This is a genomic window from Achromobacter veterisilvae (assembly GCF_900496975.1).
Lineage (GTDB): Bacteria > Pseudomonadota > Gammaproteobacteria > Burkholderiales > Burkholderiaceae_B > Achromobacter > Achromobacter veterisilvae.
Genome location: NZ_UFQC01000038.1, coordinates 1 through 55,426 on the forward strand (window position 1 = coordinate 1; position 55,426 = coordinate 55,426).

The window sequence follows — 55,426 nt, forward strand, 5'->3', positions numbered from 1 at the left end:
GCCCAGGTGGCGGAATTGGTAGACGCGCATGGTTCAGGTCCATGTGCCGCAAGGTGTGGAGGTTCGAGTCCTCTCCTGGGCACCACGGAATTCCAATCGGGACAATGCAATTGTCTCGATAGCAACGGCTGAAGAGCCCCGAAAATCGCAAGATTTTCGGGGCTTTCGCTTTTTCACGTCCGGTTTTCCGCCGCCCCGCCCTTTCGCTTAACGCCAGGGCACCTTGCGGTTCAGGTGGTGCCGCGCATACAGGTCCGCGCCCATGCCGGCGATCTGCCCGTCGATCAGCGCCTCGAACGGCTGGAGCAAGGCATCGAAATTGCGCGGCGCCTCGATCGCGTTCAAGGCATGCGTCACGGCCTCGATCGTGGACAGCGCGCCGGCCACGTCGGCATGGCGCACCCGGTAGCGGGTCGACAGTCCCGCGGGCAGCATCACGCGCGGCAAGGCCGCAAGGCCGGGATTGATGTGCAGCAGCTTGCGCGCATGCCCCCAGGTGCCGTCGGGCACGATCAACTGTATGGGCATGTCCAGGTCCTGCCCATAGCCGGGCGACAGCACCTCGGCGCCCTCGCCGGGAAACAGCAGGCGCGGCGCATGACCGGGCTCGGCCCAGTCCTCCCGCGAAAAGTACTCGCCCACCACGCGCCGCGCGCCGGCCAGGCCCAGCACGGCCAGCCGAGCCGTGTTCAAGGCATGGCGCGCCTCGCTGGGATGCTGGAGCACCACCACGCGGGTACGGCACGAAAGCGAGGGAATCAGCGCACACAGGCAGTGCGATCCGGGGCGCAGGCAGCGCGTGCAAAGAGGACGAGACATGGGGCGACACTATATCGAAAGTCGAAGGCGGCCCTCGCCCCCAAAAAAAGTGAAAAAAATGCCACACGACTTGCACACTTCAAAAAAAGTATGCATAATCTCGTTCCTCTGCTGCTGAACACGAAACAACGCGAAAGCGAAGCGACGGGTAAAGCACTGGCAGAAAAAGAAGTAAGAAGTAAAAAAGCCCAGGTGGCGGAATTGGTAGACGCGCATGGTTCAGGTCCATGTGCCGCAAGGTGTGGAGGTTCGAGTCCTCTCCTGGGCACCAATTATTACATCACGAGGTACCTGCGTGATGCGCCAAAAAAACCCCGAACGCGGAAGCGTCCGGGGTTTTTTCTTTGCCGTGCGCATTTCGCCTTGTCCGCCAGGGCGCTTTCCGCGCGCGGCCTGGCGGATCGCGCCGCGCCCTACTTCAGCACGCGCGTCATGACGACGTGCGGAATGCCGGCCTCAACGAATTCCTCGCCTTCCACGGTGAATCCGTGCGCCTTGTAGAAGCCCGCCGCATGCGTCTGCGCGTGCAGCACCAGCATGCGGTGGCCGTCGCCATGCCCCTGCTCGATCAGCGCATCCAGCAACTGGCCGCCCACGCCCATCCCGCGGGCCCGCTTGTGGACCGCCATGCGGCCGATATGGCCATCGGGCAGCAGCCGTCCGGTGCCTACCGGCGTGCCGTCGGGCCCGTAGGCCACGGCGTGCACCGACACCGCGTCGTCGTCGTCCAGTTCGATTTCGGGCGGCACCTTCTGTTCGACGACGAACACCTCGTGGCGCACCGAATAGGCATCCTCGCGCAAACGGTCCCAGGTTCCCAGCGCGATATGCACTGTTGCTTGTTTGTTGGTCGACATGTCCATCCCTCGCGTGCAGCAAATGAAGTAAAGAATCCTACGCCGCATTTTCGCAGGGATGAAGGCGGCCCAAAAGGGGGGTACGATCGCGGCTTGCCCACGCCGCCCGTGTTCCGACATGCCGCCTGCCGCTCCCCCCGCCTGGCTGAAAGCCGCTCCCGCGCTTTTCCTGCTGCTCTGGTCCAGCGGCTTCGTCGTGCTCAAGGTGGGGCTGGCCTATGCCGATCCCATGACCTTCCTGGCGCTGCGCTACGCCTGCGTGGTGCTGATCCTGGCCCCTGTCCTGCTGGTCCTGCGCCCGCCGCTGCCGCGCGGCGCCAGCGCCTGGGGCCACCTGGCGATGGTCGGACTGCTGTTGCAGGCCGGCTACTTCTGCTTCACCTACCTGTCGCTGAAGCAGGGCATGTCGGCCGGCGGCATCGCGCTGATCACCTCGCTGCAACCCATCCTGATCGGCCTGCTGGCGCCCGCGATCGCGCAGGAGCGGGTCGACGCCCGGCGCTGGGCGGGCCTCGGCCTGGGGGTGTCGGGCGCCGCGCTGGTGATCGTCGCCAAGGCCTCGATCGACGTGCTGTCGCCGCTGGGCCTGCTGTTCGCCGTCAGCGCCCTGCTCTGCATCACCGGCGGCACGCTGTATGAAAAGCGCTTCGGCACGCAGACCCACCCGGCCACCTCCAACCTGGTGCAGTATGCGGTCGGCCTGGCCGTCACCGCGCCGCTGGCCTTCTGGCTGGAACCGATGCGCATCGAATGGACCGGCCCGCTCTGGGCGTCGCTGGCCTATCTGGTCGTGGGCAATTCGCTGGTGGCCATCACCCTGCTGCTGACCATGATCCGCCACGGCGAGGCCTCGCGCGTGTCGGCGCTGTTTTTCCTGGTCCCGCCCTGCACCGCCGTCATCGCGCTGGCGATCCTGGACGAACCCATTCCCGCGCTTGCGTGGCCGGGCATGGCCCTGGCCGCGCTCGGCATCCTGCTCGTCACGCGGGCCAAGCCCTCGGGCGCACGCTAGAATGAGCGCCTTCCCGCACCCGCACCCATGAACGCCGTCATTACCGCCGCCCTGCCGGTCTTCGCCCTGATCCTGACCGGCTGGCTGGCCGCCCGCTGGCGCATCCTGGGCCCGGCCGCCACCGATGCGCTGAACCGCTACGTGGTCTACCTGTCCCTGCCGGCGCTGCTGTTTCGCGCCATGACGCAGGTGGACCTGGCGCAGGCGGCGCACTGGGGCTTCGCCGCCGCCTTCGCGGGCGGCATCGCCGCCACGTTCCTGGCGGCATTCCTCGGGGCCCGGCGCACTCAAAAGGCGCTCACCGACCGCAGCATCCAGGGCCTGGCCGCGTCCTACGCCAATGCCGGCTACATGGGGATCCCGCTCTGCCTGGCGCTGTTCGGCGCGGAAAGCCTGGCGCCCGCCACGTTCACCACCCTGCTCACCGCCAGCGTGCTGTTCGGCTTCGCCATCGCGCTCATCGAGTTCGACCGCCAGCAGGCGCCGAGCCTGCCTTCCACCCTGCTCAAGGTCGGACGCGCGCTGCTGCGCAATCCGCTGCTGGCCGCGCCGGTGCTGGGCCTGGCCTGGGCCTCCACCGGAGTGCCCCTGCCGGAAGGCCTGGACCGCTACGTGTCCCTGCTGGGCGCGTCCGCCAGCCCCTGCGCGCTGGTCACGATAGGCCTGTTCCTGGCGCAGACCGAAACGTCCAGCTCGGGGCCGGGCGTGCTGCGCCTGGTCGCCGGCAAGCTGCTGCTGCAGCCCGCCGTCACCGCGGTGCTGGCGTTCTACGTGTTCCCCATGCCGCCCATGTGGGCATGGACCGCCGTGCTGATGAGCGCGCTGCCCATCGGCACCGGCCCTTTCATGCTGGCCGCGATGTACGGCCGCGACGCGCGCGTGACTTCGCGCGCCATCCTGGTCTCCACCGTGGCATCGGTGCAGACCGTCAGCCTGCTGGTTGCCTGGATCAGCGCGCACCCGCTACCCTGACACCGCCTCCATGCTGCTCGCCGCCGCCATATTCGTCCTTACCATCACGCTGGTCATCTGGCAGCCCAGGGGCCTGTCCATCGGCTGGAGCGCGGTGCTCGGGGCCGCGCTCGCGCTGGCCACGGGCGTGGTCCACCCGGCCGACATCGCCGACGTCTGGCGCATCGTCTGGAACGCCACCGCGACCTTCATCGCCATCATCGTCACCAGCCTGATCCTGGACGAAGCCGGCTTCTTCGAATGGTCGGCGCTGCACGTGGCGCGCTGGGGCGGCGGACGCGGCCGCCTGCTGTTCGTCCTCATCGTCCTGCTGGGCGCCGCAGTGTCCGCGCTGTTCGCCAACGACGGCGCGGCGCTGATCCTCACGCCCATCGTCATGGAAATGCTGCTGGCGCTGGGCTTCGGGCCCGGCGCCTCGCTGGCCTTCGTGATGGCCGCGGGCTTCATCGCGGACACGGGCAGCATCGCGCTCATCGTGTCCAACCTGGTCAACATCGTCTCGGCGGATTTCTTCGGCATCGGCTTCGGCGAGTACGCCTCGGTGATGCTGCCGGTGAACCTGATGGCGGTGGCCTCCACCCTGGCCGTGCTGCTGCTGTTCTTCCACAGGAGCATCCCGCCGCGCTACGACGTGAGCCAGTTGCCCGCCCCCGCCTCCGCCATCCGCGACCTCACCACGTTCCGCGCCGGCTGGGTCGTGCTGGCGCTGCTGCTGGCGGGCTTCTTCATCCTGGAGCCGCTGGGCATCCCCGTCAGCGCCATCGCCGCCGCGGGCGCGCTGGGCCTGCTGCTGATCGCGGGCCGGCAACACATCGTGGGCACCCGGCGCATCATGCGCGACGCCCCCTGGCACATCGTCGTCTTCTCGCTGGGCATGTACCTGGTGGTGTACGGGCTGCGCAACGCCGGCCTGACCGCGCACCTGGCGCAGGTGCTGGACCGCTGCGCGGAATACGGCCTCTGGGGCGCGGCGCTGGGCACCGGCCTCATCACCGCCTTCCTGTCGTCCATCATGAACAACCTTCCGACGGTCCTGGTGGGCGCGCTGTCCATCGCGGACACCAGCGCCACGGGCGCCGTGAAGGACGCCATGATCTACGCCAACATCATCGGCAGCGACCTCGGGCCCAAGATCACGCCGATCGGCAGCCTGGCGACGCTGCTGTGGCTGCACGTGCTGGCGCGCAAGGGCTTGCGCATCACTTGGGGCTACTACTTCCGCGTCGGCATCGTGCTGACCTTGCCGGTGCTGCTGCTGACGCTGGCGGCGCTGGTGTGGCGGCTGCAATAGGCCCGGCCCCCTCGCTTCAATATTACTTATAGTTATTTAAAACGCATGAATTGATGCTTTGAGAGATTTGCCGCCCGGCTTAGACTTCCAGCATTCCACGGGTGCGTTCTCGCGCCCGTTTGCATTTCCACGCATCCGCCCCTTCCGGGACCCGCCCATGAGCATCGACGCCTCGACCCTTCCCCTTCCTTCCTCGGCCCTGCCGCCGATCCGCATCAACCGCAAGCCGCTATGGATCGCCCTGCTGCTGGTGCTGGCCGGCGCGCTGTACCTGAACCAGACCGTGGGCTGGCGCCAGGGCGCGCTGTGGATCGTCGGCGCCCTGCTGGGCGTGACGCTCTACCACGCCTCCTTCGGTTTCACGCAAGCCTGGCGCGTCTTCGTGTCGGACCGCCGCGGCGCGGGCCTGCGGGCGCAGATGCTCATGCTGGGCGCGGGCGTGCTGCTGTTCTTCCCCTTCCTGGCGGCGGGAACGCTGTTCGGCCAGCCGGTCAGCGGCTTCGTATCGCCGCCCGGCGTGTCAGTCATCCTGGGCGCCTTCCTGTTCGGCATCGGCATGCAACTGGGCGGAGGCTGCGCGTCGGGCACGCTGTTCGCGGTCGGCGGCGGCAATACCCGCATGCTGGTCACGCTGCTGTTCTTCATCGTCGGCTCGGTCATCGCCACCGCGAACTTCGGCTGGTGGTCCAGCCTGCCCGCGCTTGCCCCCACGTCGCTCATCAAGACCTGGGGCCTGGCGCCCGCGCTCATCGCCAACCTGGCCGTCTTCGCGCTGATCGCCTGGGCGGTCACGGCGCTGGAGAAGCGCCGCCACGGCCACGTGATCTCGTTCGCCTCGCGCACCGCGCGCCCGGTCTCCCTGCTGCAAGGCCCCTGGCCGCTGATCTGGGGCGGCGTGGCGCTGGTCGTGCTGAATTTCGCCACGCTGGCGCTGGCCGGCCGGCCCTGGGGCATCACCTCCGCCTTCGCGCTGTGGGGCGCCAAGGCCCTGGACGCCTTCGGCGGCGACGTGGCCACCTGGGCCTACTGGAGCAAGCAGCCCTCGCTGGCCGCGCCGCTGCGCCAGGACGTCACGACCGTGATGGACATCGGCCTGATGCTGGGCGCGCTTGCCGCCGCCAGCGCCGCCGGCAAGTTCGCTCCCATCTGGAAGGTGCCGGCGCGCTCGCTGGCCGGCGCGGTCATCGGCGGCCTGCTGCTGGGCTACGGCGCCCGGCTGGCCTTCGGCTGCAACATCGGCGCCTACTTCAGCGGCATCCTGTCGGGCAGCCTGCATGCCTGGTTGTGGCTGCCCGCCGCCTTCGCCGGCAGCGCCCTCGGCGTGCGCCTGCGCCCGGCATTCGGCCTCGCGGTCGAGAAGACGCCGCTGGCGTCCAGTTGCTGAGAAACAGTATTCCAGGCACGTCCCTCCGGCGCGGGGGACGGTAGCTGGTGTATGGTTGCTCCATCCCGAAATACGGAGATGGACATGAGCTGGATTTTCGGCCGCTACACGGCCTTTCTGTTGACCCTGGCCGGCGCGGCGGTCACCGCCGCCCTGGCCTACGCAAGCTCGCCCTGGTGGCTGTGGGTCGCCGTGCCGCTGGCGCTGCTGGGCGCGCTGGGCGTGTATGACCTGATCCAGCCCCGCCATGCCATTCGGCGCAACTATCCGGTCCTGGGCAATCTGCGCTTCCTGTTCGAATTCATCCGCCCCGAGATCCGCCAGTACTTCCTCGAAGACGACACTCAGGCCGCGCCGTTCTCGCGCGCGCAACGCTCCATCGTCTACCAGCGCGCCAAGCGCGAGATCGACAAGCGCCCCTTCGGCACCCAGGAAGACGTCTACGGCGACCGCTACGAATGGATCAACCATTCCATGTCGCCCTCGCGCATCGACGATACCGACTTCCGCGTCACCGTGGGCGGCCCCGAGTGCAGGCAGCCCTATTCCATGTCGGCCTTCAACGTATCGGCGATGAGCTTCGGCGCGCTGTCGGCCAATGCCGTGCTGGCCCTGAACGAGGGCGCCCGCCAGGGCAATTTCGCGCACGACACCGGCGAAGGCGGCATCAGCCGCTACCACCGCCAGCCGGGCGGAAGCCTGGTCTGGAACATCGGCTCGGGCTACTTCGGCTGCCGCGACGAGCACGGCGCGTTCTCGGAGGAAGCCTTCGTGAAGAACGCCTGTACGCCGCAGGTCAAGATGATCGAAATCAAGCTGTCGCAAGGAGCCAAGCCCGGGCACGGCGGCATCCTGCCCGCGGGCAAGGTCACGCCCGAGATCGCCGAGGCGCGCGGCGTCGCCCCCTGGCAGGACTGCAACTCGCCGGCCAGCCACTCCGCCTTCGACTCCCCCATCGGCCTGATGAAATTCGTGGCGCGCCTGCGCGAACTGTCCGGCGGCAAACCGGTGGGCTTCAAGTTCTGCGTGGGCCATCCCTGGGAATGGTTCGCCATCGTCAAGGCCATGCTGGAAACCGGCATCACGCCGGACTTCATCGTGGTCGACGGCGCCGAAGGCGGCACGGGCGCCGCGCCGGTGGAGTTCGTCGACCACGTCGGCACGCCGCTGCGCGAAGCGCTGCGCCTGGTCCACAACACACTGATCGGCGTGAACCTGCGCGACCGCATCAAACTGGGCGCGTCGGGCAAGGTCATCACCGCCTTCGACATGGCCCGCGTCATGGCCATGGGCGCGGACTGGTGCAACGCCGCGCGCGGCTTCATGTTCGCCATCGGCTGCATCCAGGCGCAAGCCTGCCATACCGGCAAATGCCCCACCGGCGTCACCACGCAGGATCCGCTGCGCCAGCGCGCGCTGGTGGTGCCGGACAAGGCGCAGCGCGTGGCCAACTTCCACCACAACACGCTGCACGCCCTGGCCGAACTGCTGGCCGCCGCCGGCCTGACGCACCCCGGCCAGCTCCGCCCCCACCACATCGCGCGCCGGATCTCGCCCAGCGAGATCCGGCTGTTGTCCGCGCTGTTTCCCGAACTGGCGCCCGGAGAGCTGCTGCGCGGCGAATTCCGCCACCAGGTATTCCGCGCCGGCTGGGCCATGGCGCAGGCCCAGTCGTTCCAGCCGACTTACGACATCACCACGGCCCTGGCCCAGGAACACGCCGCCCACGCCGCGCCGGCCCCCGCCGGCGCCGCCTGAGCCGGCCGCGCCTAAGCCGGCCGCGCCTGAGCCGACCGCGCTACAGCCAGCGCTCGAACATGCGCGACAAGAACTCCATGTAGCGGTCGCCCACGCCCCGGTCCTTCCAGGCCTCGGGCGTGATGCGCACCGAATCGGCGACGTCGCGCTGGAACAGCGCCTCCATTTCACCGGCGAATTCCGGCCCCAGCACCACGGCGTTGATTTCGTAGTTCAAGGCGAAACTGCGCCAGTCCATGTTGCTCGACCCGACGGTGGACCACACGCCGTCCACCACCGCGGTCTTGGCATGCAGCAGGGCGTCGCGCCGCTCGTAGAGCTTGACTCCGGCCTCCAGCAGGTCGGCGTAATGTGAACGCCCGGCGTGGAACACCAATGACGAATCGCTGAAGCCGGGCAGCACCAGCACCACGTCGACCCCGCGTCGCGCGGCGGCGGTCAGGACCTCGATGAAGGCGGGGTCCGGAACGAAATACGCCATGGTGATGTGGATGGAGCGCTGCGCGCTTTCGAATGCCGACATCAGCGTCAGGTAGACGGTATAGCCGTCGCTGCGATCCGGCTGGTTGGCCAGTATCCGCACGCTCGTCGAGCCCGAAGGCGGCGCCACGTGCGAATCGCCGCCCTTGATCGGCTCCTTGGCCTGCGACTCCCAGCCCGCCCGGATGACCGCTTCCAGTTGCGCCACCGCGGGCCCCTCGATGCGCAGGTGCGTATCGCGCCAGGGCGCGGCCTGGGCATCGCCGGCCGCCGGCGCATCCGCCTTCCCGGCGCCGGATCCCGGCCCGGATCCCGACCCCGCCCCCGGCGAAGACTCGTACACGCTGCTGACGTTGATGCCGCCGAGGTATCCCACCTTGCCGTCCACCACCAGCACCTTGCGGTGATTGCGCTGGTTGGGCGACCAGCCGGCGCGGGCGCGGACCGGATTGACCGGATTGAAGATCGCCACCTGCACGCCCGCGTCGCGCAGGCGCGCGAACAAGGCGTCGGGCGTCTTGATCGTGCCGACCGCATCGACCATCAAGGACACCTCGGCCCCGCGGTTGCGCGCCGAGATCAGCGCTTCGGCGAAGCGCGAGCCCTCGGCGTCGTCATCGAAAATATAGGTTTCCATGTGCACGTAGCGGCGCGCCTGCCCGATCGAGCGCAGCATGGCCCGATAGGTGGTGGGCCCGTCCGCCAGCAGCCCGACGCGGTTGCCCGCCACCAGGGGCGCGCCGCTGACCGCCTGTTCGACGGCAAGATGGCGCGCCAGGAAATCGTCCTTGGGGGTCCGCGGATCCGAGACGATGCCTTGTCCGCGGCGGTAGCTGTCGAGCGCCGCGTCGGCGGACAGGCTGGCCTGCGCCTGGCGGGCCTGACGTTCCTGCGCGTCCGGAACGCTGGCGCAGGCCGCCAGCAGGACGGCGCAGGCCAGCGGCAGCGCCCGCGTCCACCGGCGGATGCCGGACAGCCACGAAAACGCGCCCGGCCGCGAAAGGGCCCGGCGCACGGCCGGAGGCGGCCTCATGATGCGATGGCTTAGCGCCGGCCGCCCGCCATCAGGCAGCATCCCAGCAACGCGCCGACCAGGGCCGCCACGCCCACCGACTTCCAGGCATGCTCATGCACGTACTCGTCGGCATAGGCACCGGCCCGGCGCGCGCGTTCCCGCGCCACGCCCTCCCATTGGCCCGCGGACTCGCGTGCCTCGTCCAGTTGGCGCCGCAGGCGCGCTCGCGCCGCCTCGACCTCGGAGCCCGTATACGACGCCGTCGAACGCAGCAGGTCTTCCGTGCCCGCCAGCAGTTCCTGGAAGCTGTCGCTCACCCGTTCGCGGTGCAATGCCATTTCGGCGCGTTGGTGCTTTCGATTCATGGTCGCTCCTTCTGGTTATTGGGGGTGTGGGGGCCTGCTCCCACCCGCGGCCGCGGGCGCCGCGCAGGCCGAACGGCCATTGTGGCCGCCATCCGCGCGCGCCGCCCGAGCTTTGGCAACCAGCGGTAATCCGATATTTCAGCGGGGAAGCGCCGCGGGCTGGCGCGTCCGCGCCCGCGGCCGCGCGCCCACGGGGCCCGGAGATGCGCGGCGCCGGGCGCCTGCGGCCCGATTTCGTAAAAGTCCATTGCACTCAGCGGCTTAGCGCTTGACACCTTGGCCCCACTAGCCGCCACAATAGACTTTTGCAATGCGCTTCAAGCTCTCAAAAAAGGAACTGAACGCATGGTTTCTCCTTCCACCCTGTTTGCTCCCGCCGCTCCGGAATTCATCGCGCAGCACCTGCAGCACCCCAGCCCCGAACAGATCGAACTGCGCGACGGGCTGATGGACCATCCGGCCCACGTCGATCCCAAATTCCTGTACGACGCGCTCGGTTCGGCGCTCTTCACCGCCATCACCCAACTGCCGGAGTACTACCCGACCCGGTGCGAAGCGGAGATCTTCCAGCGCCACGGCGGCGACATCGCCCGGCACATCGGTCCCGTTCAATCGATGATCGACCTGGGCGCGGGCGATTGCGTCAAGGCCGAACGCCTCTTCCCCAGCCTGCGCCCCCGCCACTACGTGCCCATCGACATCTCCGCCGACTACCTGCAGTCCGCGGTGCGCCGGCTGCGGCTCTCGTATCCCGGCCTGCGCATCACCGCCCTCGGACAGGACTTCTCGCATGCGCTGGCCCTGCCGGCCAGCATCCCCGCCGAGCAGCGGCTGTTCTTCTATCCCGGCTCCAGCATCGGCAACCTGAGCCCCGAGGACGCGCATGCCATGCTGCAGCGGATCCGCGGGCAATGCGAAGGCGGCGGGCTGCTGGTCGGCGTGGACCGCGTCAAGCCCAGGCAGGTGCTGGAACCCGCCTACGACGACGCGCTGCACCTGACGGCCGCGTTCAACCTGAATCTGCTGCGGCACGTGAACAGCGTGCTGGACGCCGATTTCCACGTGGACGACTGGCGCCACGTGGCGCTCTTCAACAGCACCAGATCGCGCATCGAAATGCACCTGGAAGCGCTGCGCGCGGTCCGCGTGGCCTGGCCCGGCGGCCAACGCGAATTCAGCGCCGGCGAACGCATCCACACCGAGAATTCCTACAAGTTCACCCCCCAGTCCTTTGCCGGCCTGCTCGCCAGCGCCGGCTATCGCGACGTCGCGCACTGGTCCGATTCCCGCGGCTGGTTCTCTATTTTCAGCGCCCGCGCCTGACGCGGGCTTCCCCACGACGCCACTGGAGGATCGCCATGGAACCTGCCTGCCTGCTGACCCATCCCGCCACCGGACCGTACGCGGCCGGCCAGGCCGGCCAGCACGACCGGTACGATGCCGTGCGCTCGACCAGCGCGGCCCTCGCCGCCCCCCTCAGCCCCGAGGACTGCCAAGTGCAATCCATGCCGGACTGCAGCCCCGTCAAGTGGCATCTGGCGCACACCACCTGGTTCTTCGAGACCTTCCTGCTGACGCGCTTTCATCCGTCCCACGGGGTGTTCCATCCGCAGTACCGCATGCTGTTCAATTCCTACTACAACGCCATCGGGGCCAAGCACCCGCGCCCGCGGCGCGGCCTGCTGTCGCGCCCCGCCTTGAGCGAGGTACTGCAATACCGCCAGCACGTGGACGGCGCCATGCACGAACTGATCTCGCGGCTGGGCGGCAACGATCCGGACTTCGACGCCTTGCTGGAACTCGGCCTGAACCACGAGCAGCAGCACCAAGAACTGATCCTGACCGACGTGAAGCACATGCTGTCGGCCAATCCGCTGCGGCCCGCCTACGTGGCGCCGGGCCAGCCCGCGCTGCCCCCAGCCACGCCCGCCGGCTGGACCCGCTACGCCGGCGGCATCGCCCGCATCGGCCACGACGGGCGCGGCTTCGGCTTCGACAACGAGGGCCCCGCGCACGACGTGCTGCTGGCCCCGTTCCACCTGGCCGACCGCCTGGTGACGCAGCACGAATACCTGGCGTTCATCCTCGACGGCGGCTACCGGCGGCCGGAACTGTGGCTGTCGCTGGGCTGGGATATCGTCTGCGCCGAAGGCTGGCGGGCGCCGCTCTACTGGGAAGGCCAACGCGATGACTGGCGCGTGTTCACGCTGCGCGGCATGCAGGACCTGGAACTGCAGGCGCCGGTGACCCACGTCAGCTACTTCGAGGCCGACGCCTATGCCCGCTGGGCGCGCGTGCGCCTGCCGCGCGAAGCGGAATGGGAACATGCCGCCCGCCAGTTGCCCGAGGGCGTCCTGGCCGGCCGCGCCAACATGCTCGAAAACGGCCACCTGGATCCCCGCCCCGCCCCGGTGCGCAATGGTTCGGGCGGCCCGGTGCAGCTCCTGGGCGATGCCTGGGAATGGACGTGCAGCGCCTACGATGCCTATCCTGGCTTCAAGCCCGACGCCGGCGCCGTCGGCGAATACAACGGCAAGTTCATGTGCAACCAGTACGTGCTGCGAGGCGGCTCCTGTGCCACGCCCAGGGACCACATCCGGCCGAGCTACCGCAACTTTTTCCCGCCCGAAGCCCGTTGGCAGTTCTCCGGCATCCGCCTGGCGCGGGACGCGTAAGGCGCGTTCCCGAAAATTTTGATTGCCGGCCGCTTGCACGCTGGAAAATTTTCATGCTAGAATTTTGTTCTTCGTTAATCACCACTTGCTGGTGAACAAGACGAAAACGTGGCGCATTAGCTCAGCCGGTTAGAGCGACGGAATCATAATCCGCAGGTCCCCTGTTCGAATCAGGGATGCGCCACCAAAGAATTCAAGGGCTTAGCGATCATTCGCTAAGCCCTTTTTCATTTCCGGCGTGCCATCGCAGCAATCGCAACGCCGGCGCTCATCGCCGGCGCGCGATTCCAATACGTCACTCAGAATTTACCGCGCAGCGTCAGCCCCGCGTTGCGCGGCTCGCCGTAGTAATTCCCCAACGTCGAGCTGCCCACTGTGCGGTAGTACCACTTGTCGAAGACATTATCGACGTTCAGCGTCAGCGTCCAATTGGGATTGAAACGGTACTCTGCCATCAGGTTCCATACGGCATAACCGCCCTGGGTGTAGTTGAAGGGCACGGAGCCGCCGGTCCAGTTCTGCGCGGATTCGTTCCAGCTTGCTGCGGAACCGGAGACATATTGCTTGCTGTTGACCGTGACCCCGCCGCCAAGCTTCCACGCCGACGCACGGCCGGGCAATTGCCAGGTGCCGAAAAACTTAAAGGAATGCTTGGGAGTGATGGTGCTGAAAACGGCCGCTTCGGTTTCGTCCCGGTTGTGGTTGTAGGTATAGCCGGCGTAGATGTTGACGCCCTGCGCGATCTCTCCGCTGACTTCGAGGTCTACGCCTTGGCTGACGACCTTGCCTGCATTGACGTAGCAGCACGCGCCGGCAAACAGGGTTTCACTCATGGGATAGCGGGTATCGAGCACCGCCCTGTCCTTCTGCACGACACGGTATAGCGCAATCGAGGTATTGAGCTTGCCGTCCAGCAGTTCACCCTTCAAGCCCAGCTCGGTGTTGCTGCCGTGCATCGGATCCAGCCCCTTGCCTGGCGCGGGGCCGGACTTGTAATAGGCCTGCGGATTGAAGATTTCCGCATAGCTGGCATAGGCCGTCCATTCCGGCGTAAGGTCATACAGAATGCCCCCGAAAGGCACGATTTGGGTGGGTTCGCTGTACTGCGTGCCGCTGGCGATCCGCCAGGTGTCGGTCATCTGCCAACTGTCGTCGAGGTACGTGCTGTAAACCTGCTTGAACTTGTATTTGTTGGCACGCGCACCCACGACCACTTTGGTCTTGTCCGTGACTTCCAGCCTCAGCGTGCCGTAGGCGCCATACTGCCTGGTGTCGTTTGGCTCGTAACTGCGGAATAGCTGGCCGCGAGCCAGGTCGCCAGAGACATAGGGCGTCGAGCCGATATCGAACAGATCGGCCACCTGTCCGGTAGCCCGTTCCACAACGAAGCTCTGCCACTTGCTCTTGATGTCCTGCATGTCGGCGCCGACCAGCACTTCATGCGTGCGGCCGAACAGGTCGAAAGCGCCGCTGAGGTTGATGTCCAGCATCTGCTGCCTGTTCCAGCTATGTTGGTCCGATCCGACCCAGCGCGATCCTGTCCGCGTGATCGGATTGACCGCACCGGATACATAACCGCCATTGACGTCCCGGTCTTCCTCGGTAAAGGTGGCATTGGCGCGCAAGGTCCAGCGCGGAGCCAGGCGCCAGCTCAGCTTGGCGAACAACTCGCTTGAGGTCGTATCTTCGTAGGCCCATGGAGCGGTCAAGGCTGTGTTGCGCGGCAAGCCCAGGTCGGCGCCGTTACTGTACCGGGGGAAGCCCTGCGGCGTGCCCTTCTCCCTGATGCGCTGATATCGTCCGCCGACCGCCAGCACTGCATCCGGGCCGATGTCGGCCTCCAGCACACCGTAGAAAGTCGGTTTTTCGGTAGCTCGTCTGTCGGTGAAGTACTTGCGGTTCTCGTACACGGCCACACCTCGGCCACGGAGTTTTCCGTCGAAGGCCAGCGGACCCGAGCCGTCGACTTCCGTGCGGTAATTGTCCCAGCGGCCAGCGCTCGCCGTGAAATTGAATTGCGGCGCGGCCGTCGGCATCTTGCGCACCAGATTCACGGCGCCGCCGGGGTTGCCCGTGCCATTGATCAGCCCTGCCGCGCCGCGCAGTACCTCCACACGGTCGAATTCGGCCATGTCATAGGAAATGAACGTGTAGTTCCCGCTGGACGTAGACATCGGCGCGCCGCCATCGAGCTGGATGCTGTCGATGGCGAAACCGCGTGAATAAATATCCGTCAAACGATGGCCGGAATCCTGCACCGTCAGGCCCGCGATCTGCTCGGCGGCCTGACCAAGGTCGGTGATGTTCTGGTCTTCCAGGCGCTGCTTGGTGAGAACCGAGACAGACTGCGGGATCTCGCGCATGGCCTGTGGCGTCTTGCCCAGGGTAATGGCATCGCTCGTATACGAGCCGGTTCCCTCGGTTTCGCCCACTCGCCGCGCCTCCACCCGTACTGCCCGCAAGGTGTGGACGCCCCCTTGCTCAGTCGATGCCGGACGCGAAAGCGAAGCCGTCTTCCCGTTCCAGCGTACTTCGATGCCCGTCCCTCCCAGCAACTGCGTGAGCGCCTGCTCCGCTGTCAACGTGCCCGACACGGCCGGGGCATTCAGATTGGCCACGGTTTCAGGGAGGTAGTAGATCTGGATATCCGTTTGCTGCCCCAGTTGCAGCAAGGCCTGATTCAGCGACTGCGCCGGGATGTCGACCCGCCCCGGGGTCGTGCTCTGCGCGTAGGCAGTGTCGGGCAATAGGCCAAAGGCGAGCGCCAGCGAAATGGCCAGCGCGTTCAGGCTCAGGCCGATCCGCTTGCCGCGGGATGCAGCCGATAGGTGCTTAGTGATGTGAGGATTCACCGGACGTTCTCTTGATAATGAAAGCGACGCATGCGCGTCAAACCCTTTGGCCAAAGGTTCGTTGCAGCCTGACTTCATCACCCGACGAAAACCAGGCCCTTCATTAACAAAGAGCGTTGGGAAGCCTGAACCCCGTAAAGATTTTCGCCCCCATTTTGAAACTAAATGTTTCAAAACAATGGCGAACGAGAGGAAATCTCATTCTCGAACAAGGACTTAGCCCGTCGCTTGGGGACAGGGAAAAATTTTCAGCGGGGGACGATTTCGCTGTGGCCGTCAGGCAGCCGCAGGACCGTCACCGGAGCGAGTGACGGCAGCACGTCGAGGAAGGCGTCGGGGTCGTCGGTGCTGAATACGCCCGCCACACGCAGCCCTCGCAATGCGGCGGATTGCAGCCGGACCGGCTGCACACGATAGCGGTTCATCTCGGCCACAATCGTTGCCAAGGGCGCGGCGTCGAAAACGACCTTGCCCTGCCGCCACGACGTCAACGTCACAATGTTGGCCGTCGAAACCTCGGACATGGCCGCAGTATCGGCCACCTGCACGGCCTGGGCCGCGCCCAGCCGGCGCACCTTCCGGTTCCACCACCCGCCGCCGGCAACGTCCACGGCCCCGGATTCCACCGCGACCGACACCTGCGCGACGTCGCGCCGCACGTTGAATTGCGTGCCGGTGACCGTTACGCTGGCCAGACCGGCATCCACCACGAAAGGACGTTCCGGCGCCGGCGCAACCGAAAAGAAAGCCTCGCCTCGTTCTAACAGAACGCGCCGCTCGGACTCATAAAACTGGACCTGGGCGATGCTGTCGGTGTTCAGCGTCAGCGCCGAGCCGTCAGGCAGATCGACGGTGCGGCGTTCGCCACGCCGACTGACGTAGCGCTCGGAAAACGCCGGGGCGTGAAACCATCGTTCCGGCCCGACCAATACGCTTGCCACAGCGGCGCAACAGGCGGATCCCACCCCCAGCGCCAACATGCGGCGGCGGGATGCAACTGTGGCTACCTGCGGCGGACGCCGCCGCAGGATATTCTCGAAAACCTTATCGGGGGTCGCCTTGGCCACGCCCCACACCCGCAACATTTCCTGGTAAGCCTGCTCATGCCGAGCGTCGGCCTGGCGCCAAGCCTCGAATATCCGACGTTCGTCCGGCGTCATCAGGCCACCGTGTTCACGGGTAAACCAATGAGCGGCTGCGTCGTGCAGATCGTCAGGAATGTTTGGGTCGTTTGTGGTCATGCTGGACGCGGAAGCCGGTGAATGCGGAGTTCTGCTAGCCCCTTCATAAGAAAGACGCCTGGTGGAGGCCAACCCCGTAAGTTTACGAGGCGAATCTTTGTAACTTTTGGTGCAGATGCCGCATGCTCTTCGTCAGGTGTTTTTCCACAGTACTGACGGATAACCCCATGTATTGGGCAATCTCCGGCACCGTCCAATTCTCGATTCGGTGCCAGGCGAATATCTGCTGGCAAACCAAGGGCAATTCCTCCAATGATTCAGACAAGGCCCGCGACAATTGGGTGACATACACAGCCGATTCCACGTCTTGTGCCGCGGGGTGTTCTGCTTCCGCTAATTCGTGCAAGGGTAAAGCCGGAAAGGACTGCGTTCGCCGGTGGCGACTGATCAAGCCGTTGGCGGCGCTGCGATGCAAATAGGCGCGCGCATCCCGAATGACAAGCGTGTCCGTACCCAGCAGGCGTTCCGCCGCATCCTGCACGGCATCTTCCGCGTCGTGCGTATTGGCATTGCCTTTCGCCCACGTCCCGATCAGTCCGCTGTAATGAGCGAGCCAGCCTTTTTTGGGCGCAGGAGGGCGGGACATGGCGGATGCGGGAACAGATCAACGTAGTAAACCGGCAATATTAACAACAATTCTCATTTAGATGTAGCCCGGAGGCAGCTTTACCACGCCTCGCCGTTCGGCCGGTCCTCCGCTTTCCAGGTAGACCGCGCTCGCCTGCGCGGCCTCCTGCGTATCCGGTTTTAACTACTCGGTTCCGGCCACAGCGAACGCTACGTGTCGCGTCGCCTGCCGCCCCAGGTCGCCGCCAGGCTCGCCACGAAAGCGCCGATCAGCATCGACGCGAATCCCCACAGCGCGAATGCGGCCGCGGCCTTGCGCGCGCTGTCCGCGGCTTCCTTGGCTTTCTGCCGGGCCTCGTCGGCCGCCTTCTTCGCATCCTGGATCGCCTGCTCGACGCGGCGCTGCGCGACGGCGGGCTCGATGCCGGCCTGCGCGGCCACCACCTTCGCCACGTAGTCGCGGTCTTCCTGCGCCATGCCGCCGCGCGCCAGGCTCATCGCCACGATGCGGCCCACTTCGGCGCGCGCGCCCGCCCGGTCGCCTCCGGCATCGGGCCGGTCGGTTCGCAGGAGGACGTCGGCGAAATAGTCGCTTGCCTGCGACGTCCCGCCGCCGGACCCCGCGGCGGCCGTCGCCGTCGCAGTGGCCGCCGCGCCCGCGCCCGCCGCCACGGTTGCGCCCGTCTTCGCCACGCCGGAGGCCAGCGTGGCGATGGACGCGCCCAGGAGAGCCGCGCTGACCACCGCGCTCAACGCCCACACCAGGAAGCCATGCGCGGTGTCGCGGAAATAGACTTCGTCCGAATGCACGTCGACCCATTTGGTGCGCAGGCGGCCCGCGACATAGCCGGCGATGCCGTAGGCGACGATCTGGGTGAACAGCATCCAGGCGATGACGCCGATGCCGACGGCGGGCGCCGACATGCCTTCGTCCTCCCATGGGGATACCGACAGAAAGCCCAGGCCCGCGCCGCCGGCGAACAGGGCCAGGGACAGGGCGGCGGCGATGACCGCGCCCGCGAACACGGCGGCCCACGAGACCGCGGAGAGCGCGGATTCCCGCGGGGGCACGCCGTCGGCGTACGGTTGGTTCGACATCGATTCGTTTTCCATGGACTCTTCCTCGTTCATTGCGGATGGGGCGGCCGCGCTGCGCCGCCGCAGCGGGAAACGGCCGGCGTCAATGCCAGAAAAGCGCCAGCAGGATGATGATGGGGATGGGTACGCCAAGCAGCCACAACAGAATGGAACGCATGTGGACCTCCTTGCATGTCTTGCGCATTGCGCGGGTGAATGGCGGTCAAGCCAGGTCTATCGTGCGCGGATCGCTCGGATCCGGCCTGCGCGGAACGGGATCGGCGTCGTCGGGATCCTCCGGCGGCGGGTCGGGCAGGGGCACGGAATCGTCGGACGGCAGGTTGCCGGGAAGCGAAGGGTCGTCCGGAGGCAGATCGTCCGGCAGGCCGGGTTCTCGATGCATGGATGGGGACATGGCGGGTTCTCCTCGATCGGCGCCAAATGCGCCGCCGCCTTCCCAGCAAACGGCGTTCCCGGCCGAGGCCGCCGCGGTTCACGACCCGCGGCCGGGCAAAGAAAAAGCCCTCTGGCGAGGGCTTTGCGGGGGCTGGGGCCGGCCGCTTCAGGACTTGGGCTTGCCGTCCTTGCCCGGTTCCGGGCCGGTCTGGCCGCCGCTGCCCAGGAATTCCACCACGGCGGTCTTTCCCGCGGCGGAAGCCTCGTCCTGGCTGCCGTAGCGCTTTTCCGAGTAATTGGTGCTGCGCACATTGCCGGTCTCGGGATCGAACAAGGTGACGATCCAGGCGAACTCGCCCGGCACCAATTGCCTGACCTGCAGCGTGGCGCGCGTACCCGGGCGCAATTTCTGCGGCATCTGGCAGCCCCTTGAGTGATTCGACGCCGCCATCGTAGCGCAAACCGGGCGCTGCCACGATGCCCGGAACGCAATCGGAAATGCTGCGTCCGCACATGGAATTCATGCTGCACGCCCCGAGGCAAATACGCCACAAACCGCTCATTGCGCCTGGAAAACCCTAGGGCCCGCCGCGCGAATACGGGCGCACAATCGAGACAAACATTCAGACCGCTCAGCGGCGCCGAATCCCTTTAATCAGGCGAGGACGGAGACAACATGACTCACGTAGCAGTGGTTATTAGCTGTTTGATGGTTATGGGTATCGTCGCGTTGGTGATTCAAACCATTCAAAGCGCAGGGCCCGAGCCCTGGCTGAAAATATCGGCGGCGATCGTCAGTTCCCTGTTTGCTTCGCTTCTGCTGATCCCGCTTGGATACGCAGTCGCGCAATCCGTGCTCTGATCGAGCGATTCCTTTCCCACGCCTTTTCCGCGACAGGCGCGCCCCGGGGCTAACCGTTCCGGGCCGGCCTGCCGCGCGTTGCCGCCCAGCAGATCAGCGAACCGGCGGTCACCATCGCCACGCCCTGCCAGAACGAGGCGGTCAGGCGGGTCGACAGCCATACGGCCGCGAAGAAGGTCGAGAACACGGGCGTGAAGTACGACGCGGTGGCCAGCAAGGTCAGGTTGCCCTTGAGTATCCCCACGTTCCACAACGCATAGCCCGCCGCCATGGCGCCGCCCGTCACGCACAATTCGAGCGTCGCCGGCACCGTGAACGTCAGCGCGGGCTCCGAGCCAAGCAGGTATTTGGTCCACAGGGCCGCCGCGGTCAGCATGAAAAAAAGCGCGACGCCGTTCTTGCCGTCGGCGAACCTGCGCGTCACGTTGCAGTACAGGGCCCAGATGATGGCGCCGCTGAACGCCAGTCCGTAACTCAGGGGATTGCTGGAAACGTTCGCGACGGTGCGCTCCCACGACAGCCCGCCGGATCCGCCGACCACCCACACGATGCCGCCCAGCGACAGCAGGATGCCCGGCACCACCCATGCGCTGGCCCGCTGGCCGTTGATAAGCATGGCGAGAACCACCGTGAAGCAGGGCCAGAGGTAGTTGACGATGCCCAGCTCGATCGCTTGCCCCCGGTTGGCCGCGAATCCCAGTGAAAGCGACAGGCAGATCTCGTAGGCGACGAAAAGCAGGCTGCCGACGATGAGGTAGGACCGGGGAAAGGTCCGCAGCCTGGGAAACCCCAGCAGCGGCACCAGGAAGACGGAGCCCACCGTATAGATGAGCGCGGCCCCGCCGACGGGGCCGAAGCTTTCGCTGACGCCGCGAATCAGGCCGACCACCGTGCCCCACAGCAGGACCGCCAGCAAACCCAAGGAGGTGGCCGTATTCCGGCCGGGGGTAAATTGCATTACCGTTTCCGATTGCCCGTCATGGTCCGCGCACAGTCCCGGACGCCAAGGCGGGGAGTTTAGCGAAAATCCGGGCGCCTCCTGGCGCCCCGCAGGCTTGCAGGGGGCCTCCGGCCCGAAGCGCCATCCCCGTCCGGGCAACGAAAGGGAGAGAAAGCCGCATGACCATATCGATACGCAGATTGAGCGACGTGCTGGCCAGCACGGAATCGGGCCGGCTCTATCGGATAGAGGTTTTCCTGCGGGCCGACGGCCCGGACGCCGCGGCGCTGCCTCCCGACGCGGCGCGCTACATCCTCCGGACCTCCGACGGAGAATGCGTGCTGCGGCTGGACCGCAACCGGTATCGCCTGAAGTCGGGTGAAGTCCTGACCGCCCTTGCGCCACCGGGCCAGGAGGCCTGAACGGGCCCGGCGGAGGACGCTCACAGGTCCGACTCCACCCTCCGCTTGCCCTGCTCCTTCGCCTTATAGAGCGCCACGTCGGCGCGCTCCAGCAATTGTCGCAAGGTCATGCCGGATTGCGGAAACACGGCGACGCCCACGCTGGCCGACACGGCGGCGCGGACGCCGGGATACGGCTGCGACAGGCTCTCGACCAGCGCCTCGGCGACCAGGCGCGCATTCTCCCTGTTGGCCCCGATCAGCAGCACCGCGAACTCGTCGCCCCCCAGCCTGGCCGCGACGTCCGACACGCGGATCGCGCCGGCCATCCGCTCCGCCGCCTCCTTGAGCACCGCGTCGCCGGCCGCATGGCCATGCGTATCGTTGACCGCCTTGAACCCGTCCAGGTCGATCGCCAGGATGGCGAAAGGCTCGCCGCTGCGCTGCGCCACCGCCAGTTCGCGCAGCACCAGTTCGCTGAACAGCACCCGGTTGCACAGCCCGGTCAGCGGATCGTAGTGCGCCAGGTGCTGGGCGCGCGCCAGCATGCGCGAAGCGCGCTGCAAGGCGCCTCCCACCTCGGCCACTTCCTTGACCCGCGTGCCCGGCAGATCCACCGCGCGGCCCTTGCCCAGCGCGAGCGCGGGCGCGACCAGCCCCTGCACCGCCGAGGTCAGGCGGTTCGCCAGCCGCAGGGCCAGCCACAGGCCCAGGCCAACGGCGAACAAGGCGCCCAAGGCGACCCAGGCGATGGCGCGGTACAGGTCCGTGGTCACCAGGCTCATCGGCGCGCCCGCGGCGACCGTCCAGCCTGACAGCGACGACCGGCTGAACGCGGTGTAGACGGGCGCGCCCTCCTTCGTGACGGTCTCCAGCGACCCTTCCTTTTCCTGCTGCACCGCGCGGGCCAGCGCGGGAACGGCCTTCTGCCCGACGAACCGCGGCGCGTCGCGCGTGCGGGCGACGATGGTGCCGGCGCCGTCCAGCACGGCGGCGACCCAGCCGTCCGGCAGGGAGCGGCGGCCCAGCACGCCGCCGATGCGCTCGGGCAGGATTCTGACGTTGAGGCTGTAGACGACCTTGTCGCCGCGCAGCACCGGCATGCACAGCGCAAGGGCGGGACTGTCGCTGGCGCCTCCCCCGAACAGCCCCGTCAGGACCGGAGCGCCCGTGTGGAACACGCGCGCCAGCTCGGCCGACGCGCCGCTCATCGGCAAGGCTTCGCCGACAGGCGCTTGCGTGTGGGCCAACTGGCGGCCCTCTCTGTCCGTCAGGACGTAGCTGTCGACGATCTGGAACCGCATCAGCTCGCCCGCGCGCTCCTGGAAACCCGCCAGGTCCCCGGCGCGAAGGTCGGGAGAGGACGCAAGCATCTGGAGGCCGGCCTCGACGCCGGTCAGTTCGCGGTCGAGGATCGCGGAGAGATTGCGCGCCAGGAAGATCGTGTCGCGGAAGATCCGCTCTTTCTGGACGACGTACCTTTCGTACACCGCCACCGACGCCACGACCAGCGCCGGCGCAATACAGGCGACCACCAGGGCCAGCAGGCCCGTGCGCATGGAGTACCGGCGCGGACGGCGGACGCGCGCGCCGGCGATATTCCGGCCGTCAGCCATGGGCCGACTCGCTCGGCGCAGCCCGCAAGCCGCGGGGCTGCGATCGGACCGACACCATTGGGTTCATGCGCCTCCCGATACGCCCGGCCCGGCCCATCGCCGGCGCACGGACGGAATTCAGAAATTATTACAGAAGCTCGCAATTACACAATCCGCCGCGCGGAGCGGCGGATGAGGCGTGGTCAGAATTCCTATGTCCCCGTATTCCGGCGTGGCGCCGGAACCGCCGGCCGCTATTGCTCTTCCAGGTCCGGCGTGCCGGTGAACTGGCTCTTGAGCAGGGTCAGGGCGCCCTTCTCCGCCAGCGCCTCGTTGGGAAATACGTGCTTGGTGTCTTCCAGTACCGGAAATCCGAAGACCCGCACCCGGGTGCGAAACCCCTCCGGGATTTCGGCGAATTCGATGTCGAAGTTGCGTTCTTCGATCCAGCCCGACCGATGCAGTTTCCATTCCATATGCAGCACGCTCCTGAAAGGCGAAGTCGACACGAAAGGCCCGCCCCGTCGTGGGGGCCGGACGCTGCTACACCATACACCCGTATCGGGGCGGGCGGATGGCGCGGCGGCCATCCTCGCCGTCGGCCGGGCCTATTTCCCCGCGGGCCGGCGCTCCTCGGCGGCGCCCGGCATGGCTTCCGGCAAGGGTGCGAAAAGATCCCAACTGGCCATGAACAGCGCGGCGATCAGCGGGCCGATCACGAAACCGTTCAAGCCGAACAGGGCCATGCCGCCCAGCGTGGAAATCAGCACCACGTAATCGGGCATCTTGGTGTCCTTGCCCACCAGGATGGGGCGCAGCACGTTGTCCACCATGCCGATGACCAGCACGCCGAACAGGATCAACGCGATGCCCTTGACCGTGGCGCCCGTCAGCAGGAAGTAGATCGCGACCGGCGCCCAGATCAGGCCGGCGCCCACGGCCGGCAAGAGCGACAGGAACCCCATGATCACCCCCCAGAGCAAGGCGCCCTGGATGGAGAGGATCGAGAAGATGATGCCGCCCAGCGCGCCCTGCGCCGCCGCGACGGCGACGTTGCCCTTCACGGTGGCGCGGACCACGGTGGTGAACTTGCGGAACAGATGCTGCTTGTGCGCGTCGCTCAAGGGCATGGCGCGCTTGAGCCGCGCCGACAACTGCGGGCCGTCCCGCAACAGGAAAAACAGCAGGTACAGCATGATGCCGAAGCTGATCACGAACTGGAACGTGTCCTGCCCGATGCTCAGCGCCTGGGTGGCCAGGAACTGGCTGGCCTGCATCGCGCCCGCGCTGAGCTTTTCCTGCAGGCTGGGGATGTCGGCCAGGTCGAAGCGCGCCAGCACGTCATGCACCGACGGCGGCAATGCCGCCATGGCCTGCTGGAAATACGCGCCGAAATTGATCTGTCCGGACTTGATGCTTTGATAGAGGTTCGCCCCTTCGCGCACCAGCGATCCGCTGATGGCCACCAAGGGCAGGATCACCAGCAGCAGCACCAGCAGCAGGGTGATCAGCGCGGCCAGGTTGCGCCGCCCCCCGATGCGCGGCACCAGGCGGCGCTGCAAGGGGGCAAAAATGATCGCGAGGATGGTGCCCCAGAAGACGGCCCCGTAGAAAGGCCACAGCAGCCACCCGAACGCGATGGTGACCACGACCAGCAGGAGCAGAAAGGTTCTGTAGTGCACGCTGGAAGATTGGCTCATGTTCCGTCCCAGGCGCGGCAAGCGCCGCGAGATCCGCATTGTACAAAGCGCTGGCTCAGGGCGCGTCGCGCGCCGGGCCGGCCGCCTGCGACACGGCGGCGCGGGCGCGCTCCAGGCCGTCCGACTGCGCGTTCAGCCCTTGCAGGCGCAGGTTCAGTTCCTGCTGGAGCGTCGGCGTCGCGACGCGCGCCTGCCCGTCCGCAAGCAGGATGTCTCCCGCGTGCGCCGCCACGAAATCCGCCACGCCCAGGGCGTCGCGCGCGACCGCGTCCAATTTCGAAGCCGCCTCCATGAGATCGGCGGCGGGCGCGCTCACCGCCTCATCGTAGACCCCGTCGTAGACGGGCGCGAGGTCGGGCGGCAGCGCCAGGGCGGCCCGCGCCTGGTCCGCCCTGGCGCGGGCGTCCTGAAGCCGCGCGGCGTTCTCCGCCAGTGTTTTGCGCGCCGCCTCGAAGCGCGCCCTGCGTTCCACGATCTCGCCCACCGAGCGCAGCGTCTCCACCGCCAGCACGTCGCGCATGGGCGCGGCCGCCTTCGCCATGGCCTGCTGGAAATCGGTGATCACCTCATAGGCGTCGGCGTAGCCCCCCACCGCTTCCTTTTCGGGCTCGCTCAGCCCGGCAAGGGGCACGAGCGACGCGCTGTTCATTCGCGATTGCAGCAACTGGATGAACGCCGCGCGCTCCTGCGGTTCTTTGTTGACGCAGGCCGCGAGCAACAGCATCGATGCCGTCGCCAGGCCCAGAAGGCAAGCTCGCAGCAATGCCATGCCGATCCTCCTTGCATGCGGGTTTGCGGAAGCGGCGCGGCCCCGTTCCGGAGCGGCCGCATCCCGGCAGAATATCCCGAAGCGCCCCGCGCCCGCCGCCGGCGGGCGGATTTTGTTGCCATCGAAGCGTGTTGACACAGGGCCGGGCACGCGCGTCACGCCCGCACAGGGCAAACCATCGCGCACCGGCGCGCCGGATCGAAACCCGCTTCCGCCTCATGGCGCAGGCGCGCCGCGAGCTGCGCCGGCAGCCTGTCCGGCGGCAATTCGGAAAAACCGTGCCGCCGGTAGAAAGGCGCGTTCCAGGGCAGTTCGCGGTCGGTGGTCAGCACCACCGACCGGTAGCCGGCGGCGCTCGCATGCGCGCGCACGGCAAGCAGCAAGGCCCGCCCCAGGCCGCGCCCCTGCCGCGGCAGCGACACCGCCATCTCGGCGAGATAAAGATCGCCGTCCATGGGCCGGGCGAGCGCGAATCCGGCGGGCCGCGCGTCCTCCGCGTCGGCGATCCACAGCAGGCCGGCCGCCTGCGCCTGTTCCAGCGCGGCCAGCGGCACCGGATCGTCGTCGGCGGCCCAGGCCATGGCGGTGCCCAGGAAGCGCTTCCCGGCGGAACGTTCGATATCGGCCAGGCTGGCCAGGTCGGCAGGTCGTGCAAGTCTGATCATAGGCGTCGAAGTATGCACCATGCGGGCTTGCGGCCCATTCCCATAAAATAGCGCTTTCGGCCCTTCCGGCCTCCCGTAACGCTGGCTTGCTTTCCCATGACTCAGAACGCTACCCCCGACTCCTGGGGCTTCGCCCATCCCGATTGCCGCGGCGCGGCCGCCCTGCTGTTTTTCATGAACGACCTTGCCCGCGTGGTCAATCAGTACCTGGGCCAGGGGCACTTGTCGGACGAAGCGCTGGCCGATGCGCAGAAGGCCGTCGACGCCCTGCTGGACCGCTACGTCGAAATCAAGGCCGCGCCGGAGGCCTTCGACAACGAGCGCATCGCGCTCGCGCTGGAAACGGAGCGCGGACCGGACGGCCGGATGGGCGCGCAAGTGGCGCTGCGCATGTCCGCGCGCCTGGAAGGCCTGATCATCGAAGCCCAGCGCCAGGCCCGTCCCGCGACCCATTGAAAGGGGGGGGAACCGGGCGGCGGGCCGGGGCGGCAACGCCCGCCCTCCGCCCCCGACCACGAAATGCTTGCAAAACACGCCAATTCGCAGTATTATTCCCTGTTGGGTGCCAAACAAAACAGCAAAACCCAACTGCACCAGGCGTTCGCCCCGACATGTTCATGGCGGCACGCCCAAGGCAAGGTCCGCCAGGTAACAACCCGGTAAAAAAACCTGGTAACACACCCTAGGCAGCAAACCCTAGACTGCGGACCGCCAAAACCTGGCAGCAAGACCGCTTTTCGCGCCAATTTCCACCTGAAAACAAAACGGCGCAGAATCGAACGGCCCTGCAAGCCAGCGGCACCGAAAACCAGCCGTATCGCCCGCCTTGCGCGACGCTTTCCGGCAAAACCCAAGGCCAGGCCACTTTGCGCGGAACGCGCGGGGCATGTACGGACATCGCGGCCACAAGCCGGCCGGACATTCCTCCGATTCGCGGCGCAGCGCCGCAATGCCCGAAATGCAGGGCATGCAATGGCATCGCGACCCGATCCCGAGCGCGAAACCATGAGAATGCGCAAAGAGCCCGCGGCAGTCATGCTGTAGTGTCGTGACAAACCCGCGGGCCATGGCCGGCCCGGCTTTTCCCATAACTAGAAACCAAGAGAACAAACACCATGAATACTCGCTTCACCACCTCGGACCTGATCCGACGTCCCGCCCATACCAAGCTGGACAACATGCCGATCCACGTCGGCGACATCGTTTACCTGCGGCCGGCCGACGGCCCGGAAATCCGCGCGACGGTCATTTTCAATGCGCCGATCGACGGAACGATCACCTACACGACCGAAGTCGTGCCCTGCGGCGCACCCGCGCAGAAGGCCCCGGGCCAGCGCATCCGCTTCCGCCATGAGCACGTGCATCGCATCGAACCGGTGCGCCGCGGCGCCCGCTGAACCCGTCCCGCCCCTCCCGCCTGCCCGGCGGAGGGGCGGCCCGTGCGTGATAAAGTCCCTGGCAACCAGGCCTTGGCGATCCCGACATGCAGAACAACCGTCACGCGGTCCACATCTGGGACCTCCCCACCCGCTTATTCCATTGGGCGCTCGTCGTCTGCATCGTCGGCGCCTTCGTCAGCGTGAAGCTCGGCGGCCTGTACATGGATTGGCACGTGCGCTTCGGCTGTATGGCCCTGGGCCTGATCCTGTTCCGGCTGCTGTGGGGCTTCTTCGGCCCCCGCTACGCCCGTTTCTCGCAGTTCCTGCGAGGCCCGGCCGCAGTGGCCCGCTACCTGAAGGGCGCGGCCGCGCCCGCCGGCCATAATCCGCTGGGCGCGCTGTCGGTCGTCGCGCTGCTGCTGGCCATCGGGTTCCAGGCGGTCAGCGGCCTGTTCGCCACCGACGACATCATGACGCAAGGCCCGCTGTTCGGACACGTCAGCGAGGCCTTCTCCGGCGCCATGACGTCCTGGCACAAGCTCAACGAGTGGATCATCATCGGCCTGGTCGCGCTGCACCTGGCGGCCGTGGCCTGGTACGCGCTGGTGCGCCGCAAGCGGCTGGTGCGCGCGATCATCACGGGCAAGGTCGACGCCAAGGACGTGCCCGCCGGCACGCCGCCCACGCAGGACGGTTTTGCGGTATGGCTGCGCGCCCTGCTGCTGGGAGCCTGCGTGACCGGCCTGGTGCTATGGATCCGGTCGCTGGAAGTGGCGGCGGACATGTCTTTTTCCTGATCGCGCCCAGGAAACGAAAAAGCCCGGCAGTTCAAGAACTGCCGGGCTTTTTTTGTCGTCGGGCCGCCCGCGGACGGCCGGCGGCTTATTTCTTCTTGCGGTAAGAATCGTGGCAAGCCTTGCAGCTCGCGCCGACGTCGCCGAACGCGGCGCGCAGCTTGTCGAGGTCGCCGGCATCGGCGGCCGCCGACAGCTTGACGATGTTGTCCTGGAAGGCCTGCTGCTTCTGCTTGAAGCCGGCCGCGTCGCTCCAGACTTCCGGACGCGCGTCGCCGCCTTCCGTGCCCGCGCCGAACGCGGCCCACGGCAATGCCGACAGCGTCTTCAGCACTTCCACGTTGGCCTTGATCTGCGCGGCGTCATACGGCGCCTGGCCCTTGACCACCGGCGCCATGCGGCCGAAGTGCGAGGCCATCAGCGTCAGCGCCGACTGGCGGTACTTGACCGCGTCCTCGGGCTTGGCGAACTGGGCGGACGCATTCGTCGCCAGCAGCGGCCCAACGGTCATACAGGCCAACGCGGCAAGCGTGGACAACTTCTTCATTGCTATCTCCCGTAAGGTCAAACAAGACGCCGCGCGCATTGCGCGCGGCACGGCGACTATACCGCCCGAGCCAGCACGGCGGCCAGGCCGATGTACGAGCGCGGGGTCATCGCCAGCAGGCGGGCCTTCGGCTCTTCAGGCAGCGCCAGGCCCTGGATGAATTCTCGCAGACCTTCCTCGGTAATGCCCTTGCCACGGGTCAAGGCCTTGAGCTGTTCGTACGGCTGCGGCAGGCCATAGCGGCGCATGACGGTCTGCACCGGCTCGGCCAGCACTTCCCAGCACGCGTCGATGTCGGCGTCGATGGCGGCGGCATTGACTTCCAGCTTGCCCAGGCCGCGCATGCACGCGTCCCAGGCCACCAGGCAGTAGCCCAGGCCCACGCCCAGGTTGCGCAGCACAGTGGAATCGGTCAGGTCGCGCTGCCAGCGGGAGACCGGCAGCTTGTCGGAAAGATGGCGCAGCACCGCGTTGGCCAGGCCCAGGTTGCCTTCGGAGTTTTCGAAGTCGATCGGGTTGACCTTGTGCGGCATGGTGGACGAGCCGACCTCGCCTTCCTTCAGGCGCTGCTTGAAGTAGCCCAGCGCCACGTAGCCCCAGATGTCGCGGTCCAGGTCCAGCACGATGATGTTGGCGCGCGTGACGGCGTCGAACAGGGCCGACATCCAGTCGTGCGGCTCGATCTGGATGGTGTGGCGGTTCTGGGTCAGGCCCAGGCCGGCCAGCACGCGCTGGCTGAAGGCGGGCCAGTCGATCTCGGGGTACGCGGACAGGTGGGCGTTGTAGTTGCCGGTGGCGCCGTTCAGCTTGGCCAGCGGTTCGACGGCTTCGACGGCGGCGATGGCGCGGTTCAGGCGCGCGGCCACGTTGGCGAATTCCTTGCCCAGCGTGGTCGGGCTGGCGGGCTGGCCGTGCGTGCGCGACAGCATGGGCTGGTCGGCCTGGGCGATGGCCATTTCGTTCAGCTTGGCGGCGAGTTCGCGCAGGCGCGGCACCACGACCTCGTTGCGGGCGCGGGTCAGCATCAGCGCATGCGAGGTGTTGTTGATGTCCTCGGACGTGCAGGCGAAATGGATGAACTCGGCGGCGCGGGCCAGTTCGGCGTCATCCGCGACTTTTTCCTTCAGCCAGTATTCGACGGCCTTGACGTCATGGTTGGTAACGCGTTCGATGTCCTTGATCCGGGCGGCATCCGACTCGGAAAAATCGCGCACCAATTGTTGCAGGCGCGCGCGCGCGGTGTCGGAAAAAGCCGGCAGCTCCGGCAGGCCGGCATCGGACAGCGCGACCAGCCAGGCCACTTCGACTTCGACGCGGTGCGCCATGAAGCCCGCCTCCGACAGCAGGCCGCGCAGCGCGTCGCCCCGGGAAGCGTACCGGCCATCCAATGGCGAAAGGGCGTTGAGTTGGCTAAGCTGATCGGCGATTTGCATGGTCTGGAAAAGAAAAAGCGGGGAATGGGCGAATCGGGCGATTTTATCATCCGGGAGCATGCAACATTGTGGCAAACTGGCGAAGATTTCGGCCTGCGGACGGTCTGACCGTCATGCGGCCTGCTATACTTCGGCCGCTTTCCGACTCCGCTTGTGACTCCATGAAACTGATCGGCTCGCTTACCAGTCCTTACGTGCGCAAAGTGCGTATCGTCATGGCCGAGAAAAAGCTGGACTACCGGCTCGAACTCGAAAACGTCTGGTCCGCCGACACGCAGATCCAAACGTACAACCCGCTGGGCAAGGTCCCCTGCCTGGTCATGGAAGACGGCGGCGCCCTTTTCGATTCGCGCGTCATCGTCGAATACCTGGACACCCTGTCTCCGGTCGCCCGCCTGATTCCGCAGCCGGGACGCGACCGCGCGGCCGTCAAATGCTGGGAAGCCATCGCCGATGGCGTCCTGGACGCGTGCGTGACCATCGTCAAGGAAAACCAGCGTCCCGAGGCCCAGCGCAGCCCCGAATGGATCGAGCGCCAGCACTCCAAGATCCACGCCAGCCTCGACGCCATGAACAAGAGCCTGGGCGAAAACGCCCACTGCATGGGGATCAACTACAGCCTCGCGGACATCGCCGTCGGCTGCGCGCTGGGCTACCTGGACCTGCGCTTCGCCACGCTCGACTGGCGCGCCAACCATCTGAACCTGGCCCGCCTGTACGACAAGCTGTCGCAGCGGCAATCGTTCATCGACACGATACCGGGCTGACCCCCCCCCGAAGCGCTGCGCGCTTCCCCCCCAGGGGGGCGCCGCTACGGACCGGCGGAGCCGGATCCGTGCGGCCCCGCTCTCTTCTTCTGGAAGAGCCGCGTTCATTCGTGCGGCCCCGCCCCCTAACCGGGCGGGGCCATGCCGGCTCAGCCGGTGAAGGTCTGCCAGGCCTTGAACAGCATGTATCCGGCCAGCGCGAACAGCAGGCATGCGAACACCCGCTTCAGGGTCTGCACCGGCAGGCGGTGCGCCATGCGCGCGCCCAGCGGCGCCGTCAGCACGCTGGTGCACACCAGCGCCAGCAGCGCCGGCCAATAGATATAGCCCAGCATGCCCGGACGCGATTCGCCCGAGGCCAGGCCGGACACGACATAGCCCACGCTGTTGGCCAGCGCGATGGGAAAGCCCAGCGCCGCCGACGTCGATACGGCGTTGTGCAGGGCCACGTTGCACCAGACCATGAACGGCACCGACAGGAAGCCGCCGCCCGCGCCCACCAGGCCGGACAGGAAGCCGATGCCCGCCCCGGCCGCGCTGGTGCCCACGACACCGGGCATCTGGCGGCTGGGCTTGGGCTTCTTGTTGCGCAGCATGCTCCAGCCGGAATATCCGACGAACAGCGCGAAGAACAGCGACAGCCACAGCGTGCTGAGCGCCGCGAACACGGCGCCGCCCGACAGCAGGCCGCCGATGATGATGCCCGGCGCCATCGCCCAGACGATGCTCCACTTGATCGTGCCTCGCTGCTGATGGGCCCGGACGCTGGAGATGGAGGTGAACAGGATCGAGGTCATCGACGTGGCGATGGCCGCGTGCACCACCAGCTCGGCGGGCATGCCCTGCCAGGCGAACAGCATCGTCAGGAACGGCACCAGCAGCATGCCGCCGCCGATGCCCAGCAGGCCCGCGGCAAAGCCGACCACGCCGCCCAGCACCAGCAGGCAAATCAACATCGTTACATCCACAACGGTCTCCTATTTCTTCTTGGTCATGAACAAGGCCCCTGGGGCAGCGCCCCAGGGGCCTTGGAAAAGCGCCGGCCGCGGCCGGCGCATCGTTTACACGATGATGCCGCCGCCCAGGCAAACTTCGCCATCGTAAAGCACGGCGGACTGCCCGGGCGTCACCGCCCATTGCGGCTCGGCGAAATCCAGCGAGAACACCGCGTCCGTGGCGCCGTCCAGGCGGCACGCCGCATCCGCCTGCCGGTAGCGCGTCTTGGCGCCATAGGCGCCGGACGCGGGCGGGCGGCCCGCGATCCAACTGGCGTCCTGCGCGCGCAATTCGCCCGAGAGCAGCCAGGGATGGTCGTGCCCCTGTACCACGTACAGCACATTGCGCTCCAGGTCCTTGCGGGCCACGTACCAGGCCTCGGCCGTGCCGTCCTCGCGCTGCCGCCCCTTCACGCCGCCCACGCCCAGGCCCTTGCGCTGGCCCAGCGTATAGAACGACAGCCCCTCGTGGCGGCCGACCGTCTGCCCTTCGGGCGTCATGATCGGGCCTGGCTCGGTCGGCAGGTAGCGGTTCAGGAATTCCCGGAACGGCCGCTCGCCGATGAAGCAGATCCCCGTGGAGTCCTTTTTGGCTGCGTTGTGCAGGCCGATCTCGTGCGCGATGCGCCGCACCTCGGTCTTGTGGATTTCGCCCAGCGGGAACAGCGTGCGCGACAACTGCGCCTGGTTGAGCCGGTGCAGGAAGTAGCTCTGGTCCTTCGAGGCGTCCAGCGCTTTGAGCAACTGGAACTCCGTGCCGCCGCCCTGCGCCGGCACCTCGCGCACCCGCGCGTAGTGGCCGGTGGCGATGCGCTCGGCGCCCAGCGCCATGGCGTGGTCCAGGAAGGCCTTGAACTTGATCTCGGCATTGCAGAGCACGTCGGGATTGGGCGTGCGGCCCGCGGAATACTCGCGCAGGAATTCCGCGAACACGCGGTCCTTGTATTCGGCGGCGAAGTTGACGAACTCGAACTCGACGCCCACCAGGTCCGCCACGCTGGCCGCGTCCAGGAGGTCCTGGCGGGTGGAGCAGTATTCGGAATCGTCGTCGTCTTCCCAGTTCTTCATGAACAGGCCGATGACTTCATAGCCTTGCTGCTTGAGCAGCCAGGCGGTGACCGAAGAATCGACCCCGCCGGACATGCCGACGACGACACGGCCTTTCTTTTTGCCGCCGGGCCGCCCCAAGGCAAAAGCCCCCTCCGGGGGGCAGCAAGCCGAAGGCGCGGCGTGGGGGCTCTTCTCGGATTTTTGAATCATGATGGCGCTATTTTAAATCGGACAGGGTGTCTTCCTGCGGCTGCGGCTCGGCGGCGCGCGACACTTCCATCAGCCACGCGCGGAAGGCCTGCAGCGTAGGCAGGTTGGCCTTCTGTTCGGGGTAGCACAGGTAATAGCCCATGCGCGCCCGGATGGGCAACTGGATGGCGACGGCCAGCTTGCCGTCGCGCAGTTCGTCCTCGATCAGGCAGCGCGGTATCAGCGCCACCCCGAAACCCGCCGCGGCGGCCTGCGACAGCAGCGCGTACTGGTCGAAGCGGGCGCCCTCCAGGCTGCGCCGGGTGTCGCAGCCGGCCTGCTCGAACCAGTCGCGCCAGCCTTCCAGCGCCGAGGTGTGGTGCAGTAGCGGGTACGCCAGCAGGTCCGCCGGCGCCGCACAGCCCCCCGGGATCAGGCGCGGGCTGCACACCGGCAGGATTTCGCGGCCGACGATGTAGTCCGCCCCGCTGCCCGGCCAGATGCCCTCGCCGAAGCGCACGGCGGCGTCCAGTTCGGGCGTGGAGAAATCGTAGCCCTGGCGGTGGGGCAGGAACTCCACGTGGATATCCGGCCGCAGGCGCATGAAGGCGGTCAGCCGCGGGATCAGCCAGCGCGCTCCGAAGGTCGGCATACAGGTCAGGTTGAGCGTGCCCCCCTGCCCCTGGTGTGCGATCAGCTCCACGGTGGCGGCCTCGATCTGGCCCAGGCCGGCCTGGATCTTGGTGAGATAGCTGCGTCCGGCTTCTGTCAGGACCAGGCCTTGCCTGATCCGCAGGAATAGCTCGATGCCGACGAACTCCTCCAAATGTTTCACTTGTTTACTGACCGCGCCCTGCGTCACGCACAGTTCCTGCGCCGCGCGCGTAAAACTGCTGTGCCGCGCGGCGACTTCGAACGCCTGGAGATCCGTTAAAGAGGGACAGAAACGCCGCATAAATATCGCTCCCACGGCTGCCGTGGGCTCCTTGCCCGCTGCGGGGCGCTTTTCTCGGGACGGCCCGGCATGAGCAGTGCCGCGCCCCGCCGCGAACACAGATTGTTTCAGTTTTCGCGGCAAAAACAGCGGCTCGGACGGCCGCCGCCAAAAGAGGCATGAAAAAAAGTCATAGCTTACGGAGAAACTTTCGTTTGCGCAAACGGGGCCGCCAGGAAAGAATCGTTGCGTTTGCGTCTGCCTTTGCGCATCCGCTTTCCAATTCATTAGGGGAATCCATGCAACGCCGTAAAGTTGTACTGAGCCTGTGTGTCGCCGCCGCGACCCTGGCTTCGCCGCTCACCTCGGGCATCGCGCACGCTGAAGATGCGTACCCGTCCAAACCCATCCGCCTGATCGTTCCCTTCCCGCCCGGAGGCACCACCGACATCGTCGGCCGCCTGTTCGCCGACAAGCTGGGCAAGGAACTGGGCCAGACCGTCGTGGTGGAAAACCGCGGCGGCGCCGGCGGCTCGATCGGCAGCGCGTTCGTTGCCAGCAGCGCGCCCGACGGCTATGTCCTGGGCATCGCCACGGTCAGCACGCACGGCATCAACCCGGCCATCTACCCGAACCTGCCGTTCGATGGCGAGAAGGACTTCACGCCCATCTCGAACCTGGCCGCCGTGCCGAACATCATGACCATCAATCCGAAGGTCCCGGCCAAGAACATCGCCGACTTCATCAAGCTGGCCAAGAGCGAACCGGGCAAGCTGACGTACGCGTCGGCCGGCAACGGCTCGGTCTCGCACATGATGGGCGAACTGTTCAAAATGGCGTCGGGCACCAACCTGATGCACGTTCCGTACCGCGGCGTGGGCCCGGCGCTGAACGACGCGCTGGCCGGCCAGGTCGACGTCATGTACGACAACCTGCCCTCCACGCTGCCGCACGTGCAGTCCGGCCGCCTGATCGCCATGGCCGTCGCCGCGCCCCAGCGCGTGGCGTCCCTGCCCGACGTCCCCACCTTCGCCGAAGCCGGCCTGCCGGCGGTGAACGACGCATCGTGGTTCGGCCTGGTCGCCCCGGCCAAGCTGCCGGCGCCGGTCCTGGCCAAGCTGAACGCCGCGGTGCAGAAGGTCAGCGCCGAAGCCGACGTCAAGGCCCGCCTGGAAGCGCTGGGCGCCGCGCCGGCCGCCAACACCTCGGCCGAATTCGGCGCGCAGATCTCGGCTGAAATCGCCAAGAACAAGCGCATCGCCAAAGAAGCCAACGTGAAGATCGACTGATCGATCTTCGGCCTCCGCCGCCCTCCGGGGCGCGGAGGCCCCCGATTCACGAACGCACCACCCCCTTATGCGAATTACCCAACCCCTGTCTTACCGGCTCGACCTTCCGCAGCAGTATCCGGATTCGGAATCCTCGGCCCCGCTCGTGCTGGACTCCCCGCACAGCGGCACCGCCTACCCTCCCGATTTCGCGGCCGCGGTGGACTTTGGCGCTTTGCGCACTGCCGAGGACACCTGGGTTGACGACCTCTGGGGCGACGCCATCGAAATGGGCGTGCCCATGATCGCCGCCGGGTTCCCGCGCGCCTACATCGACGCCAACCGCGCGCCCGACGAGATCGACGAACTGCTGCTGGACCAGCCCTGGCCCGACGCGCTCAACGCCTCGCCCAAGGTCAAGCTGGGCAAGGGCCTGATCTGGCGCATGCTCGATGACGGCACGCCGCTGTACGACCGCAAGCTGACGGTCGACGAAGTCCGCCACCGCATCGACGCCTGCTGGAAGCCCTATCACGCCGCCCTGGGCCGCGTGCTGGACGACGCCCACCGGAAGTTCGGCAAGGTCTGGCACATCAACTGCCACTCCATGCCCAGCGTGGCTGGCGCCTTCGCCACCGACCGCCCCGGCCTGGTCCACCCCGATTTCGTGCTGGGCGACCGCGACGGCAGCACCAGCGACCCCGCATTCCGAGAATTCATCGCCGCCTGGCTGCGCGAGCGCGGCTACGATGTCACCGTGAACGATCCCTACAAGGGCGTGGAACTGGTGCGCGCCTTCGGCCGCCCCGAAGAGGGCCGCCACAGCCTGCAGATCGAGATCAACCGCAAGCTCTACATGGACGAACTCACGCTGCGCCCGTCCGAGAACTACGGCCGCCTGAAAGCCGACCTGCGCGACCTCACCGCCGCGCTGATCACCTGGACTCGCGCGCAAACGGCTTGACGCCGGACGTTTGCGCGCAGTGCCGGCCAGCGGCGTGGTAAGCCTGGCCGGAACAATGGGTCGAAAGACCCTGCCCCATGGTTCGCCATGGGGTTTTTTTTGCGCAGGCCAGCCGCCTCGGGAGGCAACAAGCGAGCGAAGCGAGTGCAGCGTGGGAGTGCACAACAACAGCCTCCGCAAGAATGGCCGGCCCGCCGCCGGGCCGCCCCAAGGCGGGCCAGCCCCCTCGGGGGGCAGCAAGCGAGCGCAGCGAGTGCGGCGTGGGGGTGCATAACAACAGCCTCGGCAAGAATGGCCGGCCCGCCCGCCGGGCCGCCCCAAGGGCGGGCCAGCCCCCTCGGGGGGCAGCAAGCGAGCGCAGCGAGTGCGGCGTGGGGGCATATTCCCGTGTATAACTACGGCGAACCTTCTGAGGAGAGGCGTAGATGCACATCGGGATACCAAAAGAAACCCGAGACGGGGAAACCCGTGTCGCAGCAACACCGGAGACCGTCAAGAAGTACGTGGGCGGCAAACACACCGTCGTCGTGGAGCGCGGGGCCGGCAGCGCCGCCCGCTATCCCGATGACGCCTACGAGGCCGCGGGCGCCACGCTCGGGACCGCCCAGGAGGCCCTGGGCGCCGGACTGGTCATGAAGGTCCGCGCGCCCGATTCCGCCGAATTGGCGCACATGAAGCCGGGCACGGTCGTCGTCGGCATGCTCGATCCCTTCGACGCCGACGGCCTTGCGCAGATGGCCGCGGCAGGATTGGTCGGATTCGCGCTCGAGGCCGCGCCCCGCATCACGCGGGCCCAGAGCCTGGACGTGCTGTCCTCGCAGGCCAACCTGGCCGGCTACAAGGCGGTGCTGCTGGCCGCGAACCACTACGGCCGCCTGATCCCCATGATGATGACCGCCGCGGGCACCCTGAAGGCCGCCCGCGCCGTGGTGCTCGGCACCGGCGTCGCCGGCCTGCAGGCCATCGCCACGGCCAAGCGGCTGGGCGCCGTGGTCGAGGCCTCGGACGTGCGTCCCGCCGCGCGCGAGCAGGTCGAATCGCTGGGCGCGAAGTTCATCGACGTGCCCTTCGAAACCGACGAAGAACGCGAGATCGCCCAAGGCACGGGCGGCTACGCCCGCCCCATGCCGCCCGCCTGGATGGCGCGGCAGGCGGCGCTGGTTTCCGAGCGCTGCAAGCAGGCCGACATCGTCATCTCCACGGCCCTGATCCCGGGCCGCCCCGCGCCCACGCTGGTTTCCGCGGAAACCGTCGCGGCCATGAAGCCGGGCTCGGTGCTGGTGGACCTGGCCGTCGAGCGCGGCGGCAATTGCCCCCTGTCCGAAAAAGGCCTGATCGTGGAGAAGCACGGCGTGACGATCGTGGGGCTGACCAACCTGCCGGGCCTGGTCGCGACCGACGCGTCGGCGCTGTACGCGCGCAACATCCTGGATTTCCTGAAGCTCATCATCAATGCCGACGGCGCGCTGGCCATCCAGCGCGACGATGAAATCGTCGCGGCCTGCCTCGTGTGCGAAGGCGGCAACGTGACGCGGAGAACCTGAATCATGGAAGCGATCAACCCCACTCTGATGAACCTCATCATCTTCGTGCTTGCCGTCTATGTCGGCTACCACGTCGTGTGGAACGTCACCCCTGCCCTGCATACGCCGCTGATGGCCGTGACCAACGCCATTTCCGCCATCATCATCGTGGGCGCCATGCTGGCCGCCGCGCTGACCGAAGGCGGCCTGGCGCGCGGCATGGGCGTATTCGCCGTGGCGCTGGCGGCGGTCAACGTGTTCGGCGGATTCCTCGTCACGCGGCGCATGCTCGAAATGTTCAAGAAGAAAGACAGGAAGCCGGGCAAGGAGGGCGCGCAATGATCTCGCTGAACCTCGTCACGCTGCTGTACCTCGTCGCCTCGGTCTGCTTCATCCAGGCGCTCAAGGGCCTGTCGCATCCCACCACCTCGCGCCTGGGCAACCTGTTCGGCATGGCCGGCATGGCCATCGCCGTGCTGACCACGGCCGCGCTCATCGTCGGGCTGGCCCGCGACGGCGCCGCCACGATCGGGCTGGGATGGGTCGTGCTGGGCCTGCTGGTGGGCGGCTCCATCGGCACGCTGATGGCCAAGCGCGTCGAAATGACGAAGATGCCCGAGCTGGTCGCCTTCATGCACAGCATGATCGGCCTGGCCGCGGTGGCCATCGCCGTCGCGGTCGTGGCCGAACCGCATGCCTTCGGCGTCGCGCCGGCCGGCATGCCCATCCCCACCGGCAACCGCTTCGAGCTGTTCATCGGCACCTTCGTGGGCGCCATCACCTTCTCGGGCTCGGTCATCGCCTTCGGCAAGCTGTCGGGCAAGTACAAGTTCCGGCTGTTCCAGGGCGCGCCGGTGGCGTTCGCCGGCCAGCATATGCTGAACCTGGCGCTGGCGCTGCTGATGCTGGCCAGCGGCATCTGGTTCATGCTCACGCAGGAATGGACGCCCTTCGTCATCATGACGGCCATCGCCTTCGTGCTGGGCGTGCTGATCATCATCCCGATCGGCGGCGCGGACATGCCCGTGGTCGTGTCCATGCTGAACAGCTACTCCGGCTGGGCCGCGGCCGGCATCGGCTTTTCGCTGAACAACCCGATGCTGATCATCGCGGGCTCGCTGGTGGGGTCCTCGGGCGCCATCCTGTCCTACATCATGTGCAAGGCGATGAACCGCTCGTTCTTCAACGTGATCCTGGGCGGCTTCGGCGGCCAAGCGGGCGCGGGTGCGGCGGCCGGCGACGCGCAGCAGCGCAGCGTCAAGTCGGGCAGCCCCGACGATGCCGCCTTCCTGATGACCAACGCCGAAAGCGTGACCATCGTGCCCGGCTACGGCCTGGCGGTGGCGCGCGCGCAGCATGCGCTGAAGGAACTGGCGGAGAAGCTCACCGAACGGGGCGTGACGGTCAAGTACGCCATCCATCCGGTCGCGGGCCGCATGCCGGGCCACATGAACGTGCTGCTGGCCGAGGCCGAAGTGCCCTACGACCAGGTCTTCGAAATGGAGGACATCAACAGCGAGTTCGCCCAGACCGACGTGGTGCTGGTGCTGGGCGCCAACGACGTGGTCAACCCCGCCGCCAAGAACGACCCGCAGTCGCCGATCGCCGGCATGCCCATCCTGGAGGCCTACAAGGCGCGCACGGTGATCGTGAACAAGCGGTCGATGGCGTCCGGCTACGCGGGGCTGGACAACGAGCTTTTCTACATGGACCGCACCATGATGGTCTTCGGCGACGCGAAGAAGGTGCTGGAAGACATGGTCAAGGCGGTGGAATAGCTTTGTCGATTGGGGGGGTGTCTGACACCCGTGGGGCGCCTGCTTCGATTCGGAAGGGCGTCTCGTACGGGTGTCAGACACTGGAATTTGCCTGTGTCTGACACCCTTACTGGCAGAACGTCAGGCTTGATCTGACGCCCCACGGGTGTCTGACACCTTCACGCCTTCCCCCGCTCTCCCCCGTCAGGCGCCCGCAACGGACCGCAGGCGCTCGTCCACGACCTCGATCCAATGCCGCACCGGCGTATCGGTGCCGCTTTGCAGATGGCCGATGCAGCCGATGTTGGCGGACAGGATCACGTCCGGCCCGCCGGCCGAGATGGCGCTCAGCTTTCGGTCCCGCAGTTGCAGGGCGATATCGGGATTCAGCACGGAATAGGCGCCGGCCGAGCCGCAGCACAGGTGCTTGTCGGCGAAGGGCAGCAATTCGAAGCCCAGGTCCGCAAGCAGTTGCTCGGACAACGGCCGCAGCCCCTGCCAGTGCTGCAGGGTGCAGGGCGGATGGAATGCCGCCCGGGCGCCGTCGGGCAGGCGCGCGCGCAGTTGCCCCGCATGCGGCGCGACGATCTCGGCCACGTCCTTCACCAACTCCACGATGTCCGCGGCCTTCTGCGCGTAGGCCGGGTCATGCCGCAAGTGATGGGCGTACTCTTTCACCATCGCGCCGCAACCCGACGCGTTCATGACAATGGCCTCGACCTTGCCGTCCTGCACCAGCGGCCACCATGCGTCGACGTTGGCGCGCATCTGCGCCAGGGCGGCATCCTGCGCATCCAGGTGGAAGCTGACCGCGCCGCAACAGCCGGCGCCCGGCGCGATGCGCGCGCCGATGCCGACCGCGTCCAGCACGCGGATGGTGGCGGCGTCGATGGTCGGCATCATGGCGGGCTGCACGCAGCCGGCCAGCATCAATACCTGCCGGGCATGCCCGGCAATGTCGGGCAGCGCGCCCGTGTCGCGGCGTTCGGGCACCTTGCGCTTGAGCGACTCCGGCAGCAGGCCGCGCACGGCCTGCCCCAGCCGCATCGCGGGCGCGAACAGCGGCGACATCATGGCCTTGCGCAGGAGGGTGCGCTTCGTCCTGTCGCCCCAGGAGCGCGGCACGCGCTCGTCCACGATCTTGCGGCCGATATCCACCAAATGCCCGTACTCGACGCCGGAGGGGCATGTGGTTTCACAATTGCGGCACGTCAGGCAGCGGTCCAGATGCTGCTGCGTGGACTGGGTGGGCTCGGCGCCCTCCAGCACCTGCTTGATCAGGTAGATGCGCCCGCGCGGGCTGTCGAGTTCGTCGCCCAGCACCTGATACGTCGGACAGGTCGCCGTGCAGAAGCCGCAATGCACGCAGCGCCTGAGAATGGCGTCTGCCTCGTTGCCCAGATCGGTATCGCGTGCCCAGGATGCGAGCTTGGTTTGCATGATGCCCTATAGCTCCAGGACCAGCCGACCGGGGTTGAACAAGCCGGCCGGATCGAGCTCTTGTTTGAGCCGGCGCGTGATCGAGGCGATCCCCGGCGCCAGCGGATGGAATACGCCGTCGGCCGGCGGCTTGTCATGGCCGGCCCGGAACAGCGTCGCATGCCCGCCCAGCCGCGCCGCGGCCTCGCGCAGCGTGGCCGCGTCGTGCGCGCCCGACAGCCAGCGCTGCCCTCCCCCCCACTCCAGCAGGGTCGGGCCCAGCCCGAGCGCGGCGGCCGTGGGCGGCAGGGCCAGGCGCCACAAAGGCTGGCCCGGCCGGAAGAAGGCATGCGTCTGCTCGCGCAGCGACCGCCACCAGGCCGCCGCCGCTTCGGGCGCCAGCGGATCGCCGCCGATCAGTTGGCGGGCGCTGGCGATGGCCGGAGGCGCGCCCGAGAGGCGCACGGTCATCGCGCCTTCGGCCCGCCCGTCGTCGCCGGCCCAACTGGTGGCCGAAATCGGCAGGGGCTTGCCGCGCCACAGGGCGAAGCTGGCCAGCGCCTGCGCCTGCGTGGCGGGCAGTGTCAGCGTCAGTTCCTCCATCGGACGAGGCGCGACTTTCAAGGACACTTCGAGAATGGCGCCGAAGATGCCGTGCGATCCGGCCAGAAGGCGCGAAACGTCGTAGCCGGCCACATTCTTCATGACCTCTCCGCCGAACGACAGGATGCGCCCTTCCGAATCCAGCAGTTGCGCGCCCAGGACGAAATCCTTCAGCGCGCCGGCGCTCATGCGCCGCGGCCCCGACAGGCCGGCGGCCACGCAGCCGCCCACCGTGGCGGCCGGCGAGAAATGCGGCGGCTCGAAAGCCAGCATCTGCCCGTTTTCGGCCAGCGCGGCCTCGAGCTCGGCCAACGGCGTACCTGCGCGCACCGTCACGACCAGTTCGGACGGGTGATAACTGACGATGCCCCGGTAGGGCGTCATGTCCAGCAGGCAGTGCCCGTCCTGCGGCGTTACCGGACGGTAATTGCCATAGAACGCCTTGCTGCCTCCGCCCATCACGAACAGGGGCTTATGGCCCGCGCGGGCCGTCATGACCTGGTCGCACAACTCCGACAGGACAAAATCCATGGGGGATGCGTCCTAGAAGCGAGCGAGATCGGGGAAGCGCAACTCGCCCGCATGGACATGCATCTTGCCGTATTCGGCGCAGCGGGCCAGCGTGGGAATGACCTTTTCGGGATTGAGCAGGCACGGCGGATCGAAGGCCCGCTTTACCGCCAGGAACGCGTCGAGTTCTTCGCGAGAGAATTGCACGCACATTTGATTTATTTTCTCCATTCCCACACCGTGCTCTCCAGTCACGGTTCCTCCCACCTGCACGCACAGTTCAAGAATGGCGGCGCCGAATTTCTCGGCGCGCTCCACCTCGTCAGGCTTGTTCGAATCGAACAGGATCAACGGATGCAGGTTGCCGTCGCCCGCGTGGAACACGTTGGCGCAGCGCAATCCGAACTCGTCTTCCATCTGCTCGATGGCGCCCAGCACGCGCGCCAGATGGCGGCGCGGAATCGTGCCGTCCATGCAATAGTAATCGGGCGATACCCGCCCCGCCGCCGGAAACGCGTTCTTGCGGCCCGCCCAGAATTTCAGGCGTTCGGCCTCGGATGCCGACACCTGGCAGCGCGTGGCGCCCGCCTCGCGGAACACGGCCTCCATGCGCGCGATCTCGTGCGCCACTTCTTCGGGCGTGCCGTCCGATTCGCACAGCAGGATGGCCTGCGCGTCCATATCGTAGCCCGCCCGCACGAAAGGTTCGACCATGTGCGTCGCGCGCCTGTCCATCATTTCCAGGCCGGCGGGGATCATGCCCGCGGCGATGACTTGCGTGACCGCGTTGCCGGCCGCCTCGACGCTGGAAAAACTGGCCATGACGACCTGCGCGCAGGCCGGCTTGGGTATCAGCTTGACGGTCACTTCCGTGACCACGCCCAGCATGCCCTCGGATCCGATGAAGACGGACAGCAGGTCCAGGCCGGGCGCGTCCGGCGCCTCGGAGCCCAGTTCGACGACGTCGCCGTCGATGGTCACCACGCGCACGCGCAGCACGTTGTGCACGGTCAGCCCGTACTTCAGGCAATGCACCCCGCCCGAGTTCTCGGCGACGTTGCCGCCGATGGAACAGGCGATCTGGCTGGAAGGATCGGGCGCGTAGTACAGGCCGTAAGGCGCCGCCGCTTCCGAGATGGCCAGGTTGCGCACCCCCGGCTGGACGATGGCCGTCCCGCTTGCCAGGTCGATGTGCTTGATGCGATTGAATTTCGACAGCCCGAGGAGCACGCCGCGGCTGTGCGGCATGGCGCCGCCCGACAGGCCGGTGCCGGCGCCGCGCGCCACCACGGGCGCGTTCAGCCGCTTGCAGATGCGCATGACGGCCTGCACCTGTTCCTCGGTTTCGGGCAGGGCCACGACCGCCGGCAACGCGCGATAGAGGGAAAGGCCGTCGCACTCGTAAGGGCGGGTGTCCTCTTCGCGGAACAGCACGCAGTGCGCGGGCAGCGCCGCCGACAGGGCCTCGATGAGCTGCTGCAAAGAATAAGGCGCCTGCACTTGTGCCAGGCCGGTTTCGACCAATGAATTCATGAGCGCAACAATAGCGCGAGCGCCCGCTATAAGCAGGCCGGGATTTACCCGCATCCGGCAGTCCGCCGACGCGTTGAGAAGTAACCAGCCGTAATCGGCGGAGCGTTCCGCGGCCCCCGGCGGGCGGTTTTCGCCTGGGAGCGCCCTATGGTGAAAAAAAACCGACGGATGTCCGTCGGTTTCGAACGCGGAGGGCGCAACCGTCTCAGGCCTGCCAGGAAACGATCTTGCCCGGGTTCAGAATGTTGTTCGGATCGAACGCATGCTTCAGGCTGCGCATCAGTTCCAGCGCGTCCTCGCCATGTTCCTCGGCCATGAACTGCATCTTGTGCAGGCCCACGCCGTGTTCGCCCGTGCAGGTGCCGTCGGCCGCGATCGCGCGGCGCACCAGGTTGTGGTTGATGGCTTCGGACTCCTGCCATTCCTCGGCGCTGTCGGCATCGAGCAGCATGAGCACGTGGAAGTTGCCGTCGCCGACGTGGCCCACGATCGTGTAGGGAAAGCTGGCGCGGTCCAGTTCCTCGACGGTGTCGCGCACGCAATCCGCCAGGCGCGAGATCGGCACGCACACGTCGGTGGTGCTGGCGCGGCAGCCGGGACGCAGTTGCAGGCCGGCGAAGTAGGCGTTGTGGCGGGCGGTCCACAGGCGGCTGCGGTCTTCGGGGCGCTCGGCCCATTCGAAGTCCATGCCGCCATGGTCCGCCGTGATCGCCTGGACGGTTTCGGCCTGTTCCTGCACGCCCGCCGGGCTGCCGTGGAATTCGAACACCAGCAGCGGGGTTTCGCGCAGGCTCAGCTTGCTGTGCAGGTTCACCGACCGCACGCTGGCGGCGTCCATGAACTCGACGCGCGCGACCGGCACGCCCATCTGGATGATTTCGATCACGCTCTGCACGGCGGCGTCGAGCGTGGGGAAGTTGCAGACCGCGGCGGACACGGCTTCGGGCTGCGGATACAGGCGCACCGTGACCTCGGTGATGATGCCGAGCGTGCCTTCGCTGCCCACGAAGATGCGCGTCAGGTCGTAGCCGGCCGACGACTTGCGCGCGCGCCCGGCCGTGCGGACGATGCGCCCGTCGGCCGTCACCACGGTCAGGGACATGACGTTTTCGCGCATGGTGCCGTAGCGCACGGCGTTGGTGCCGGAAGCGCGCGTGGCGGCCATGCCGCCCAGGCTGGCGTCGGCGCCGGGGTCGATCGGGAAGAACAGGCCGGTGTCGCGGATCTCTTCGTTGAGCTGCTTGCGCAGCACGCCCGCCTGCACGGTGGCGGTCAGGTCTTCGGCGTTGACCGCCAGCACCTTGTTCATCTGCGACAGGTCGAGACTGATGCCGCCCTGGATCGCCAGGATGTGGCCTTCCAGCGACGAGCCCGCGCCGTAGGGAATCAGCGGAACGCGGTGCTCGTTGCACAGCTTGGCGACCTCTGCCACCTCCTCGGTCGTCTGCGCGAAGACCACGGCGTCCGGCAGCATGGCCGGATACGGGGATTCGTCGCGGCCGTGGTGCTCGCGCACGGCGGCGGATTCGGACAGGCGGTCGCCAAAGCGCGCGCGCAAGGCATCCAGACAGGCGGCCGGCACCGGACGGCGCAATGTTTCGGCGTGCAGGGGAGCGTTCATGATCAGCGTGTTCTCGGGTTCGGTAATCCGAATATTCTACGCCGCCGCGCATGCTGCGCCGCAAACCGCCGCACTGGCGGTCCGCGGCGCGATTCCCCGCGTTTACTTGCCGGAGGTCAGCGCCACCCGGCGGCGTTCGCGCACGGCGTGGGCCAGGCGCTCGAGCACGGCGACGGAGGCGTCCCAGTCGATGCAGCCGTCGGTGATGCTCTGGCCGTAGACCAGCGGCGTGCCCGGCACCATGTCCTGGCGGCCGCCGAGCAGGTGGCTTTCCACCATGACGCCGACCAGGCGCGCATCGCCCGCTTCCATCTGGCGCGCCACGTCGTCGATGACCAGCGGCTGGTTCTCGGGCTTCTTGCTGCTGTTGGCGTGGCTGGCGTCGATCATGACGCGTTGCGCCAGCCCGGCCTTGGCCATGTCCTGGCAGGCCGCCTCCACGCTCTGCGCGTCGTAGTTCGGCGCCTTGCCGCCGCGCAGGATGACGTGGCAGTCCTCGTTGCCGGCCGTCGACACGATGGCGGAATGGCCGCCCTTGGTCACCGACAGGAAATGGTGCGGCTGCGACGCCGCCTTGATGGCGTCCACGGCGATCTTCACATTGCCGTCCGTGCCGTTCTTGAATCCCACCGGACACGACAACCCGGAAGCCAGTTCACGATGCACCTGGCTTTCCGTCGTCCGAGCCCCGATCGCCCCCCAGGAGACCAGATCCGCGATGTATTGCGGGGTAATCATGTCCAGGAACTCGCAACCCGCGGGCAGCCCCAGGCTATTGATGTCCAGCAGCAGTTCGCGGGCGACGCGCACGCCCTTGTTGATGTCGAAGCTGCCGTCCAGGCCCGGATCGTTGATCAGGCCCTTCCAGCCCACCGTCGTGCGCGGCTTCTCGAAATACACCCGCATCACGATTTCCAGGTCGGCGCTCAGGCGGTCGCGCACGGGCTTCAGACGCTTCGCGTATTCGATGGCCGCCCGCGTGTCATGGATGGAGCAGGGACCGATCACGACGATCATCCGGTCGTCCATGCCGTGCAGGATGCGGTGCATCGCCTGGCGGGCGGCGAACACGGTGTCGGACGCCTCCTTGGTGCAGGCGAACTCGCGCATGACGTGCGCGGGCGGGTTCAGCTCTTTGATTTCTCGAATGCGAAGGTCGTCGGTATTGTGTGACACGGTACTGCTCCTGGGTTGCCCGCCATGGGGTGGCTCCCGAGGTCTTCCCGGGGGACGTCCTCCGGGTTTCCTCAACCAGCGGCACAAAAAAAGCCGCCAGTTCGCTGGCGGCTTTTTTGGGGGGATTCTTTCCAAACTTCAGATTGAGCGCGTCCCTTCCTCCGCCAGCGGCTTCAGAAAACCATAAAAGTAAAAATAAAAAGCGGGGGACGCGAATTTCATGGGGAACGACTCTAGCACAATTTTCCCCGCCCGTCAGAATTTTTTCGTAGACGCGGCATCGGGCTGACAACACGGCCTTCGCAAAAATGGCCGCCCCGCCGCCGGGCCGCCCCAAGGCGGGGCTGCCCCCCTCGGGGGGCAGCTAGCCCGCGCAGCGGGCGCGGCGTGGGGGCACCTACGCCGTACCGCCGACCGTCAGCCCTTCCATGCGGACCGTCGGCATGCCGACGCCCACGGGAACGCTCTGGCCGTCCTTGCCGCAGGTGCCCACGCCGGAGTCCAACTGCAGATCGTTACCGATCATGGTGACTCGGTTCATGGCGTCGGGGCCGTTGCCGATCAAGGTGGCGCCCTTGACCGGGTAGGTCACTTTGCCGTTTTCGATCATGTAGGCCTCGGATGCCGAGAACACGAACTTGCCGTTCGTGATGTCGACCTGGCCGCCGCCGAAATTGACGGCATACAGCCCGCGCTTGACGGAAGACACGATTTCCTCGGCCGGCTTGTCGCCGGCCAGCATGTAGGTGTTGGTCATGCGCGGCATCGGCAGATGGGCGAACGATTCCCGGCGGCCGTTGCCCGTGGCGGCGGTCTTCATGAGCCGCGCGTTGAGCGTGTCCTGCATGTAGCCGCGCAGGATGCCGTCTTCGATCAGGACGTTGCGCTGGGTGGCATTGCCTTCGTCGTCGATGTTGAGCGAGCCGCGGCGATCCGGGATCGTGCCGTCGTCCACCACCGTCACCCCCTTGGAGGCCACGCGTTCGCCGATGCGGCCCGAGAACACGCTGGAACCCTTGCGGTTGAAGTCGCCTTCCAGCCCGTGGCCGACCGCCTCGTGCAGCAGGATGCCCGGCCAGCCCGAGCCCAGCACGACGGTCATCTCGCCCGCCGGCGCGGGGCGCGCCTCCAGGTTCACCATGGCTTCGTGGACGGCGCGCTCGACGTAGCCCTGCAGCATCTCGTCCGTGAAATACGCCAGGCCGAGGCGTCCGCCGCCGCCGGCATGGCCCATCTCGCGGCGGCCGTTGCGTTCGGCGATCACGGTCAAGGACAGGCGCACCAGGGGGCGCACGTCCGCGGCCAGGCGGCCATCGCTGCCGGCCACCAGGACCACATCGTATTCGGCGCCCAGGCCCGCCATGACCTGGATCACGTGCGGATCGCGCGCGCGCGCCATGCGCTCCACGCGTTCGAGCAGGGCGACTTTCTCGGGCGCGCTCAGCGAAGCCACCGGATCGATATCGGCATACAGGCTGCGGCCGATCTCGGCTTCGACCTGGGCCGCCACTTTCACCTTGCCGGCGCCGCGCCGGGCGATGCCGCGCACGGCATGGGCCGACGACAAGAGCGCTTCGGGCGACAGCGAATCCGAATAGGCGAAGGCCGTTTTCTCGCCGCTCACGGCCCGCACCCCGACGCCCTGGCCGATAGAGAAGCTGCCGGTCTTGACGATGCCTTCTTCCAGGCTCCAGCCCTCGCTGCGCGTGTATTGGAAATACAGGTCGGCATAGTCGACCTTGTGGGTGAATATCTCGCCCAGCGCGCGCGCCATGTCCGCCTCGGTCAGCCCCCAGGGGTCGAGCAGCAGCGATTTGGCGGTGGCGAGGGAAGCAATGGCGGGATCGATGATTTTCATGGGACTCTGTTCAGGGGGCGGCGGCGCGGGAGCGCGCGCCTGCAATGGCGCTCAAGACCGTATCGTAACGCCGACACAGCCCCGGCGTCCCGGCCCAGCCGGAAAGCCGCGGTCCGCCGCGGCCGGCCGGAGCGCAAAAAAACGGGGCGCGGATTATCTCTGCAAGATTACATGGGGGCGGAATATTACCTATCAAGTTAAGGAACTTTCCATCAAACGCTGTTTCATGGAGTGCCTTTTCCGGACCTGGCCGCGGCGTTTCACCTGCCCTTCGAATTCGCGGCAACTCGTCATACAACCTGACATGAAAATGAAATCAGGCGAATGCGCGGCAGGATTATGATCGCAGCCATCCTCTCGAAAAACGGGAATGCAAAAATGCGGGGCCGCCAGCGATACCGGCGGCCCGGCGCGGCGAGTCATCAGACTACTTGGCGAAAGCCTGCCGCCTTTTCCAACCGCCGGATTCCAGCCGTCGCCCTTTGGGACTGCGGCCCGCCGCAGAAGGCACGTGGCGCAATTCGTCCACCTCGTGAACTAAAAGCGGATTTGTTTCAAGTTGTCCCAAATATGGAAACATCGTTCTCAATATTTGCCCGCGGGGCCGCGAATAAGCCAAAACGGCCACCGGCTCTTTGATACAAAGTAATTAGTCCTAAAACCGGGAAGTCAAGGCGTAATTTCTGTATTATGCGAAGCACAACAAATACACATAACTTCGCCGGCGATTAAAAGCAGTTCCATAATCAGGAATAAACCATGGCCCGAGAAACCTACGCAGCACTGCAAGCAAAGATCGAAAAGGAAATCAACAAGCTACAAAAGAAGGCTGAAGTCCTCCAAACCAAGCGCCGCAAGCCGGTGATCTCGTCGATCATCACGTCGATGCGCGAGTACGACATCACGCCCGAGGAAATCGTTGCAGCCTATGGCGCCGCCAAACCCGGCCGCGCCGCCACCGGCCGCCGCAAGGCCGGCCCCGCCGCCCGCCCCGCCAACGCCGCCAAACGCGCCGTTGCGCCCAAATACCGTCACCCCCAAACCGGGGAAACCTGGAGCGGCCGCGGCAAGGCCCCCCGCTGGCTTGCCGCCGAGGAAGCGGCCGGCGCGACGCGCGACAGTTTTCTTATCAAAGAATAAAACCTATCCGGCAGTAAGAAATAAATCGGCGCACCATCTTGGTGCGCCGATTTTATTTACGCAATCCGCCGCGAATACCGGCCGGACTCATTGAACGGGGAATTGGATCTGGCGCTCCGCGCCATTATTTCCCGGAAAATTATCAAATATTGCGCGAACCAGATAGGGCATGGTGCGAAGGAAATCGTCGCGCTCGCTCAATATGAAAGCAGTGGAGCGGTATACCTCGGCGCCGCCGCGCTGCGTATCGTGGATCTGCAGCGTCAGGGAATTGCGCTGGACCACCATCGGCACGTCAACCCAATCCGGGCCCCAATAGCCGTAACCGGCGCCCCAGGGACGCGGACCGTAGAAACCGCCATACCCGTAGCCATAGCCGCCGTAGAAATACGGGTCATACGGACGGCGCACCATTACCTGGGTTTGCGTGGTTCCGTAGCGGAACGAAACATCGAAACGGCCTTTGGCGCCGGGTTGCGCCTCGACCAGGCCGGTTGCGCCGATTCCGGCGCGCACCATGTCCTGATAGGACTGGTATTCGAGATTATTGTTTTGCGACGGTTCGGCCGGCACGAATTGATAAGTCTGCCCCTCCACGCCCGTGGGCCATTGCTGGAAGGACGTCACCCGCGCCGACACCGTGGGCGCGGCGCAGCCCGTCAACGCGACCGCCCCCAGTACGGCCAGCACGCCAGCCCAGCGGCCAGCGGCATTGAACATAGACGACCTCGACATTCTGCGACTCCTTCCGCGCAACGGCGCCATGATACTCAGCTTTGACCGGCGCGGCTCCGAAAAGTTTACGCTAGCCCATAAGGCCCAGGCGGCGCGCCATGCCCCAGCCACTACAATAGAACCCTCGTTCATACAGGACTGCAATCCCATGCGCACAGACACGCCCGTTACCGTATTTCGCAAGGATTACCAGCCCTACCCCTACGACATTCCGGAAGTCGCCCTCGCCTTCGATCTCGCGCCCGACGCGACCGAAGTGCGCTGCGCCATGCAGGTGCGGCGCAAGCCCGGGGCCAGCGCCGACGCCGCCCTGGTCCTGGACGGAGAAGACCTGGAACTCGTCTCGGTAGGGGTGGATGGCGCGGCATTGCCCGCCGACCGTTACCGCCTTTCTGACCACCGCCTCGAACTCTACGGCCTGCCGGCCAGCGCGGCGGTGGAAATCGTCAGCCGCTGCAAGCCCTCCGCCAATTCCACGCTGATGGGCCTGTACGTGTCCGGCGGCAATTTCTTCACGCAGTGCGAAGCCGAAGGTTTTCGCCGCATTACCTGGTTCGCCGACCGGCCCGACGTCATGTCGCGCTACCGCGTGACCTTGCGCGCCCTGCCGGACTACCCGGTGCTGCTGTCCAACGGCAACCTGGTCGCCTCGCGCCAATTGCCCGACGGCCGCAACGAGGTCGAATGGGAAGACCCGTTCCCCAAACCCTGCTATCTGTTCGCGCTGGTGGCCGGCAAGCTCACGCACCGCGAAACCACCGTGAAGACCGCCAGCGGCCGCGACGTGCTGCTGCAGGTCTATAGCGACCCCGGTTCCGAGACCAAGACCGAATGGGCCCTGGATTCGCTGGTGCGCGCGCTGCGCTGGGACGAAAGCCGTTTCGGCCTGGAGTTGGACCTGGACCGCTTCATGGTCGTGGCCGTCCACGACTTCAATATGGGGGCGATGGAAAACAAGGGCTTGAACATCTTCAACGCCGCCTACGTCCTCGCCGACGCGGACACCGCCACGGACGCCAACTACGAAGGCATCGAATCGGTCATCGGGCACGAGTACTTCCACAACTGGACCGGCAACCGCGTAACCTGCCGCGACTGGTTCCAACTGAGCCTGAAGGAAGGCCTGACCGTTTTCCGCGACCAGGAATTCAGCGCCGACATGATGGCCGACGGCATGGACGCGGCCGAAGCCGCCAGCGCCCGCGCCGTCAAGCGGATCGACGACGTGGTGGCGCTGCGCGCCGCCCAGTTCCCGGAAGACGCGGGCCCCATGGCCCACCCCATCCGCCCGGAAAGCTACCAGGAGATCGGCAACTTCTACACCGCCACCGTGTACGAGAAGGGCGCCGAAGTCATCCGCATGCAGCACACCTTGCTGGGCGAGGAAGGCTTCCGCGCCGGCATGGACGAGTACTTCCGCCGCCACGACGGCCAGGCCGTGACCTGCGACGACTTCGTGGCCGCCATGGAATCCGTCTACGTGCGCCAGCACCCGGGCCGCGACTTGTCCGTGTTCCGCCGCTGGTATCGCCAGGCCGGCACGCCGCGCGTGTCGGTCAAGCTGGACCACGACGCGGCCGCGCGCCGCTGCACCGTGACGCTCACCCAGGAATGCCCGCTGGTCGGCGTCGAGAAAAAGGCCGGCGCCGATTACGTCAAGGCGCCCTATCACATCCCGTTCGCCATCGGCCTGCTGGACCGCGAAGGCCGCGCGCTGACGCTGCGCCACGAGGGCGAGGCCAGCGAAACCGCCCTGCTGGAACTGAGCACGCAAAGCCGGCAATGGGTTTTCGAGGACATCGCCGACCGCCCGGTGCCGTCGCTGCTGCGCGATTTCTCGGCTCCCGTCATCGTCGAGTACGCCTGGACGGACGAGGAACTTGCCCTGCTGTCGGCGCACGATAGCAACCCGTTCGCGCGCTGGGAAGCCGGCCAGGAGTTCGCCACCCGGCAGATCCTCGCCCTGGCCGAGGCCCGCCAGGCCGGCAGGACGCTGCACGCCGACGCCGCCTTCATCGACACCTGGCGCGCGCTGCTGACCGATCCCGCGATCGACGCCGCCTACCGCGCCCGCGCCCTGGCCCTGCCCTCGGAAAAGACGCTGGCCGAACGCATGCGGCAGGTGGATCCGCCCGCCCTCGCCGTGGCCCGCGACTTTCTGCGCGCCGAACTGGGCCGCCAACTGGCCGCCGAGTTCCGCCAGGCCTTCGAGGCCAGCCAGACCCCGGGCGAATACAGCCCCGCCCCGGTCCCCGCCGGCAAGCGCGCCCTGAAGAACCTCGCGCTCGGCCATCTCATGGCCGCCGGCGAACCCGACGCCCAGCGCCTGGCCGAACAGCTATACGGCCAGGCGGGCAACATGACCGACAGCATGGCCGCGCTGTCCGCCCTGATCAATTTCGGACAGGGCGAATTCCCGCAGCAGGCGCTGGCGGCGTTCTACGACAAATGGCGCGACAATCCGCTGGTGGTGGACAAATGGTTCGCCTTGCAGGCGTCCGCCCGCTCGACCACGGTGCAGACCGCCCGCGAACTCATGCGGCATCCCGCCTTCACGCTGCGCAACCCGAACCGCGCCCGCGCGCTGATTTTCCAGTTCTGCCTGAACAACGCCCGCGGCATGCACCACCCCGACGGTTCGGGCTATGCGTTCTGGGCCGAACAGGTGCTGGCGCTGGACGCGCTCAATCCGGAAATCGCCGCCCGCCTGGCCCGCGCGCTGGACAACTGGTCGCGCTTCGTGCCCGCCCTGCGCGCGCCCATGCAAACCGCCCTGCAACAGGTGCGCGCGCACGAGGGCCTGTCGCGCAACGTGCAGGAAATCGTATCCAAGGCATTAGAATTCGCAGCATAGGGAGATCCTTTTGAAACGCAAAACACTGACCCAATACCTGGTGGAGCAGCAGCGCTCCGCCCAAGCCATCGCGCCGGAAGTCCGGCTGCTCATCGAAGTGGTGGCGCGCGCCTGCAAGGCCATCAGCCACGCCGTGAGCAAGGGCGCGCTCGGCGGCGTCCTCGGCAGTCTGGAAAGCGAGAACGTCCAGGGCGAAGTGCAGAAGAAGCTGGACGTGCTGTCCAACGAGATCCTGCTCGAAGCCAACGAGTGGGGCGGCCACCTGGCCGCCATGGCGTCGGAGGAAATGGAAACCATCCACCTGATCCCGAACCGCTATCCGAAGGGCGAATACCTGCTGCTGTTCGATCCCCTGGACGGCTCGTCGAACATCGACGTGAACGTCTCGATCGGCACCATTTTCTCGGTGCTGCACGCGCCGCACAACGTGTCGGGCGCGCCCGTCTGCGAACAGGATTTCCTGCAGCCCGGCGACAAGCAGGTCGTGGCCGGCTACGCCGTCTACGGTCCGCAGACCATGCTGGTGCTGACCGTCGGCAACGGCGTCGTGGGCTTCACGCTGGACCGCGAAATGGGCTCGTGGGTGCTGACGCACGAGAACATCCGGGTGCCCGAAGACACCAAGGAATTCGCCATCAACATGTCGAACATGCGCCACTGGGCCGCCCCGGTCAAGCGCTACATCGACGACTGCCTGGCCGGGTCGACCGGCCCCCTGGGCAAGGACTACAACATGCGCTGGATCGCCTCGATGGTGGCGGACGTGCATCGCATCCTGACCCGCGGCGGCATCTTCATGTATCCCTGGGACGCCCGCGAACCGGGCAAGGCCGGCAAGCTGCGCCTGATGTACGAAGCCAATCCCATGAGCTTCCTGATCGAGCAAGCCGGCGGCGCGGCGATCAACGGCGTCCAGCGCATCCTGGACATCCAGCCCGACAAGCTGCACCAGCGCGTGAGCGTCATCCTGGGCTCGAAGAACGAGGTCGAGCGCGTGGCCCGCTACCACGCCGAAGACGCGGCGTAGGATTAGTGAAACGCAAAAGCCCCGGCTCGCGAGCCGGGGCTTTTGCATTCTGCGTACTGCGAGGGCGTTTACTTGACCTCTTCTATCGTCTTCACATCGTCCTTGTTGATCTGGACTTTCTTGCCGTCCTTGTCGTATTCGTACATGCCGGAATCCTTGTCGTACTTGGGCTCGTCGGGCGTCACGGTCGAGCTGCCGTCCCGCTGCTGAATGACCGAGGGGGACGAGCATCCGGCCAGTACTCCGAATCCGGTCACAGCCAGGGCAAGCGTCATGGTCTTCAGGTTCATGGGCGTGTTCTCCGAGTGTGAATGTGCATTTACTGTATCTGACGCGACAGCCCCAGACGTGACGGGTTGTGGTCAAAATGCGTAAGAACGTAATCCGCGCGCTGCCCCGGCCGGGCCTTCTTTCGCCCGTGGGGCGCTCTCCTGGGCCGAAAATGAAAAACCCCTCGCAGGCCCGGCCCGCGAGGGGTTGCATACTTACACAAGCGGCAAGCGGCCTTTACACCTTGGCGTGCGCCTCGATGAAACGGCGCACTTCGGCCTGGTCGCAGTCCATGATTTCCACGCGCTGCGGCAGGGACTCCAGGTCGGCCAGGTTGCCCGGCGGCGTTGCCGGGCGGCCCAGCGCCTCCTCGATCGTTTCCGAGAACTTCGCCGGCAAGGCGGTTTCCAGGACCAGCATCGGCACGCCGGGCTCGACGAAGTCGCGCGCGACCTTGACGCCGTCGGCGGTGTGCGGATCGACCAGCACGCCGGTCGCGTCGTAGACCGAGCGGATCGTGGCCAGGCGGTCGTCGTGCGAGCTTGCGCCCGACACGAAGCCGTAGCGGGCCTCGAACTGCGGTTTCAGATCGGAGAGATCGAACGACCCGTCGCGCGCCAGCGCTTCCCACAGCGCCTTGACGCGGCCGGCGTCGCGGCCCACCAGGTCGAACACGAAACGCTCGAAATTCGAGGCGCGCGAGATGTCCATCGACGGGCTGGAGGTGGCGTAGGTCTGTTCGGCGGGACGCGGACGGTAGACGCCCGTGCGGAAGAACTCTTCCAGCACGTTGTTCTCGTTCGTGGCCAGCACCAGGCGGCGGACGGGCAAGCCCATGCTGCGCGCGATATGGCCCGACAGGATGTTGCCGAAATTGCCCGAGGGCACGGCGAACGAGACCTGCTGGCCCGGCTTGTCCGTGGCGCGCAGCCAGCCGTGGAAGTAGTACACCACCTGGGCGGCGATGCGCGCCCAGTTGATGGAGTTCACGGCGCCCAGGCGGTACTTGGTCTTGAACGCCAGGTCGCCCGCCAGCGCCTTGACGATGTCCTGCGCTTCGTCGAACACGCCGCGCACGGCGATGTTGTGGATGTTCTCGTCCTGCAGCGAATACATCTGCGCGCGCTGGAAGGCGCTCATGCGGCCGTGGGGCGACAGCATGAAAACGGCCACGCCGCGCTTGCCGCGCAGCGCGTATTCCGCCGCCGAGCCCGTGTCGCCGGAGGTGGCGCCCACGATGTTCAGCGTGGTGCCGCGCTTGTCCAGCACGTACTCGAACACCTGGCCCAGGAACTGCATGGCCATGTCCTTGAAGGCCAGCGTCGGCCCCTCGGACAGCCCCAGCAGCGACAGTCCGTCGTCCAGGGGGCGCAGCGGGACGATGTCC

The 55,426-nt window shown here is 66.8% G+C and carries 52 protein-coding genes and 3 tRNA genes (1 of these 55 cut by a window edge); 25 read left to right on the top strand and 30 right to left on the bottom strand.

Translation table 11 applies throughout. The features are described from left to right. A tRNA-Leu gene (locus tag AVE30378_RS25950) sits at positions 1-85 on the top strand. Positions 86-207: 122 nt separating this feature from the next. Here the strand turns inward: AVE30378_RS25950 and AVE30378_RS25955 are convergent. Continuing rightward, positions 208-819 carry a tRNA-uridine aminocarboxypropyltransferase gene (locus tag AVE30378_RS25955; RefSeq protein ID WP_129245033.1) on the bottom strand — a complete coding sequence of 204 codons (612 nt, stop codon included), beginning with the start codon at positions 817-819 and terminating at the stop codon, positions 208-210. A 186-nt stretch (positions 820-1,005) separates the two neighbouring features. On the opposite strand from AVE30378_RS25955, the gene AVE30378_RS25960 reads away from it, so the two are divergent. After that, positions 1,006-1,090: transfer RNA gene (locus AVE30378_RS25960), tRNA-Leu, on the top strand. Between the two features lie 142 nt (positions 1,091-1,232). Here the strand turns inward: AVE30378_RS25960 and AVE30378_RS25965 are convergent. Further along, complete coding sequence (locus tag AVE30378_RS25965) at positions 1,233-1,682, bottom strand: GNAT family N-acetyltransferase (RefSeq protein ID WP_425265795.1); 450 nt, start codon at positions 1,680-1,682, stop codon at positions 1,233-1,235. A 112-nt stretch (positions 1,683-1,794) separates the two neighbouring features. On the opposite strand from AVE30378_RS25965, the gene AVE30378_RS25970 reads away from it, so the two are divergent. The 5 genes from AVE30378_RS25970 (at position 1,795) to AVE30378_RS25990 (ending at position 8,093) form a co-directional block, all read left to right on the top strand. After that, a complete protein-coding gene (locus tag AVE30378_RS25970) occupies positions 1,795-2,688 on the top strand; it encodes a DMT family transporter (protein ID WP_129245037.1) in 894 nt (297 codons plus the stop codon). Positions 2,689-2,715: 27 nt separating this feature from the next. Next, on the top strand, positions 2,716-3,660 hold the full coding sequence (locus AVE30378_RS25975; RefSeq protein ID WP_129245039.1) for an AEC family transporter: 945 nt from the start codon (positions 2,716-2,718) through the stop codon (positions 3,658-3,660). Between the two features lie 10 nt (positions 3,661-3,670). Continuing rightward, on the top strand, positions 3,671-4,951 hold the full coding sequence (locus AVE30378_RS25980) for an arsenic transporter (protein ID WP_129245042.1): 1,281 nt from the start codon (positions 3,671-3,673) through the stop codon (positions 4,949-4,951). Between the two features lie 157 nt (positions 4,952-5,108). Continuing rightward, positions 5,109-6,335: a YeeE/YedE family protein gene (locus tag AVE30378_RS25985; RefSeq protein WP_165360307.1), complete on the top strand. Its 1,227-nt coding sequence runs from the start codon at positions 5,109-5,111 to the stop codon at positions 6,333-6,335. Between the two features lie 84 nt (positions 6,336-6,419). Then, on the top strand, positions 6,420-8,093 hold the full coding sequence (locus tag AVE30378_RS25990; protein ID WP_129245044.1) for an FMN-binding glutamate synthase family protein: 1,674 nt from the start codon (positions 6,420-6,422) through the stop codon (positions 8,091-8,093). Positions 8,094-8,133: 40 nt separating this feature from the next. Here the strand turns inward: AVE30378_RS25990 and AVE30378_RS25995 are convergent, their stop codons facing one another. Beyond that, complete coding sequence (locus AVE30378_RS25995; protein WP_129245046.1) at positions 8,134-9,606, bottom strand: phospholipase D-like domain-containing protein; 1,473 nt, start codon at positions 9,604-9,606, stop codon at positions 8,134-8,136. A gap of 11 nt (positions 9,607-9,617) precedes the next feature. After that, positions 9,618-9,953: an ElaB/YgaM/YqjD family protein gene (locus AVE30378_RS26000; RefSeq protein WP_129245048.1), complete on the bottom strand. Its 336-nt coding sequence runs from the start codon at positions 9,951-9,953 to the stop codon at positions 9,618-9,620. A gap of 345 nt (positions 9,954-10,298) precedes the next feature. Between AVE30378_RS26000 and egtD the strand changes: the two genes are divergently transcribed. From egtD to AVE30378_RS26015, 3 genes are all read left to right on the top strand, one after another. Then, positions 10,299-11,276: an L-histidine N(alpha)-methyltransferase gene (egtD, locus tag AVE30378_RS26005; protein WP_129245050.1), complete on the top strand. Its 978-nt coding sequence runs from the start codon at positions 10,299-10,301 to the stop codon at positions 11,274-11,276. Positions 11,277-11,311: 35 nt separating this feature from the next. Further along, entirely contained in the window at positions 11,312-12,628 is a 1,317-nt protein-coding gene (gene egtB, locus AVE30378_RS26010) for an ergothioneine biosynthesis protein EgtB (RefSeq protein ID WP_129245052.1), read from the top strand. Between the two features lie 110 nt (positions 12,629-12,738). After that, positions 12,739-12,815 (top strand) — tRNA-Met (locus tag AVE30378_RS26015). A 112-nt stretch (positions 12,816-12,927) separates the two neighbouring features. Here AVE30378_RS26015 and AVE30378_RS26020 read toward each other — a convergent pair. The 6 genes from AVE30378_RS26020 to AVE30378_RS26045 all read right to left on the bottom strand — a co-directional run bounded on the left by AVE30378_RS26020 (position 12,928) and on the right by AVE30378_RS26045 (position 19,179). Continuing rightward, positions 12,928-15,480 (bottom strand): TonB-dependent siderophore receptor, encoded by a 2,553-nt coding sequence (locus tag AVE30378_RS26020; RefSeq protein WP_165360308.1) that lies wholly within the window; start codon positions 15,478-15,480, stop codon positions 12,928-12,930. A gap of 248 nt (positions 15,481-15,728) precedes the next feature. Beyond that, positions 15,729-16,721: a FecR family protein gene (locus AVE30378_RS26025; protein ID WP_129245056.1), complete on the bottom strand. Its 993-nt coding sequence runs from the start codon at positions 16,719-16,721 to the stop codon at positions 15,729-15,731. Positions 16,722-16,803: 82 nt separating this feature from the next. Further along, a complete protein-coding gene (locus AVE30378_RS26030) occupies positions 16,804-17,307 on the bottom strand; it encodes an RNA polymerase sigma factor (protein ID WP_129245058.1) in 504 nt (167 codons plus the stop codon). A 191-nt stretch (positions 17,308-17,498) separates the two neighbouring features. Then, positions 17,499-18,401, bottom strand: coding sequence for a hypothetical protein (locus AVE30378_RS26035; protein WP_129245060.1), 903 nt, complete (start codon positions 18,399-18,401; stop codon positions 17,499-17,501). 187 nt (positions 18,402-18,588) lie between these two features. Next, positions 18,589-18,780 (bottom strand): hypothetical protein, encoded by a 192-nt coding sequence (locus tag AVE30378_RS26040; protein WP_129245062.1) that lies wholly within the window; start codon positions 18,778-18,780, stop codon positions 18,589-18,591. Between the two features lie 147 nt (positions 18,781-18,927). Further along, positions 18,928-19,179 (bottom strand): hypothetical protein, encoded by a 252-nt coding sequence (locus AVE30378_RS26045; RefSeq protein ID WP_129245064.1) that lies wholly within the window; start codon positions 19,177-19,179, stop codon positions 18,928-18,930. Positions 19,180-19,437: 258 nt separating this feature from the next. Between AVE30378_RS26045 and AVE30378_RS26050 the strand changes: the two genes are divergently transcribed. Beyond that, positions 19,438-19,623 carry a hypothetical protein gene (locus tag AVE30378_RS26050; protein WP_062684001.1) on the top strand — a complete coding sequence of 62 codons (186 nt, stop codon included), beginning with the start codon at positions 19,438-19,440 and terminating at the stop codon, positions 19,621-19,623. 49 nt (positions 19,624-19,672) lie between these two features. Here the strand turns inward: AVE30378_RS26050 and yddG are convergent, their stop codons facing one another. After that, positions 19,673-20,581 (bottom strand): aromatic amino acid DMT transporter YddG, encoded by a 909-nt coding sequence (gene yddG / locus AVE30378_RS26055; RefSeq protein WP_129245065.1) that lies wholly within the window; start codon positions 20,579-20,581, stop codon positions 19,673-19,675. A 161-nt stretch (positions 20,582-20,742) separates the two neighbouring features. Between yddG and AVE30378_RS26060 the strand changes: the two genes are divergently transcribed. Further along, complete coding sequence (locus AVE30378_RS26060) at positions 20,743-20,985, top strand: 6-phosphofructokinase (protein ID WP_129245067.1); 243 nt, start codon at positions 20,743-20,745, stop codon at positions 20,983-20,985. A 20-nt stretch (positions 20,986-21,005) separates the two neighbouring features. On the opposite strand, the gene AVE30378_RS26065 is transcribed toward AVE30378_RS26060, so the two are convergent. The 5 genes from AVE30378_RS26065 to AVE30378_RS26085 form a co-directional block, all read right to left on the bottom strand. Continuing rightward, positions 21,006-22,580, bottom strand: a complete 1,575-nt coding sequence (locus tag AVE30378_RS26065; protein ID WP_129245069.1) for a GGDEF domain-containing protein — start codon at positions 22,578-22,580, stop codon at positions 21,006-21,008. A gap of 233 nt (positions 22,581-22,813) precedes the next feature. After that, a complete protein-coding gene (locus AVE30378_RS26070) occupies positions 22,814-23,035 on the bottom strand; it encodes a hypothetical protein (RefSeq protein ID WP_129245071.1) in 222 nt (73 codons plus the stop codon). Between the two features lie 132 nt (positions 23,036-23,167). Beyond that, the gene (locus tag AVE30378_RS26075; RefSeq protein ID WP_129245073.1) at positions 23,168-24,259 is read right to left on the bottom strand and encodes an AI-2E family transporter; all 1,092 of its coding nucleotides are present in this window, start codon (positions 24,257-24,259) and stop codon (positions 23,168-23,170) included. Positions 24,260-24,314: 55 nt separating this feature from the next. Then, the gene (locus AVE30378_RS26080) at positions 24,315-25,028 is read right to left on the bottom strand and encodes a DUF3053 family protein (RefSeq protein WP_129245076.1); all 714 of its coding nucleotides are present in this window, start codon (positions 25,026-25,028) and stop codon (positions 24,315-24,317) included. A 155-nt stretch (positions 25,029-25,183) separates the two neighbouring features. Then, positions 25,184-25,693, bottom strand: a complete 510-nt coding sequence (locus AVE30378_RS26085; protein ID WP_129245078.1) for a GNAT family N-acetyltransferase — start codon at positions 25,691-25,693, stop codon at positions 25,184-25,186. A 96-nt stretch (positions 25,694-25,789) separates the two neighbouring features. Here AVE30378_RS26085 and AVE30378_RS26090 point away from each other — a divergent pair, with 96 nt between their 5' ends. From AVE30378_RS26090 to AVE30378_RS26100, 3 genes are all read left to right on the top strand, one after another. Then, a complete protein-coding gene (locus AVE30378_RS26090; protein ID WP_129245081.1) occupies positions 25,790-26,149 on the top strand; it encodes a hypothetical protein in 360 nt (119 codons plus the stop codon). A gap of 659 nt (positions 26,150-26,808) precedes the next feature. Next, complete coding sequence (locus AVE30378_RS26095; protein WP_129245083.1) at positions 26,809-27,090, top strand: hypothetical protein; 282 nt, start codon at positions 26,809-26,811, stop codon at positions 27,088-27,090. An 86-nt stretch (positions 27,091-27,176) separates the two neighbouring features. Then, positions 27,177-27,869 (top strand): cytochrome b/b6 domain-containing protein, encoded by a 693-nt coding sequence (locus AVE30378_RS26100; RefSeq protein WP_129245085.1) that lies wholly within the window; start codon positions 27,177-27,179, stop codon positions 27,867-27,869. Positions 27,870-27,954: 85 nt separating this feature from the next. Here AVE30378_RS26100 and AVE30378_RS26105 read toward each other — a convergent pair whose 3' ends face one another. Both AVE30378_RS26105 and purB read right to left on the bottom strand, forming a co-directional pair. Continuing rightward, positions 27,955-28,413, bottom strand: coding sequence for a c-type cytochrome (locus tag AVE30378_RS26105; protein ID WP_129245087.1), 459 nt, complete (start codon positions 28,411-28,413; stop codon positions 27,955-27,957). Positions 28,414-28,469: 56 nt separating this feature from the next. Further along, on the bottom strand, positions 28,470-29,846 hold the full coding sequence (purB, locus tag AVE30378_RS26110) for an adenylosuccinate lyase (protein ID WP_129245089.1): 1,377 nt from the start codon (positions 29,844-29,846) through the stop codon (positions 28,470-28,472). Here purB and AVE30378_RS33035 point away from each other — a divergent pair. Then, the gene (locus tag AVE30378_RS33035) at positions 29,820-29,954 is read left to right on the top strand and encodes a hypothetical protein (RefSeq protein ID WP_279636209.1); all 135 of its coding nucleotides are present in this window, start codon (positions 29,820-29,822) and stop codon (positions 29,952-29,954) included. The two genes, purB and AVE30378_RS33035, sit on opposite strands and share 27 nt — an antisense overlap. Before the next feature lie 53 nt (positions 29,955-30,007). After that, a complete protein-coding gene (locus tag AVE30378_RS26115) occupies positions 30,008-30,613 on the top strand; it encodes a glutathione S-transferase (protein ID WP_129245091.1) in 606 nt (201 codons plus the stop codon). Positions 30,614-30,762: 149 nt separating this feature from the next. On the opposite strand, the gene AVE30378_RS26120 is transcribed toward AVE30378_RS26115, so the two are convergent. The 3 genes from AVE30378_RS26120 to gcvA form a co-directional block, all read right to left on the bottom strand. Beyond that, positions 30,763-31,581, bottom strand: coding sequence for a sulfite exporter TauE/SafE family protein (locus AVE30378_RS26120; protein ID WP_129245093.1), 819 nt, complete (start codon positions 31,579-31,581; stop codon positions 30,763-30,765). A gap of 93 nt (positions 31,582-31,674) precedes the next feature. Further along, positions 31,675-32,796 (bottom strand): tRNA 2-thiouridine(34) synthase MnmA, encoded by a 1,122-nt coding sequence (mnmA, locus tag AVE30378_RS26125; protein ID WP_167507615.1) that lies wholly within the window; start codon positions 32,794-32,796, stop codon positions 31,675-31,677. A 79-nt stretch (positions 32,797-32,875) separates the two neighbouring features. Beyond that, complete coding sequence (gene gcvA / locus AVE30378_RS26130; protein ID WP_129245097.1) at positions 32,876-33,802, bottom strand: transcriptional regulator GcvA; 927 nt, start codon at positions 33,800-33,802, stop codon at positions 32,876-32,878. 278 nt (positions 33,803-34,080) lie between these two features. On the opposite strand from gcvA, the gene AVE30378_RS26135 reads away from it, so the two are divergent. From AVE30378_RS26135 to AVE30378_RS26155, 5 genes are all read left to right on the top strand, one after another. Next, entirely contained in the window at positions 34,081-35,070 is a 990-nt protein-coding gene (locus AVE30378_RS26135; protein ID WP_129245099.1) for a Bug family tripartite tricarboxylate transporter substrate binding protein, read from the top strand. A 67-nt stretch (positions 35,071-35,137) separates the two neighbouring features. Further along, positions 35,138-36,013, top strand: coding sequence for an N-formylglutamate amidohydrolase (locus tag AVE30378_RS26140; protein ID WP_129245101.1), 876 nt, complete (start codon positions 35,138-35,140; stop codon positions 36,011-36,013). A gap of 425 nt (positions 36,014-36,438) precedes the next feature. After that, positions 36,439-37,557, top strand: a complete 1,119-nt coding sequence (locus AVE30378_RS26145) for a Re/Si-specific NAD(P)(+) transhydrogenase subunit alpha (RefSeq protein ID WP_129245103.1) — start codon at positions 36,439-36,441, stop codon at positions 37,555-37,557. Positions 37,558-37,560: 3 nt separating this feature from the next. Continuing rightward, positions 37,561-37,878, top strand: coding sequence for an NAD(P) transhydrogenase subunit alpha part 2 (locus tag AVE30378_RS26150; RefSeq protein ID WP_102774726.1), 318 nt, complete (start codon positions 37,561-37,563; stop codon positions 37,876-37,878). Next, positions 37,875-39,314, top strand: a complete 1,440-nt coding sequence (locus AVE30378_RS26155) for an NAD(P)(+) transhydrogenase (Re/Si-specific) subunit beta (RefSeq protein WP_129245105.1) — start codon at positions 37,875-37,877, stop codon at positions 39,312-39,314. Before AVE30378_RS26150 ends, AVE30378_RS26155 begins: the two co-directional genes overlap by 4 nt. Before the next feature lie 183 nt (positions 39,315-39,497). Here AVE30378_RS26155 and glcF read toward each other — a convergent pair whose 3' ends face one another. The 6 genes from glcF to tldD all read right to left on the bottom strand — a co-directional run bounded on the left by glcF (position 39,498) and on the right by tldD (position 48,013). Continuing rightward, positions 39,498-40,733 (bottom strand): glycolate oxidase subunit GlcF, encoded by a 1,236-nt coding sequence (glcF, locus tag AVE30378_RS26160; protein WP_129245107.1) that lies wholly within the window; start codon positions 40,731-40,733, stop codon positions 39,498-39,500. Between the two features lie 6 nt (positions 40,734-40,739). Then, positions 40,740-41,846 (bottom strand): glycolate oxidase subunit GlcE, encoded by a 1,107-nt coding sequence (glcE, locus tag AVE30378_RS26165; RefSeq protein WP_129245110.1) that lies wholly within the window; start codon positions 41,844-41,846, stop codon positions 40,740-40,742. Positions 41,847-41,858: 12 nt separating this feature from the next. Then, complete coding sequence (locus AVE30378_RS26170; protein ID WP_129245112.1) at positions 41,859-43,358, bottom strand: FAD-linked oxidase C-terminal domain-containing protein; 1,500 nt, start codon at positions 43,356-43,358, stop codon at positions 41,859-41,861. A 205-nt stretch (positions 43,359-43,563) separates the two neighbouring features. Beyond that, positions 43,564-44,979, bottom strand: a complete 1,416-nt coding sequence (locus AVE30378_RS26175) for an FAD-binding oxidoreductase (RefSeq protein WP_129245114.1) — start codon at positions 44,977-44,979, stop codon at positions 43,564-43,566. 102 nt (positions 44,980-45,081) lie between these two features. After that, positions 45,082-46,155, bottom strand: a complete 1,074-nt coding sequence (gene aroG / locus AVE30378_RS26180; RefSeq protein WP_129245116.1) for a 3-deoxy-7-phosphoheptulonate synthase AroG — start codon at positions 46,153-46,155, stop codon at positions 45,082-45,084. A 397-nt stretch (positions 46,156-46,552) separates the two neighbouring features. Then, positions 46,553-48,013 (bottom strand): metalloprotease TldD, encoded by a 1,461-nt coding sequence (gene tldD / locus AVE30378_RS26185; RefSeq protein ID WP_129245117.1) that lies wholly within the window; start codon positions 48,011-48,013, stop codon positions 46,553-46,555. Positions 48,014-48,772: 759 nt separating this feature from the next. On the opposite strand from tldD, the gene AVE30378_RS26190 reads away from it, so the two are divergent. Beyond that, a complete protein-coding gene (locus AVE30378_RS26190) occupies positions 48,773-49,153 on the top strand; it encodes an H-NS histone family protein (RefSeq protein ID WP_129245119.1) in 381 nt (126 codons plus the stop codon). Between the two features lie 87 nt (positions 49,154-49,240). On the opposite strand, the gene AVE30378_RS26195 is transcribed toward AVE30378_RS26190, so the two are convergent. After that, positions 49,241-49,888 (bottom strand): DUF4136 domain-containing protein, encoded by a 648-nt coding sequence (locus AVE30378_RS26195; protein ID WP_129245139.1) that lies wholly within the window; start codon positions 49,886-49,888, stop codon positions 49,241-49,243. Positions 49,889-50,036: 148 nt separating this feature from the next. On the opposite strand from AVE30378_RS26195, the gene pepN reads away from it, so the two are divergent. Then, positions 50,037-52,742, top strand: coding sequence for an aminopeptidase N (pepN, locus tag AVE30378_RS26200; RefSeq protein WP_129245121.1), 2,706 nt, complete (start codon positions 50,037-50,039; stop codon positions 52,740-52,742). Between the two features lie 10 nt (positions 52,743-52,752). Beyond that, positions 52,753-53,769 carry a class 1 fructose-bisphosphatase gene (locus AVE30378_RS26205; protein ID WP_129245123.1) on the top strand — a complete coding sequence of 339 codons (1,017 nt, stop codon included), beginning with the start codon at positions 52,753-52,755 and terminating at the stop codon, positions 53,767-53,769. 68 nt (positions 53,770-53,837) lie between these two features. Here the strand turns inward: AVE30378_RS26205 and AVE30378_RS26210 are convergent, their stop codons facing one another. Together AVE30378_RS26210 and thrC are read right to left on the bottom strand one after the other, a co-directional pair. After that, a complete protein-coding gene (locus AVE30378_RS26210) occupies positions 53,838-54,059 on the bottom strand; it encodes a YgdI/YgdR family lipoprotein (RefSeq protein WP_129245125.1) in 222 nt (73 codons plus the stop codon). A 217-nt stretch (positions 54,060-54,276) separates the two neighbouring features. Next, positions 54,277-55,426, bottom strand: the 3' portion of a protein-coding gene (thrC, locus tag AVE30378_RS26215) for a threonine synthase (protein ID WP_129245127.1). 260 nt of this gene lie beyond the right edge of the window; only the last 1,150 of its 1,410 coding nucleotides appear in the window; the start codon falls outside the window, past its right edge — the gene reads right to left on this strand; its stop codon occupies positions 54,277-54,279.

What these genes read in the sequence shown, in the direction of transcription:
- AVE30378_RS26040 (WP_129245062.1), bottom strand. Translation starts at nt 18,780, where the DNA reads ATGTCCCCATCCATGCATCGAGAACCCGGCCTGCCGGACGATCTGCCT.
- AVE30378_RS26170 (WP_129245112.1), bottom strand. Translation starts at nt 43,358, where the DNA reads ATGAATTCATTGGTCGAAACCGGCCTGGCACAAGTGCAGGCGCCTTAT.
- AVE30378_RS26195 (WP_129245139.1), bottom strand. Translation starts at nt 49,888, where the DNA reads ATGTCGAGGTCGTCTATGTTCAATGCCGCTGGCCGCTGGGCTGGCGTG.
- AVE30378_RS26175 (WP_129245114.1), bottom strand. Translation starts at nt 44,979, where the DNA reads ATGAACGCTCCCCTGCACGCCGAAACATTGCGCCGTCCGGTGCCGGCC.
- AVE30378_RS26145 (WP_129245103.1), top strand. Translation starts at nt 36,439, where the DNA reads ATGCACATCGGGATACCAAAAGAAACCCGAGACGGGGAAACCCGTGTC.
- egtD (WP_129245050.1), top strand. Translation starts at nt 10,299, where the DNA reads ATGGTTTCTCCTTCCACCCTGTTTGCTCCCGCCGCTCCGGAATTCATC.
- AVE30378_RS25980 (WP_129245042.1), top strand. Translation starts at nt 3,671, where the DNA reads ATGCTGCTCGCCGCCGCCATATTCGTCCTTACCATCACGCTGGTCATC.
- AVE30378_RS26030 (WP_129245058.1), bottom strand. Translation starts at nt 17,307, where the DNA reads ATGTCCCGCCCTCCTGCGCCCAAAAAAGGCTGGCTCGCTCATTACAGC.
- glcF (WP_129245107.1), bottom strand. Translation starts at nt 40,733, where the DNA reads ATGCAAACCAAGCTCGCATCCTGGGCACGCGATACCGATCTGGGCAAC.
- AVE30378_RS26190 (WP_129245119.1), top strand. Translation starts at nt 48,773, where the DNA reads ATGGCCCGAGAAACCTACGCAGCACTGCAAGCAAAGATCGAAAAGGAA.
- pepN (WP_129245121.1), top strand. Translation starts at nt 50,037, where the DNA reads ATGCGCACAGACACGCCCGTTACCGTATTTCGCAAGGATTACCAGCCC.
- AVE30378_RS26080 (WP_129245076.1), bottom strand. Translation starts at nt 25,028, where the DNA reads ATGGCATTGCTGCGAGCTTGCCTTCTGGGCCTGGCGACGGCATCGATG.
- AVE30378_RS25990 (WP_129245044.1), top strand. Translation starts at nt 6,420, where the DNA reads ATGAGCTGGATTTTCGGCCGCTACACGGCCTTTCTGTTGACCCTGGCC.
- AVE30378_RS26060 (WP_129245067.1), top strand. Translation starts at nt 20,743, where the DNA reads ATGACCATATCGATACGCAGATTGAGCGACGTGCTGGCCAGCACGGAA.
- AVE30378_RS25965 (WP_425265795.1), bottom strand. Translation starts at nt 1,682, where the DNA reads ATGGACATGTCGACCAACAAACAAGCAACAGTGCATATCGCGCTGGGA.
- AVE30378_RS26045 (WP_129245064.1), bottom strand. Translation starts at nt 19,179, where the DNA reads ATGCCGCAGAAATTGCGCCCGGGTACGCGCGCCACGCTGCAGGTCAGG.
- AVE30378_RS25995 (WP_129245046.1), bottom strand. Translation starts at nt 9,606, where the DNA reads ATGAGGCCGCCTCCGGCCGTGCGCCGGGCCCTTTCGCGGCCGGGCGCG.
- gcvA (WP_129245097.1), bottom strand. Translation starts at nt 33,802, where the DNA reads ATGCGGCGTTTCTGTCCCTCTTTAACGGATCTCCAGGCGTTCGAAGTC.
- AVE30378_RS26105 (WP_129245087.1), bottom strand. Translation starts at nt 28,413, where the DNA reads ATGAAGAAGTTGTCCACGCTTGCCGCGTTGGCCTGTATGACCGTTGGG.
- AVE30378_RS26035 (WP_129245060.1), bottom strand. Translation starts at nt 18,401, where the DNA reads ATGGAAAACGAATCGATGTCGAACCAACCGTACGCCGACGGCGTGCCC.
- tldD (WP_129245117.1), bottom strand. Translation starts at nt 48,013, where the DNA reads ATGAAAATCATCGATCCCGCCATTGCTTCCCTCGCCACCGCCAAATCG.
- AVE30378_RS26100 (WP_129245085.1), top strand. Translation starts at nt 27,177, where the DNA reads ATGCAGAACAACCGTCACGCGGTCCACATCTGGGACCTCCCCACCCGC.
- AVE30378_RS26150 (WP_102774726.1), top strand. Translation starts at nt 37,561, where the DNA reads ATGGAAGCGATCAACCCCACTCTGATGAACCTCATCATCTTCGTGCTT.
- purB (WP_129245089.1), bottom strand. Translation starts at nt 29,846, where the DNA reads ATGCAAATCGCCGATCAGCTTAGCCAACTCAACGCCCTTTCGCCATTG.
- AVE30378_RS25955 (WP_129245033.1), bottom strand. Translation starts at nt 819, where the DNA reads ATGTCTCGTCCTCTTTGCACGCGCTGCCTGCGCCCCGGATCGCACTGC.
- AVE30378_RS26115 (WP_129245091.1), top strand. Translation starts at nt 30,008, where the DNA reads ATGAAACTGATCGGCTCGCTTACCAGTCCTTACGTGCGCAAAGTGCGT.
- AVE30378_RS26000 (WP_129245048.1), bottom strand. Translation starts at nt 9,953, where the DNA reads ATGAATCGAAAGCACCAACGCGCCGAAATGGCATTGCACCGCGAACGG.
- yddG (WP_129245065.1), bottom strand. Translation starts at nt 20,581, where the DNA reads ATGCAATTTACCCCCGGCCGGAATACGGCCACCTCCTTGGGTTTGCTG.
- AVE30378_RS26075 (WP_129245073.1), bottom strand. Translation starts at nt 24,259, where the DNA reads ATGAGCCAATCTTCCAGCGTGCACTACAGAACCTTTCTGCTCCTGCTG.
- AVE30378_RS26050 (WP_062684001.1), top strand. Translation starts at nt 19,438, where the DNA reads ATGACTCACGTAGCAGTGGTTATTAGCTGTTTGATGGTTATGGGTATC.
- AVE30378_RS26135 (WP_129245099.1), top strand. Translation starts at nt 34,081, where the DNA reads ATGCAACGCCGTAAAGTTGTACTGAGCCTGTGTGTCGCCGCCGCGACC.
- glcE (WP_129245110.1), bottom strand. Translation starts at nt 41,846, where the DNA reads ATGGATTTTGTCCTGTCGGAGTTGTGCGACCAGGTCATGACGGCCCGC.
- AVE30378_RS26090 (WP_129245081.1), top strand. Translation starts at nt 25,790, where the DNA reads ATGACTCAGAACGCTACCCCCGACTCCTGGGGCTTCGCCCATCCCGAT.
- egtB (WP_129245052.1), top strand. Translation starts at nt 11,312, where the DNA reads ATGGAACCTGCCTGCCTGCTGACCCATCCCGCCACCGGACCGTACGCG.
- AVE30378_RS26085 (WP_129245078.1), bottom strand. Translation starts at nt 25,693, where the DNA reads ATGATCAGACTTGCACGACCTGCCGACCTGGCCAGCCTGGCCGATATC.
- AVE30378_RS26065 (WP_129245069.1), bottom strand. Translation starts at nt 22,580, where the DNA reads ATGGCTGACGGCCGGAATATCGCCGGCGCGCGCGTCCGCCGTCCGCGC.
- AVE30378_RS25975 (WP_129245039.1), top strand. Translation starts at nt 2,716, where the DNA reads ATGAACGCCGTCATTACCGCCGCCCTGCCGGTCTTCGCCCTGATCCTG.
- AVE30378_RS26025 (WP_129245056.1), bottom strand. Translation starts at nt 16,721, where the DNA reads ATGACCACAAACGACCCAAACATTCCTGACGATCTGCACGACGCAGCC.
- AVE30378_RS25985 (WP_165360307.1), top strand. Translation starts at nt 5,109, where the DNA reads ATGAGCATCGACGCCTCGACCCTTCCCCTTCCTTCCTCGGCCCTGCCG.
- AVE30378_RS26155 (WP_129245105.1), top strand. Translation starts at nt 37,875, where the DNA reads ATGATCTCGCTGAACCTCGTCACGCTGCTGTACCTCGTCGCCTCGGTC.
- AVE30378_RS26070 (WP_129245071.1), bottom strand. Translation starts at nt 23,035, where the DNA reads ATGGAATGGAAACTGCATCGGTCGGGCTGGATCGAAGAACGCAACTTC.
- AVE30378_RS26210 (WP_129245125.1), bottom strand. Translation starts at nt 54,059, where the DNA reads ATGAACCTGAAGACCATGACGCTTGCCCTGGCTGTGACCGGATTCGGA.
- AVE30378_RS26140 (WP_129245101.1), top strand. Translation starts at nt 35,138, where the DNA reads ATGCGAATTACCCAACCCCTGTCTTACCGGCTCGACCTTCCGCAGCAG.
- AVE30378_RS25970 (WP_129245037.1), top strand. Translation starts at nt 1,795, where the DNA reads ATGCCGCCTGCCGCTCCCCCCGCCTGGCTGAAAGCCGCTCCCGCGCTT.
- AVE30378_RS26095 (WP_129245083.1), top strand. Translation starts at nt 26,809, where the DNA reads ATGAATACTCGCTTCACCACCTCGGACCTGATCCGACGTCCCGCCCAT.